At 61.7% G+C, this 56,552-nt stretch carries 53 protein-coding genes (2 of these 53 cut by a window edge); 30 read left to right on the forward strand and 23 right to left on the reverse strand.

Annotated features, from left to right (window positions below):
* Positions 1–955 carry the 3' portion of a 2-hydroxyacid dehydrogenase gene (locus AD659_RS21995; RefSeq protein ID WP_053125051.1) on the forward strand. Its footprint begins 17 nt before the window's first position, so 955 of the gene's 972 nt are visible here — the last part of the coding sequence; its start codon lies beyond the left edge, outside the window; the stop codon is at positions 953–955.
* Positions 956–1,155: 200 nt separating this feature from the next.
* Here the strand turns inward: AD659_RS21995 and AD659_RS22000 are convergent, their stop codons facing one another.
* Positions 1,156–2,058: a DMT family transporter gene (locus tag AD659_RS22000; RefSeq protein WP_053125053.1), complete on the reverse strand. Its 903-nt coding sequence runs from the start codon at positions 2,056–2,058 to the stop codon at positions 1,156–1,158.
* 136 nt (positions 2,059–2,194) lie between these two features.
* On the opposite strand from AD659_RS22000, the gene AD659_RS22005 reads away from it, so the two are divergent.
* From AD659_RS22005 to fecA, 4 genes are all read left to right on the forward strand, one after another.
* A complete protein-coding gene (locus AD659_RS22005; RefSeq protein WP_053125055.1) occupies positions 2,195–3,070 on the forward strand; it encodes a helix-turn-helix domain-containing protein in 876 nt (291 codons plus the stop codon).
* Positions 3,071–3,199: 129 nt separating this feature from the next.
* Entirely contained in the window at positions 3,200–3,688 is a 489-nt protein-coding gene (locus AD659_RS22010) for a sigma-70 family RNA polymerase sigma factor (RefSeq protein WP_053125057.1), read from the forward strand.
* 8 nt (positions 3,689–3,696) lie between these two features.
* Positions 3,697–4,644 (forward strand): FecR domain-containing protein, encoded by a 948-nt coding sequence (locus AD659_RS22015; protein ID WP_173667200.1) that lies wholly within the window; start codon positions 3,697–3,699, stop codon positions 4,642–4,644.
* A 111-nt stretch (positions 4,645–4,755) separates the two neighbouring features.
* Positions 4,756–7,095, forward strand: coding sequence for a TonB-dependent Fe(3+) dicitrate receptor FecA (gene fecA, locus AD659_RS22020; RefSeq protein ID WP_053125061.1), 2,340 nt, complete (start codon positions 4,756–4,758; stop codon positions 7,093–7,095).
* A gap of 82 nt (positions 7,096–7,177) precedes the next feature.
* Here the strand turns inward: fecA and AD659_RS22025 are convergent, their stop codons facing one another.
* A complete protein-coding gene (locus tag AD659_RS22025) occupies positions 7,178–7,588 on the reverse strand; it encodes an HPF/RaiA family ribosome-associated protein (protein ID WP_053125063.1) in 411 nt (136 codons plus the stop codon).
* A 498-nt stretch (positions 7,589–8,086) separates the two neighbouring features.
* Here AD659_RS22025 and AD659_RS22030 point away from each other — a divergent pair, with 498 nt between their 5' ends.
* Entirely contained in the window at positions 8,087–8,404 is a 318-nt protein-coding gene (locus AD659_RS22030) for a DUF3509 domain-containing protein (protein ID WP_053125065.1), read from the forward strand.
* Here AD659_RS22030 and AD659_RS22035 read toward each other — a convergent pair.
* Entirely contained in the window at positions 8,401–8,901 is a 501-nt protein-coding gene (locus AD659_RS22035; RefSeq protein ID WP_053125067.1) for a phosphate-starvation-inducible protein PsiE, read from the reverse strand. The genes AD659_RS22030 and AD659_RS22035 overlap by 4 nt on opposite strands.
* A 335-nt stretch (positions 8,902–9,236) precedes the next feature.
* Between AD659_RS22035 and AD659_RS22040 the strand changes: the two genes are divergently transcribed.
* Complete coding sequence (locus AD659_RS22040) at positions 9,237–9,497, forward strand: YebG family protein (protein ID WP_003205410.1); 261 nt, start codon at positions 9,237–9,239, stop codon at positions 9,495–9,497.
* Between the two features lie 74 nt (positions 9,498–9,571).
* Here AD659_RS22040 and AD659_RS22045 read toward each other — a convergent pair whose 3' ends face one another.
* Complete coding sequence (locus AD659_RS22045) at positions 9,572–10,963, reverse strand: aminotransferase-like domain-containing protein (RefSeq protein WP_053125069.1); 1,392 nt, start codon at positions 10,961–10,963, stop codon at positions 9,572–9,574.
* A 342-nt stretch (positions 10,964–11,305) separates the two neighbouring features.
* Between AD659_RS22045 and AD659_RS22050 the strand changes: the two genes are divergently transcribed.
* The 5 genes from AD659_RS22050 to glyA all read left to right on the forward strand — a co-directional run bounded on the left by AD659_RS22050 (position 11,306) and on the right by glyA (position 16,737).
* Positions 11,306–12,511 (forward strand): benzoate/H(+) symporter BenE family transporter, encoded by a 1,206-nt coding sequence (locus AD659_RS22050; RefSeq protein WP_053125071.1) that lies wholly within the window; start codon positions 11,306–11,308, stop codon positions 12,509–12,511.
* Complete coding sequence (locus tag AD659_RS22055) at positions 12,508–13,680, forward strand: NAD(P)/FAD-dependent oxidoreductase (RefSeq protein WP_053125073.1); 1,173 nt, start codon at positions 12,508–12,510, stop codon at positions 13,678–13,680. Before AD659_RS22050 ends, AD659_RS22055 begins: the two co-directional genes overlap by 4 nt.
* Positions 13,681–13,707: 27 nt before the next feature.
* Positions 13,708–14,139 (forward strand): Rid family detoxifying hydrolase, encoded by a 432-nt coding sequence (locus AD659_RS22060; RefSeq protein WP_003205417.1) that lies wholly within the window; start codon positions 13,708–13,710, stop codon positions 14,137–14,139.
* A gap of 94 nt (positions 14,140–14,233) precedes the next feature.
* Positions 14,234–15,487 (forward strand): threonine synthase, encoded by a 1,254-nt coding sequence (gene thrC, locus AD659_RS22065; RefSeq protein ID WP_053125075.1) that lies wholly within the window; start codon positions 14,234–14,236, stop codon positions 15,485–15,487.
* 11 nt (positions 15,488–15,498) lie between these two features.
* Positions 15,499–16,737, forward strand: a complete 1,239-nt coding sequence (glyA, locus tag AD659_RS22070; RefSeq protein ID WP_053125076.1) for a serine hydroxymethyltransferase — start codon at positions 15,499–15,501, stop codon at positions 16,735–16,737.
* 372 nt (positions 16,738–17,109) lie between these two features.
* Here glyA and AD659_RS22075 read toward each other — a convergent pair whose 3' ends face one another.
* On the reverse strand, positions 17,110–18,129 hold the full coding sequence (locus AD659_RS22075) for a Glu/Leu/Phe/Val dehydrogenase family protein (protein ID WP_053125078.1): 1,020 nt from the start codon (positions 18,127–18,129) through the stop codon (positions 17,110–17,112).
* Positions 18,130–18,316: 187 nt separating this feature from the next.
* Between AD659_RS22075 and AD659_RS22080 the strand changes: the two genes are divergently transcribed.
* Positions 18,317–19,120: a SirB1 family protein gene (locus AD659_RS22080; protein WP_053125080.1), complete on the forward strand. Its 804-nt coding sequence runs from the start codon at positions 18,317–18,319 to the stop codon at positions 19,118–19,120.
* Positions 19,121–19,194: 74 nt separating this feature from the next.
* Here AD659_RS22080 and maiA read toward each other — a convergent pair whose 3' ends face one another.
* Genes maiA through hmgA form a run of 3 tightly spaced genes read right to left on the reverse strand, consistent with a single transcriptional unit; the run spans position 19,195 to position 22,446 of the window.
* Complete coding sequence (maiA, locus tag AD659_RS22085; RefSeq protein WP_053125082.1) at positions 19,195–19,830, reverse strand: maleylacetoacetate isomerase; 636 nt, start codon at positions 19,828–19,830, stop codon at positions 19,195–19,197.
* A 9-nt stretch (positions 19,831–19,839) separates the two neighbouring features.
* Positions 19,840–21,138 (reverse strand): fumarylacetoacetase, encoded by a 1,299-nt coding sequence (gene fahA, locus AD659_RS22090; RefSeq protein ID WP_053125084.1) that lies wholly within the window; start codon positions 21,136–21,138, stop codon positions 19,840–19,842.
* A gap of 3 nt (positions 21,139–21,141) precedes the next feature.
* Positions 21,142–22,446, reverse strand: a complete 1,305-nt coding sequence (hmgA, locus tag AD659_RS22095) for a homogentisate 1,2-dioxygenase (protein WP_053125086.1) — start codon at positions 22,444–22,446, stop codon at positions 21,142–21,144.
* Between the two features lie 152 nt (positions 22,447–22,598).
* Between hmgA and AD659_RS22100 the strand changes: the two genes are divergently transcribed.
* Positions 22,599–23,420 carry an IclR family transcriptional regulator gene (locus tag AD659_RS22100; RefSeq protein ID WP_053125088.1) on the forward strand — a complete coding sequence of 274 codons (822 nt, stop codon included), beginning with the start codon at positions 22,599–22,601 and terminating at the stop codon, positions 23,418–23,420.
* Positions 23,421–23,479: 59 nt separating this feature from the next.
* Here the strand turns inward: AD659_RS22100 and AD659_RS22105 are convergent, their stop codons facing one another.
* The 7 genes from AD659_RS22105 to AD659_RS22135 all read right to left on the reverse strand — a co-directional run bounded on the left by AD659_RS22105 (position 23,480) and on the right by AD659_RS22135 (position 33,655).
* The gene (locus tag AD659_RS22105) at positions 23,480–26,029 is read right to left on the reverse strand and encodes a helix-turn-helix transcriptional regulator (protein ID WP_053125090.1); all 2,550 of its coding nucleotides are present in this window, start codon (positions 26,027–26,029) and stop codon (positions 23,480–23,482) included.
* Between the two features lie 328 nt (positions 26,030–26,357).
* Complete coding sequence (locus AD659_RS22110; protein WP_053125092.1) at positions 26,358–27,725, reverse strand: DUF1329 domain-containing protein; 1,368 nt, start codon at positions 27,723–27,725, stop codon at positions 26,358–26,360.
* Positions 27,726–27,747: 22 nt separating this feature from the next.
* Complete coding sequence (locus AD659_RS22115; RefSeq protein ID WP_053125094.1) at positions 27,748–29,541, reverse strand: DUF1302 domain-containing protein; 1,794 nt, start codon at positions 29,539–29,541, stop codon at positions 27,748–27,750.
* A 671-nt stretch (positions 29,542–30,212) separates the two neighbouring features.
* A complete protein-coding gene (locus AD659_RS22120; RefSeq protein WP_053125096.1) occupies positions 30,213–31,124 on the reverse strand; it encodes an SDR family oxidoreductase in 912 nt (303 codons plus the stop codon).
* Between the two features lie 249 nt (positions 31,125–31,373).
* Positions 31,374–32,276 (reverse strand): alpha/beta fold hydrolase, encoded by a 903-nt coding sequence (locus tag AD659_RS22125; RefSeq protein WP_053125098.1) that lies wholly within the window; start codon positions 32,274–32,276, stop codon positions 31,374–31,376.
* Positions 32,276–33,058, reverse strand: coding sequence for a class II aldolase/adducin family protein (locus AD659_RS22130; RefSeq protein WP_053125100.1), 783 nt, complete (start codon positions 33,056–33,058; stop codon positions 32,276–32,278). The genes AD659_RS22125 and AD659_RS22130 overlap by 1 nt, the downstream gene beginning before the upstream one ends.
* A gap of 141 nt (positions 33,059–33,199) precedes the next feature.
* Positions 33,200–33,655, reverse strand: a complete 456-nt coding sequence (locus tag AD659_RS22135) for a flavodoxin (RefSeq protein WP_053125102.1) — start codon at positions 33,653–33,655, stop codon at positions 33,200–33,202.
* Between the two features lie 154 nt (positions 33,656–33,809).
* On the opposite strand from AD659_RS22135, the gene AD659_RS22140 reads away from it, so the two are divergent.
* Both AD659_RS22140 and AD659_RS22145 read left to right on the forward strand, forming a co-directional pair.
* Positions 33,810–34,283, forward strand: a complete 474-nt coding sequence (locus AD659_RS22140) for a PAS domain-containing protein (protein WP_053125104.1) — start codon at positions 33,810–33,812, stop codon at positions 34,281–34,283.
* A 54-nt stretch (positions 34,284–34,337) separates the two neighbouring features.
* Positions 34,338–34,943 (forward strand): hypothetical protein, encoded by a 606-nt coding sequence (locus AD659_RS22145; protein WP_053125107.1) that lies wholly within the window; start codon positions 34,338–34,340, stop codon positions 34,941–34,943.
* Here AD659_RS22145 and AD659_RS22150 read toward each other — a convergent pair.
* Positions 34,940–35,899 carry a MerR family transcriptional regulator gene (locus tag AD659_RS22150; protein ID WP_053125108.1) on the reverse strand — a complete coding sequence of 320 codons (960 nt, stop codon included), beginning with the start codon at positions 35,897–35,899 and terminating at the stop codon, positions 34,940–34,942. The two genes, AD659_RS22145 and AD659_RS22150, sit on opposite strands and share 4 nt — an antisense overlap.
* A 219-nt stretch (positions 35,900–36,118) precedes the next feature.
* On the opposite strand from AD659_RS22150, the gene AD659_RS22155 reads away from it, so the two are divergent.
* From AD659_RS22155 to AD659_RS22185, 7 genes are all read left to right on the forward strand, one after another.
* The gene (locus AD659_RS22155; protein WP_053125110.1) at positions 36,119–36,679 is read left to right on the forward strand and encodes an antibiotic biosynthesis monooxygenase; all 561 of its coding nucleotides are present in this window, start codon (positions 36,119–36,121) and stop codon (positions 36,677–36,679) included.
* Positions 36,680–36,888: 209 nt separating this feature from the next.
* The gene (gene folM, locus AD659_RS22160; protein ID WP_053125112.1) at positions 36,889–37,599 is read left to right on the forward strand and encodes a dihydromonapterin reductase; all 711 of its coding nucleotides are present in this window, start codon (positions 36,889–36,891) and stop codon (positions 37,597–37,599) included.
* Positions 37,600–37,619: 20 nt separating this feature from the next.
* Positions 37,620–38,180, forward strand: coding sequence for a GTP cyclohydrolase I FolE (gene folE / locus AD659_RS22165; protein WP_014340148.1), 561 nt, complete (start codon positions 37,620–37,622; stop codon positions 38,178–38,180).
* Complete coding sequence (gene folX, locus AD659_RS22170) at positions 38,181–38,561, forward strand: dihydroneopterin triphosphate 2'-epimerase (RefSeq protein ID WP_014340149.1); 381 nt, start codon at positions 38,181–38,183, stop codon at positions 38,559–38,561.
* Positions 38,562–38,658: 97 nt separating this feature from the next.
* A complete protein-coding gene (locus tag AD659_RS22175; protein WP_053125114.1) occupies positions 38,659–38,955 on the forward strand; it encodes a DUF1244 domain-containing protein in 297 nt (98 codons plus the stop codon).
* On the forward strand, positions 38,948–39,286 hold the full coding sequence (locus AD659_RS22180) for a HopJ type III effector protein (protein WP_053125116.1): 339 nt from the start codon (positions 38,948–38,950) through the stop codon (positions 39,284–39,286). Before AD659_RS22175 ends, AD659_RS22180 begins: the two co-directional genes overlap by 8 nt.
* Positions 39,287–39,503: 217 nt before the next feature.
* Positions 39,504–40,754 (forward strand): 2-aminoadipate transaminase, encoded by a 1,251-nt coding sequence (locus AD659_RS22185; RefSeq protein ID WP_053125118.1) that lies wholly within the window; start codon positions 39,504–39,506, stop codon positions 40,752–40,754.
* A 192-nt stretch (positions 40,755–40,946) separates the two neighbouring features.
* On the opposite strand, the gene trxB is transcribed toward AD659_RS22185, so the two are convergent.
* Entirely contained in the window at positions 40,947–41,909 is a 963-nt protein-coding gene (gene trxB / locus AD659_RS22190) for a thioredoxin-disulfide reductase (RefSeq protein ID WP_053125120.1), read from the reverse strand.
* A 311-nt stretch (positions 41,910–42,220) separates the two neighbouring features.
* Between trxB and cysZ the strand changes: the two genes are divergently transcribed.
* Positions 42,221–42,976, forward strand: coding sequence for a sulfate transporter CysZ (gene cysZ / locus AD659_RS22195; RefSeq protein ID WP_053125122.1), 756 nt, complete (start codon positions 42,221–42,223; stop codon positions 42,974–42,976).
* Between the two features lie 39 nt (positions 42,977–43,015).
* On the forward strand, positions 43,016–44,215 hold the full coding sequence (locus AD659_RS22200; RefSeq protein WP_053125124.1) for a glycosyltransferase family 4 protein: 1,200 nt from the start codon (positions 43,016–43,018) through the stop codon (positions 44,213–44,215).
* A gap of 137 nt (positions 44,216–44,352) precedes the next feature.
* Here the strand turns inward: AD659_RS22200 and AD659_RS22205 are convergent, their stop codons facing one another.
* The 3 genes from AD659_RS22205 to AD659_RS22215 all read right to left on the reverse strand — a co-directional run bounded on the left by AD659_RS22205 (position 44,353) and on the right by AD659_RS22215 (position 46,805).
* The gene (locus AD659_RS22205) at positions 44,353–45,456 is read right to left on the reverse strand and encodes an NADH:flavin oxidoreductase (protein WP_053125126.1); all 1,104 of its coding nucleotides are present in this window, start codon (positions 45,454–45,456) and stop codon (positions 44,353–44,355) included.
* A 259-nt stretch (positions 45,457–45,715) separates the two neighbouring features.
* A complete protein-coding gene (locus AD659_RS22210; protein ID WP_053125128.1) occupies positions 45,716–46,198 on the reverse strand; it encodes a glutathione peroxidase in 483 nt (160 codons plus the stop codon).
* Positions 46,199–46,319: 121 nt separating this feature from the next.
* Positions 46,320–46,805: an FKBP-type peptidyl-prolyl cis-trans isomerase gene (locus AD659_RS22215; RefSeq protein ID WP_053125130.1), complete on the reverse strand. Its 486-nt coding sequence runs from the start codon at positions 46,803–46,805 to the stop codon at positions 46,320–46,322.
* Here AD659_RS22215 and AD659_RS22220 point away from each other — a divergent pair.
* Genes AD659_RS22220 through AD659_RS22230 form a run of 3 tightly spaced genes read left to right on the forward strand, consistent with a single transcriptional unit; the run spans position 46,774 to position 50,181 of the window.
* The gene (locus tag AD659_RS22220; protein WP_082342020.1) at positions 46,774–47,112 is read left to right on the forward strand and encodes a DUF3565 domain-containing protein; all 339 of its coding nucleotides are present in this window, start codon (positions 46,774–46,776) and stop codon (positions 47,110–47,112) included. The genes AD659_RS22215 and AD659_RS22220 overlap by 32 nt on opposite strands.
* Positions 47,113–47,172: 60 nt before the next feature.
* A complete protein-coding gene (gene pta, locus AD659_RS22225; RefSeq protein ID WP_053125134.1) occupies positions 47,173–49,272 on the forward strand; it encodes a phosphate acetyltransferase in 2,100 nt (699 codons plus the stop codon).
* The gene (locus tag AD659_RS22230) at positions 49,273–50,181 is read left to right on the forward strand and encodes a 1-acylglycerol-3-phosphate O-acyltransferase, YihG family (RefSeq protein WP_053125135.1); all 909 of its coding nucleotides are present in this window, start codon (positions 49,273–49,275) and stop codon (positions 50,179–50,181) included.
* A gap of 164 nt (positions 50,182–50,345) precedes the next feature.
* Here AD659_RS22230 and cysN read toward each other — a convergent pair whose 3' ends face one another.
* The 3 genes from cysN to AD659_RS22245 all read right to left on the reverse strand — a co-directional run bounded on the left by cysN (position 50,346) and on the right by AD659_RS22245 (position 54,201).
* Positions 50,346–52,244 carry a sulfate adenylyltransferase subunit CysN gene (gene cysN / locus AD659_RS22235; protein WP_053125138.1) on the reverse strand — a complete coding sequence of 633 codons (1,899 nt, stop codon included), beginning with the start codon at positions 52,242–52,244 and terminating at the stop codon, positions 50,346–50,348.
* 9 nt (positions 52,245–52,253) lie between these two features.
* A complete protein-coding gene (gene cysD, locus AD659_RS22240; protein ID WP_053125140.1) occupies positions 52,254–53,171 on the reverse strand; it encodes a sulfate adenylyltransferase subunit CysD in 918 nt (305 codons plus the stop codon).
* Between the two features lie 271 nt (positions 53,172–53,442).
* Positions 53,443–54,201 (reverse strand): Nif3-like dinuclear metal center hexameric protein, encoded by a 759-nt coding sequence (locus AD659_RS22245; RefSeq protein WP_053125142.1) that lies wholly within the window; start codon positions 54,199–54,201, stop codon positions 53,443–53,445.
* A 104-nt stretch (positions 54,202–54,305) separates the two neighbouring features.
* On the opposite strand from AD659_RS22245, the gene algW reads away from it, so the two are divergent.
* Both algW and AD659_RS22260 read left to right on the forward strand, forming a co-directional pair.
* Positions 54,306–55,466, forward strand: coding sequence for a Do family serine endopeptidase AlgW (gene algW / locus AD659_RS22250; RefSeq protein WP_053125144.1), 1,161 nt, complete (start codon positions 54,306–54,308; stop codon positions 55,464–55,466).
* A 322-nt stretch (positions 55,467–55,788) separates the two neighbouring features.
* On the forward strand, positions 55,789–56,552 hold the start of the coding sequence (locus tag AD659_RS22260) for a TonB-dependent siderophore receptor (RefSeq protein WP_053125148.1). It continues 1,342 nt past the right edge of the window; 764 of the gene's 2,106 nt are visible here — the first part of the coding sequence; it begins with the start codon at positions 55,789–55,791; the stop codon falls past the right edge of the window.

Consider the following 56,552-nt stretch of genomic DNA (forward strand, 5'->3'; position numbering starts at 1 on the left):
TGCCTTCAGCCGTATCACGCCTCCCATGATCGAACGCCTGCGCCAGGACTTCGAGGTGATCGTCCCCAACCCGTCGAACGGCGACATCAACGCGCAGTTCAACGAAGCCTTGCCTCACGTCCACGGGCTGATCGGTGTCGGTCGCAAGCTCGGCCGCGAGCCACTGCAGAACGCCACGAACCTGCAAGTGGTTTCCAGCGTGTCGGTGGGCTACGACAACTACGACCTGGCGTACTTCAATGAGCGCGGGATCATGCTGACCAACACCCCGGACGTGCTCACCGAAAGCACCGCCGATCTGGCCTTCACCCTGCTCATGAGCAGCGCCCGGCGCGTGGCCGAACTGGACGCCTGGACCAAGGCCGGGCAATGGCAGGCGACCGTCGGCCCGCAACTGTTCGGCAGTGATGTGCACGGCAAGACCCTGGGCATCGTCGGCATGGGCAACATCGGCGCGGCCGTTGCCCGGCGTGGGCGGTTGGGGTTCAACATGCCGATCCTGTACAGCGGCAACAGCCGCAAGACCGAGCTGGAAAACCAGTTGGGCGCCCAATTCCGCGAACTGGACCAGTTGCTGGCCGAAGCCGACTTCGTCTGCCTTGTGGTGCCGTTGAGCGAGAAGACCCGCCATCTGATCGGCCAGCGTGAACTGGAGCTGATGAAGCCGAGCGCCATCCTGGTCAACATTTCCCGTGGCCCGGTGGTGGATGAGCCTGCGCTGATCGAGGCCTTGCAGAACGGCCGCATCCGCGGCGCCGGGCTGGATGTCTACGAGAAGGAGCCGTTGGCCGAGTCGCCGTTGTTCCAACTGAAAAATGCCGTGACCTTGCCACATATCGGCTCCGCCACCCATGAGACCCGTGAGGCCATGGCCAATCTTGCTGTGGATAACTTGCGCAGTGCCTTGTTGGGCGAGCGACCGAAGAACCTGGTCAACCCCCAAGTCTGGAAATAGAACACATTGTGGCGAGGGAGCTTGCTCCCGCTGGGCTGCGTGTAGGAGCTGCCGAAGGCTGCGATCTTTTGATCTTGATCTTTCGCTCTCGATTCAATGGGCAGTGGAAAGATCGCAGCCTCGTTGCACTCGACAGCTCCTACGGGCGCAACCCAGCGGGAGCAAGCTCCCTCGCCACAGGAATCGCCAGAGGATGTGTCTCAGCGAGCACCCAGCGCGACGTTCGCGGCCACTGGCCGGGGCTTGCGGAACACCAGCACGTTGCCCAGCATCACCAGCACCAACCCCACCAATGCCGGCGCCGTCCACTGGTAACCCTCGACAAACGCCGAGACGTTCAACGCCACCACCGGGAACAGCACGGTGCAATATGCCGCCCGCTCCGGCCCCATGCGCCCCACCAGCGTCAGGTAGGCGGTAAAGCCGATCACCGAACCCGGAATCACCAGGTACAACAACGAGCCGATGTAACGCGTGTTCCATTCCATGTCGAACGGGATGCCTTGGAACGCACACCACACCGCCAACATCGCCGCGCCATAGGCCATGCCCCAGGCATTAGTGGTCAGCGGCTTGAGGCCGGCCTTCTGTTGCAGGCTCGACAGCATGTTGCCCGCCGAGAAACACAACGTCCCCAGCAGCGCCAATGCCAACCCGAGCAAGGTTTGAGGGCTTGCGCGGTGACCGGCCAACTCCGGCCAGAACAACAACGCCAGCCCGAATAGCCCCAAGGCGCCGCCCAACAACACGTTACGGGCAATCCGCTGGCCGAAGAACACCCGGGCATTCAAGGCATTCCAGAGGGTGGCGGTCGAGAACACCACGGCGACCAATCCGCTGGGGATCCACTGGCTGGCGGTCAGGAAACACATGAAGTTGATGCAAAACAGGCACAGGCCCTGGGCGACGCAGATCAAGTGACCGCGCCGGTTCATCACCTGCAAGCGGCGACTGAGCAGGAGCATCGCGAACAGGATCAACGCCGCCAGGCCGAAGCGATAAACGATCGAAACAGGGATGGCGACCACACCCAATTGCAATTTCAGGGCAATCCATGTGGTGCCCCAGATGAGCACGGTAAGCAGGTACAACGAGAGGTTCATGACGATGACTCCTGGCAATGGCCTCCAGTGTCACGCCGATGCTTGCTCGTCGCTTGCGTAAACTTGCGGTTTTTACGAGCGATGGGCTGGCAGGGGACGGCCTACGGAGTAGGATGCAAGCGTTGGAGAACCGATCATGTCCACACTGCAAACCCTGCAAGTCTTTCAAGCCCTCAACAGCTCGCCGAATGCTCGTCTCGAGCACAGCGCCGAGCTCGGTGACGGCTTGGCGGCCGCTTTGTGGAGCAATCATCACGACGCCCAGGACTACGAGGGGCCGACTCACCATACGTTGTCCTGCTACATCGCCGGTGGCACCGGCACGTTTCGCCGCGAGCGGCCCGGCACCACGGGGGGCCCAGGCAAACTCTGCGTACTGCCCGCCGGCCATGAATCAGCCTGGGTCATCAACGGCGACATTCGTCTTGCCCACCTGTATTTCAGCGCTGAACAATTCGCCCTTGGCTGCATCACCCTGCTGGACCGCGAGCCCCGGCAAGTGCAACTGCACGAGGAAACGTTCCTCGACGACCCGCAACAGGCCCAGCGCTTCCACCAGTTGATCGCGCTGAACTGGGACGAACCCGGTGAACGCCTGCTGACCACCAGTCTGGCCCATGACCTGCTCAACCACTTGCTGCTCAGCCAGGTCGGCCAGCGCCAGGGCCTTCGCCTCAAGGGCGGCTTGGCTGCCCATCAGCGGCGATTGCTGGTGGACTACATCGACAGCCATCTGGCCGAAGCCATCAGCCTTGGGCAATTGGCGGCGCTGTGTGCGTTGTCCGAGTATCACTTCGCTCGGATGTTTCGCGAAAGTTTCGGACTGCCACCCCATCAATATGTACTGGCTCGGCGCTTGACCTGCGCACGGCACTTGTTGCGCAGCACTTCACGACCGTTGGGCGACGTAGCGCTGGCCTGCGGATTTGCCAGCGCCAGTCATTTCACCAACCGCTTTCGCCAAGCCTTGGGGGCGAGCCCCAGGGAATATCGACAGGCGTTCTTGGGCTAGCCGCCACCGTACCTTGACCAAATGAAACAACCAGGCACTCATCCCGATTGCCGTAGCCATCACTGCGCCCCTACAATGCGAACAATTCTTGTTCTCTAGCACAGCTCACCGCTGTCGGGATGTTCCTCGTTGCCGCCTGCACACACCGTCGAAGTGCTCTACAACGCCCATCACCGTTGGCTCAACGGCTGGTTGCGAAGAAAACTCGGTTGCCCCGACAGTGCCGCCGACCTGGCCCAGGACACGTTCATGCGTGTATTGACCGCGCGTGATCCGCAGCCGGTCCTGGAACCCCGTGCGTTTCTCACGACCATTGCCAAGCGCGTCTTGTCCAATCATTACCGCCGCCAAGACCTTGAGCGCGCCTACCTCGACGCCCTCGCCCAACTGCCGGAGCAAGTAGCGCCATCGGAGGAAGAGCGGGCAATCATCCTGCAGACCCTGATGGAACTGGACCAACTGCTCGATGGGTTGCCGCGCGCGGTCAAGCAAGCGTTTCTGCTGGCCCAGGTCGACGGCCTGACCTACAACGAAATCGCCCATGAACTGGGGATCTCGCTGGCAACGGTCAAGCGTCATCTGAACAGGGCAGCGATGCGCTGCTACTTCGCCTTATGACCCCACCGATGAACGGCGCGCCTGGCGTCAGCGCGCAAGTGGCCGAGCAGGCCGTGCATTGGCTTTTGGAAATGCAGCAAGGCCCACTCGATACCCGCCAGCAGCAAGCCTGGAAACAGTGGCTCGATGCTCACAGCGAACATCGCCGGGCCTGGGAACATATCCAGCGGGTCAATCAAAGGCTGCGCAGCGTGTCCCCGCCGTTGGCCCATGCGGCCCTCAATGCACCGAAGTCTGCGGCGCGGCGTCGGGCGCTGAAGATATTGCTGGTGCTTGGCGCCGGCTCAGCGTTGACCTGGGGCCTGCGTGAACGCCAATTGCTGCCGCCATTGATGGCCGACTTTCGCAGCCCGGTGGGCGAGCAGCGACGCCTGACGCTGGATGACGGCAGTCAGTTGCAGCTCAACACCGGCAGCGCGGTAGACGTTCGCTTCGATGCTCAACGCCGCTTGATCCGCCTGCTGGAGGGAGAGCTGTTGTTGACCACCGCCCAGGACCCGAGGCCCCTGCAAGTGCTGACTGCCCATGGCCTGCTGGACAGCCGCAACGCCCGGTTCAACGTCCGCGAGTATCCGGACCATACCCAGGTGGCGGTGTTTGAAGGCCAAGTGGACATTAATAGTCGACACAGCCCGGCTCTGTTGCTGACGGCATCGCGGCAAGTGGCCCTTGGCATCAACGGCACCGGGGCCGTCACGGCGCTGGACACCAACAGTGGTGCCTGGACGGAGGGCATGCTGGTGGCCGCGCATATGCGCCTGGCAGATTTTCTCGACGAGCTCGGCCGCTACCGACGCGGCCAATTGCACTGCGACGAGGCGGTCGCCAATCTTCTGATCTCCGGAACCTATCCGCTGGACAACAGCGAACGAATCCTCGATCTGCTGGAGGTCACCCTGCCGGTAAAAGTACGTCGCTTCACCCGCTATTGGGTCTCGGTCGAGGCGCGCGCTTGAACCATGACCGTCCGGCCTGAAAAAAAATGATCCGACAGTGAGCCGTTTTCCCCGCCTCGGGTGACAGAGAAGGAAAGCCACTTCGATACAACCTTCTCGGGATTCTCATCCATGCCGCAGCAACCCACCCGTCTCACCCCGCTCGCCCGTACCTTGCGCCAATTGCTCCTGGGGGCCAGCTTGAGTTTCGCCGCACTGCCTCCCGTGCACGCGGCAGAGGCCAAGGCCTATCACATCGCGCCGTCATCATTGGAAAATGCCCTCAATCAGTTCGGACGCGAGGCCGGGGTGTTGATTTCCTTCGGCTCGCAGACAACCGCAGGCCTGCAGAGTCGTGGCCTGGAAGGCAGCTACAGCCCGGAACAAGGGCTGAACGCGTTGCTCGAAGGCACCGGCCTGCAAGCCCAGCCCGAGGGAAACAACGCCTTCAGCCTGCAACCGACCACCAGCACCGCGCTGGACATCGGCACCACCACCGTGGTCGGTGACTGGCTCGGCGATGCAGCCCAAGCCAACGTCTTCGAACACCCCGGTGCCCGAGATGTCATCCGTCGTGAGGAATTCGAACGCCAGGGCGCGACCCAGGCCCGGGACGTGCTCAATCGCATCCCCGGCGTCAACGCACCGGAAAACAACGGCACCGGCAGCCATGACATGGCGCTGAACTTCGGTATCCGCGGGCTCAACCCACGCCTGGCCTCACGCTCCACGGTGCTGATGGACGGCATCCCGGTGCCTTTCGCACCTTACGGCCAACCGCAGCTCTCGTTCGCGCCGGTCAGCATGGGCAACATGGACGCGGTGGATGTCGTGCGTGGCGGCGGCGCGGTGCGCTATGGCCCGCAGAACGTCGGCGGCGTGGTCAACTTCGTGACGCGGGCGATTCCCGATGCCCCCACGGTAAAGGGCGGCTTCCAGACCGAGACGAGCCCGTCCTCCAGCCATGACGGCTTCAAGACCTCCTCCAATCTGCTGGCTGGCGGCACCGCCGACAACGGCCTGGGCGGCGCCCTGCTGTATTCCGGCACCCGCGGCGGCGACTGGCGCGAACACAGCGACACACAAATCGACGACCTGATCCTCAAGGGCAACTATCAGCTGGACGACGCCAACAGTTTCAATGCCATGGCCCAGTATTACGAAGGCGAAGCCGACATGCCCGGCGGCCTGAATGTGGCCGACTACGACGCCGACCCTTACCAGTCCACCCGGCCGAACGACCGGTTCTGGGGGCGTCGCACCCTGGTCAATGTCGGCTACCGCTACCAGCAGGACCGCCGAGAATTCACCGCCAGTACGTTTTTCACCAAGACCTTGCGCAGCGGCTACCTGGACCAGGGCTCCTTCCTGTCCCTGTCGCCTCGCGAATATTGGGTACGCGGCCTGGAAACCCGTTTCGCCCAAGGCTTCGACCTTGGCCCGACCAGCCATGAGGTCGGCGTCGGTTACCGCTACATCAACGAGGCCGGCCATGAACTGCGTTATCGCACGCCCATCGCCAGCAACGAATTGCCGACCACGTCCAGCCGCAACGACCGGGATACCCGTGGCGGCACTGAGGCCAACGCGTTTTTCATCGATGATCGGATCGATATCGGCAAATGGACCATCACGCCGGGCGTTCGCTACGAAATGATCGAATCGCAGCAGACCAACAACCTGACGGATGTGAAATACAAGGGTGACTACAACACCGCCTTGCCGGCATTGAACGTGCTCTATCACCTGACCGACGAGTGGAATCTGTATGCCAATACCGAAGGTTCGTTCGGCAGCGTGCAATACAGCCAGATGCCCAACCGTGTCAGCAGCGGCGAAGTGAAACCGGAAAAAGCCCGCACCTGGGAACTGGGCACCCGCTATGACAATGGCAACCTGCGGGCGGAAATCGGCGCGTTCCTGATCAACTTTGACAACCAGTACGAAAGTAACCAGACCAACGATTCGGTGATCGCCCGAGGCGAGACCCGCCACCAGGGCATCGAAACCAGCCTCAACTACGCCCTCGATGGCCTGAGCCCGGCGCTGGCCGGCTTCGACGTCTATGCCACGTATGCCTTCGTCGACGCCACCATTCGCGAAGACGGACCGAACAAAGGCAACCGTGTGCCATTCTCCTCGAAGCACAAAGGCACGCTGGGCGTCGGCTACACGGACGGGCCTTGGAAGTTGAACCTGGACAGCACCTACCAGAGCGCGCAGTTTGCCGACAACGCCAACACCCGGGCTGAAAGCGCCGACGGCAGTACTGGCAATATCCCCGGCTACATGCTGTTCAGCAGCCGCGCCGCCTATGATTTCGGCCCGCAACTGTCGGACCTGAACGTGGCGGTGGGCGTGAAGAACATCTTCAATACCCAGTACTTCACCCGTTCGTTCGATGACAACAACCGGGGCAAGTATGTCGGTGAGCCACGCACGTTGTATGTGCAAACGTCGTTGGCGTTCTGATTCGAGGTCCCGGTGGATCACTGAAACAAGACGGGCCTGCGATTGCAGGCCCGTTTTCGGTGAGTCGTTTAAGTGATCGAGTTTAGCCGTTGAGTGCGGCCCGTTCGTTCTCCAGGAACTCTTCTTCCAGCATGGCATCAGCCAGGGCAATCGAGTCGGTCGGGCCTTTGGTGGCGGCGCGCTTGCCGCGTAGTTTGCCGAACAAATGCTCCAGGGCACTTTCAAGTTTGGTGGCGGCGCCTTCGATCGCCAGTTCCAGCGAGTCGGCCTTGTGGGTCACGGAAATTGGCTGGTGGCCCTTTGGCCGTGCTTCAAGCTGGCAACGCAGGTCATGGGGACCGGGCTTGTCGCCGTTCTCGTCCCGCAAATGAACCTCGACCCGTGTCAGGTCCTCTTCATAACGTTCGAGCGTGCTTTCGATGGTAGTACGTACCCACTCCTCCAGTCGGATGCTGCTTTGAATATGGTTATCGCTGTTGACTTGGATTTGCATAGTTCATCCCTTATTTCAGCTAGCTCGCCGGGGGCCGTCGACGTTAGCGCAGCGGCCCCTTGAATACAGAGTCGGGCTGGCGGAAGAACAATTCAAGCCCTAAAAAAAGATAAATATTCATACGCAAATAAAGCCAGACAACGGGCAAAAGCGCTGTTAATGTCGGGAGTTGCCCCGCCCTGCTCCCCCTGCGCAAATCGCCTCCCTTCCTGCACCGTCGACGAACATCCGCACGTTATTGCCCCGAAACGGGCAGCCGCATTCCAGAGCGTTCAGCGCTTGGGCGCCGGGATCATTGTCCGACGTTTTTTCCGGCATGCCCCTTGCTAACTTCCCGTAGGAGCTGCCGCAGGCTGCAATCTTTTGATTGGTGAGGCCTGCCTGGTCCAGGAATCTTGAGCTGAACACGATCATGGAATGGCCGATGGTCCGGTGTTGCGAACTAATCCCGATCACGGCCGGTCAACAACTGCACGTTCAATCAGGCGGTGACGCATCATGGACAACCCTTTTCAGATCATTACCGACGCCTTTGCGCCGCATTATCAGATCAACCTGAGTATTCAGGGCCTGGATGGCAGCATCATGCTGACCCTGTCCAAGAGCGGACGCATCGTCGCCAAACGCATGATCAGCGCCCAGCAGCGCAACGACCCGGAGCGGCTCAAGCGCCTGGTGCAGAGCATTCAGTTCGGGATCGCCATCGAACAGGGCCACAGCGCCGTGGCCATCCTCGAAGCCATGACCGGCGGTGACAACATCAAGCTGCCACCACCACACGCACAGGGGACAGCGCCCTCGGCCGCCGGGATCTAGATCTCGCCTTTCTCCACTTCGGCATGCTCGCTGGAACCCGCGCCGACCTTGCGGTGCGGGTGCTCGATCTTCACCGAGGGGAATTGCGACGAAGCGTAGCGCACGACCAGGATCGAAAACGCCAGCAACAGGATGCCACCGCACAGGTAGATGATCCCCAGGTCGGGCGGGCTGTGGTGGGAAACGTTGGAAATCAGCAGCCGCGTCAGCGCGGTGATCGCCACATAGATCAGGAATCGCACCGGCATGTGGTTGGTCTTGAAGTAGATCCCGACCATCGCCCCCAATTCCAGGTAGATGAACAGCAGCAGGATGTCATCGATCTTGATGTGCCCCGCCTCGAGCATCTGCAGGAACTCCATCACCGCGGCCCACGCGGTCACCGCACCGATGGCGAACAGCGCCAGGTAGTGGAAGGTCTCGACGAACAGGTTTCCCAGGGACTCGGCCAGTTGATGGACGTTCTGGCGCAGGTTCTCGGCCCAGTTGATTTTCACGATGTAGTTTCCTTAGGTCGGTTCGACCGGATGATGCGGGTTGGACGTGACGGTTGTTCTGCATGCAGAAAAAAGGCCAGCGACCGAGGTGAGATGGCGATAGGCTGGTATTCGACACGTTGGGGAGCTTCATGCGGCCTGATCGCGAGCAAGCTTTGCTCCCACACAAGCTCTGCCCCGCAAGCTTTGCACCTACAAGCTTCGCGCTCACATGCCGAAATCGGTCTACATTAAAAAGCCACTATCCAAAGCAAGAGGATTCGCTTATCCTTTTGCCTGTATATAAATACAGTAGTCGCAAAGACAAACCAATGTGAAGGCATGTGAGGTGGTGAATGGCCGTCGAAGTGGTATACCGCAGCAGCCGAGATCTGGAGCGCTTGTTCATGGATAAAGCCGAAGCTGACCGTCATGACAAAATGCTGGAGCTCGCCGAATTGCTGGCCGAAGTGTTGCAAAAAGCCGTTCCATCGCTGAGCGAGCAACAGGTCGAGGAAGCCGGGATCTACATGGCGAAAAATCGCGATGTGTTCGCCAAGGCATTCAAGAGCCAGCCGGACGCCTTGTCCGAACTGCTCAACCCGTCGGACGAATAACCAAAAAGATCGCAGCCTTCGGCAGTTCCCACATGGAATACACCGTGTAGGAGCTGCCGAAGGCTGCGATCTTTTTAGTAATAACGACGCGGATCCGAATCGATCAAGCTCGCCAGCTTGGTCAGGGCGAAGCGCAGTTCGTCCTGACTGGTGGGCGACATCAACACCAGCCGCACGCACCGGGTAGTGCCTGAACGCTCAGCCTGGAACTGGGTGCCGCTGAGCACCAATACACCGTTGGCCCGGGCGAGCATGGTGAATTCGTCGCTGGTCCAGGGCTCGGGCAGCGTCAACCAGACGTGGTAGGAATACGGCTGGGTCTTGAGCTCGAAATTGGCAAAGATTTCCCGGGCGATCGCTTGTCGCCCCGCCGCCTCGTTGCGCTGGATACGGATCAGTTTCTTGTCCAGGCCTTCGGTAATTACATTGCTGGCCAATTGCGCGGTCAACGGCGACGGCATCCAGACGCTGCTGCGCACCATCGACGTCAGGCGCGATAGCAGTTTCGGCGGACTGTAGATATAACCGACACGAAGCGCTGGCATGACCGATTTCGACAGACTGGTCAGATACACCGAACGATCCGGCGCAAAAGCCGACAACGGCTTGATCGACGGATCGGTGGCCAGGAAGCCATAGATATCATCGTCCAGGATGATGAAGTCGAACTCCTCGGCCAGCGCGGCGATCTGGGCCCGACGTTTCTGCGACATGATCGCCGCCGTCGGGTTCTGGCAGGTCGCCACGCAGACCAGCATCGCTGGCTTCTCTTGCAGGCACAGTTCGCGAAGGGCTTCGGGGATGATGCCTTCGTCATCCATCGGCACGCCACGCAGGCGACGCTCAAGGCCATGGGCCAGGGAAATGATGCCCGGATAGCACAGCGCTTCGCAGAGCACCAGGTCGCCGGCGTTGGTCAGGGCGCTCATCGCGACCATCAAGCCATGCTGGGCCCCGGCGGTAATCACCACTTGCTGCCATTGCGCGTCGGGCAGTGAATGACGCAACCACTGCGCCCCCGCCTCACGATGGGCCGGGTGACCGCCATCCGGCGCGTAATCCAGGGCGCGGGCGAAATCCGTGCTTTTGGCCATGCCCACCAGCGCGCCGCGCAACCAGTACTCCAGGGTCTCGCTGTAGGGCTTGATGATCGAAAGGTCGAGCAGTTCGGACTGCCCCAGGTTCAGCGGCGCGGACGCGCTGTTACTGGCCGGCAGCTCCAGTTGCTTCTGGTTGAGCACATAAGTGCCGCGCCCCACTTCCCCCTGCACCAGCCGACGCCGATGGGCTTCGCTATAGGCCCGGCTGATGGTGCCCGGCGTGACATTCAACGTGGTCGCCAGCTCCCGCAAGGTCGGCAGGCGATCGCCCTCGTTCAGTACGCCGTTATTGATATCGCGCGCCAACGCATCGGCAATCGACAGATACATCGGCTGGCTGAACTCGCTTAGCTGGGGAACCCACATGAATGATCACTGCCCATCGTAGAAATGATGAATATCCGAGCATATCACATGGAGGTTAGGCAACTAATAATTCGACACAATCAACGCATTGAGTCGATTGATACGATTATTGAATCGTTTCGCGCGGTGATATGAAGAAATTTTTACAACGAAATATCTCTATAAAAATCAAATAGTTAATTTTTAAAACCAATGAAAACAATGCGTAGTAGCAGAAAAATATCTCGTAACAATCCTGCCGCCTATTGAATCAACTCAATTCATTCAAATACACTGATCTCGAATCGAAGCAATCGACTCAATCATCCACTGCGCGCTCCTGCCGCGCCAAGTCGAGACATCATGGACACATTCAGAAAGGATCTATCCCTGTCAGCGATCATCGCAGGCTTCATCGCCGTGATCATTTCCTACGCCGGCCCGCTCATCATCGTGTTCCAGGCAGCCAAGGAAGCGCACCTGCCCAACGACGTGGTGTCTTCGTGGATCTGGGCCATTTCCATCGGCAGCGGGATTACCGGTCTGCTCCTGAGCTGGCGCCTGCGTGTCCCCGTCATCACCGCGTGGTCGACACCGGGGGCGGCGCTGCTGGTATCGATGCTGCCCACCGTGACCCTGCCCCAGGCCATCGGTGCCTATGTGGTGGCATCGGTGATCATCGCCGTGGTCGGTTTGTCCGGCGCATTCGACAAGCTGATGAGCCGTCTACCCAAGGCCATTGCCGCCGCCATGCTCGCCGGCATCCTGTTCCGCTTCGGCGCCGAACTGTTCACCTCGATCAAGCTGCAACCGGCGATGGTGTTGGCGATGATCGCCGCGTACCTGGTCTTCAAGCGGTTTTCGCCACGCTACGCCATTCTGTCGGTGCTGATCATCGGCTGCGCGGTGGCCGCCTCGTTCGGTGAACTCAACAGCAGCTCGATCACCATCGCCGTGGCCCATCCGGTCTTCATCGCACCGCAATGGAGCTGGCACGCAATCATCAACATCGGCCTGCCTCTGGCGCTGGTGACCTTGACCGGCCAGTACGTGCCCGGCATGGCGGTGTTGCGCACCTCGGGCTACAACACGCCGGCGCGCTCGATCATTTCGGTCACCGCGATTGGCTCGGTCCTGATGGCTCCGTTCGGTTCCCACGGTTTTAACCTGGCGGCCATTACCGCAGCGATCTGCACCGGCCGCGAAGCCCACGAGGACCGCGACAAGCGCTACATGGCCGGGATTGCCTGCGGGGTGTTCTACATCCTGATGGGCACCTTCGGCGCGACCCTGGCCTCGGTGTTTTCCGCGCTGCCGAAAGAATTGATCGCCTCCCTCGCCGGCCTCGCCTTGTTTGGCGCGATCAGTGCCGGGCTGACCGGTGCCATGGCGGATGAGAAGCAACGGGAAGCCGCGCTGATCACCTTCCTGGTGACGGCCTCGGGCATGAGTTTCCTCGGTCTGGCCGCCGCGTTCTGGGGGCTGATCTTCGGTCTCGTCGCGCACTTCGTGCTGACCTACACCCGGGAAAGCAAGGCTGCCGTTATCGCCGAGGGCAGCCGACCATGACCGCTCGTTATGACTTCATCGTGGTCGGTGGCGGCATCGCCGGCGTCTCAGTCGCTTATGAACTGGCGGCCCATGGCAGCGTCTGCCTGCTCGAACAGGAACAGCTACTGGCCTACCACACCACCGGGCGTTCGGCCGCGATCTCGATGGAAAGCTACGGCAACCAGCAGATCCGCTCACTGACCTGCGCGTCCCGGCGCTTTTTCGAGAACCCGCCCGAGGGCCTGGCCGAGCACCCACTGTGGGCGCCAAGGGGCGCGCTGATCGTGGCCCAGGCGGCACGGGTGGACAAGCTCAAAGCGCGTTTCAGCGCGGTCCTGGAGCAAGTGCCTACCGCCGAGTTGCTCGACGACAAGCAAGTGCAGGAACTGGTCCCCTACCTCGCCGAAGGCGCCTGGAGCGCCGGGATCTACGAGCCCAGCGCCTTCGACCTCGATGTGCATGGCATTCATGGCGCCTACCTCAGTGGCCTGCGTACCCGCGGTGGCGTGGTCAAGCGTGAGACCGAAGTGCTGCGTGGCGAATATCGCGACGGGCACTGGCGCTTGCACACCCGGGACGGCCAGCAACTGCAAAGCGCCATCGTGGTCAACGCCGCCGGTGCCTGGGCCGATGAGCTCGCCGAGCGCTGCGGCGTGCCCAAGGTCGGTGTCCGGCCGCTGCGGCGCACCGTGCTGGCGGTCGATCCACAGTGCGACGTGCACCACACGCCCTACCTGGGCACGGTGGACGAGGACATTTTCATCAAGCCTGAAGCCGGGCGACTGATTGTCTCGCCCTGCGATGAAAGCCCGTCGTTGCCCTGCGACGCGTTGCCGGAAGAGCTCGACCTGGCCATCACCATGGATCGCCTGCAAAACACCACGCGCCTGCGTCCCCGCTCGATCATCAATAAATGGGCGGGCTTGCGCACCTTCGTCGCCGACCGCTCGCCGGTGCTCGGCCAGGACCCGCAGCAAGAGAGTTTTATCTGGCTCGCCGCCCTCGGCGGCTACGGCATCCAGGCCGCACCCGCGATTGCCCGCCTGTGCAGCCACGCGGCGCTGGGCATCGCCCTGCCGGCCGACCTGGCGGCGCTGCAACTCAACTACCAGCACTTTTCCCCGGCCCGTTGCCGCGACGAAGCGTTTTCCAGCCTGGCCGTCAAGCAGGTTGCCGATTTGCACTAACCCATCCACTTAACAAGGAACGTCACCATGCAAACCACCGCTCAAATCCAGCCCGCCGCCAAACCTTTCCTGGGCGAAGAGAACGTCATTTTCACCGACAAGGCGCCGCTGCCCCTGGGCACCTATTCCCAGGGCATCAAGGTCAGCCATGGGCAGACCATCTACCTGTCGGCGCAGACCCCGGTCTCGGCGCTGAACAACGAAGTGCTGGCCAAGGATTTCGAAGGCCAACTGCGCCAGACCCTCGACAACCTGGTGCAAATGGCCGAAGCGGCAGGCGGCACCCTGGCGAACGTGGTCAAGGTCACGGCGTTCATCACTGACTTGAGTGAGTTCCCGACCCTCAACCGCGTCATGGAAGAGTATTTCACCAAACCCTATCCGGCCCGCACCACCGCCGGCGCCAGCGCGCTGGCCCGCAACACCCTGGTTGCCATCGACGCCATCATGGTGATCTGAAACACCTTCTGTCAGCGGAGTGCCCGTCGGTCCGGTGAGCCGGACCGACGTTGGCAAGGAAAGCACCAGCACAGCGTACTTTCAGAGGGTGACCATGAAAAATTCGTACAGAGAGTATGTATTGCAGTGCCTGGTTTGCGATCGAAGCTACCAGCCCCATGAGGTCAGCTACTACTGCCCTCATTGCAAGATCGATGGTGCCCTGGACGCGCTTTACGATTACCCGACACTCAAGCGCGAATGGTCCCGGGACAGCCTGGCCCATGACCACGCCCGTGGCATGTGGCGCTATGACCGCTTGATGCCGTTGAGCTCGACGCAGTTCATTCCACCGTTACTGGTGGGCAATACGCCGCTGTACTCGCGCCCGGAATTGCTCGGCAAAGGTGCCCGGATCAAGGTCTTCGTCAAAGACGAATCACGGCAACCGACCGGGTCATTGAAGGATCGCGCCAGCGCCCTGGCGGTGGCCCATGCCATGCAATCCGGTGCGCGCACCGTGGCGGTGGCCAGCACCGGCAATGCGGCTTCGGCGTTGGCCGGGATGAGCGCCAGCCTGGGCCTGCACAACGTCATTTACCTGCCCAAGAGCGCGCCCCGCGAAAAGCTCGCGCAGATGCAGGGCTACGGCGCCGAGATCGTCCTGGTCGACGGGCAATACGACGAAGCCTTCGAACAATGCCTCAACGCCTGCGAAAAACACGGCTGGTACAACCGCACGACCGGGATCAACTCGTACATGAGCGAAGGCAAGAAGACGGTCGCCTTCGAGATGTGCGAACAACTCAACTGGCAGGTGCCGGACCTGGTGTTCGTGCCCGTCGGCAACGGCTGCATCCTGGGCTCGGTCTACAAAGGCTTTTTCGACTTGCTGCAATTGGGCTGGATCGAACGCATTCCGCGCCTGATCGGCGTGCAGGCCGAGCACAGCAATTTCATGTACCGCGCCTGGCGCTACGACCGCTCGATGCAGCAAACCGAACGCCTGCCGCCCACCAGCCTGGCCAGCAGCATCAACGTGGCGCTGCCGCGTGATCGCCTCAAGGCCATGCGCGCAGTGACCGCCAGCGGCGGCGAGTTCATCTGTGTCAGCGACCCGAGCATTGTCGCCGCTGCCTCCCGATTGGCCGCCAGCACCGGCGTATTTCCGGAAGCCGGCGCCGCCAGTGCCTTCGCCGGCCTGCTCAAGTATGCGGAAACACACTCCGACACTCCGCAAACCGCCGTGATCCTGATCACCGGCAGCGGTTTGAAGGACACCTCCATTTTTCTGTCCGATTCGTCCAAAAGCCAGCCAAGGGTGTTGCCGCACCACGTGACTGCGCCGCCGGCCGAAGCGCTTATCTAAGGAATCACACCATGAGCCTGCAAAATTTCGACCCCACCATCGCCCGCCTGATCGACCGCGAGCGCAACCGCCAGGAAACCCACCTGGAACTGATCGCTTCGGAAAACTACGTCAGTGAAGAAGTGCTCCAGGCCCAGGGCTCCGTGCTCACCAACAAGTACGCCGAAGGCTATCCGGGCAAGCGTTACTACGGCGGTTGCAAGGTCGTCGACGAAATCGAGAACCTGGCCATCGAGCGGGCGCGCAAGCTGTTCAACTGCGAATATGTCAACGTGCAGCCGCATTCCGGCTCCCAGGCCAACCAGGCGGTTTTCCTGGCGGTGCTTGAACCCGGCGACACGATCCTGGGCATGTCCCTGGCCCACGGCGGCCACCTGACCCACGGCGCCTCGGTGAATTTTTCCGGCAAAATCTACCGGGCCTTTTCCTATGGCCTGGACACCGAAACCGAAACCCTCGACTACGAAGAAATGGAAGCCCTGGCCCGGGAACACCGGCCGAAGATGATCATTGCCGGGGCCTCGGCCTATTCGCGGACCATCGACTTCCAGCGCTTTCGCAAGATCTGCGATGAAATCGGCGCGTACCTGATGGTGGACATGGCGCACTATGCCGGGCTGATCGCCGCCGGCGTGTACCCCTCGCCGGTGGGCATCGCCGATTTCATCACCTCCACCACCCACAAGACCCTGCGCGGCCCACGCGGCGGCCTGATCCTGGCCAAGGCGCAATACGCCGCCCTGCTCGACAAGACGATTTTCCCGGTGTACCAGGGCGGTCCGCTGATGCATGTCATCGCCGCCAAGGCCGTGGCCTTCAACGAAGCGTTGGGCGACGGGTTCAAGCATTACCAGCAGCGGGTGATCGACAACGCCCGGGTCATGGCCGACGTCCTGACCCGACGCGGCTTGCGGGTGGTGTCCGGCGGTACCGACTGCCACATGTTCCTGCTCGACCTGCGCTCGATGAACATCACCGGCAAGGACGCCGAGGCACTGCTGGAAAGCGCCCACATCACCCTGAACAAAAACGCGATCCCCAATGACCCGCAAAAACCGGCAATCACCAGCGGCATTCGCATCGGCACCCCGGCGCTGACCACACGCGGCTTCGGTGAAGCGGAATGTGCCGAAGTGGCGAACCTGATCGCCGACCTGCTGGAACAGCCGGACAACGCCGCACGCCTGGATAACACCCGGCGCCGGGTGATGCATTTGTGCGAATGCTTTCCGGTGTACCTGCTGAGGTAATGGCAGGATAAGGGCCGCAAGAAGCGCCTGGAGGGGCGAGCACAAACCGTGGCGAGGGAGCTTGCTCCCGCTGGGCTGCGAAGCGGCCCCATTGGATCATTCAGGCAGACCGCGTCAGCCGGTTTTACGACGGCTGCGCCGCCGAGCGGGAGCAAGCTCCCTCGCCACAGGGTGGTGTCTGCCTGGAATGGTCAGTCTGTAACACCAGAAAAACCGGTGGGAGCGAGCTTGCTCGCGATGGCGGCCCTACATTCAACACCTTCATCGACTGTCACACCGCTATCGCGAGCAAGCTCGCTTCCACAATTGGATATGCGGTGAGACGCGGGCCATTGTGGGGAGGGGGCTTGCTCCCTTGCCAGGGTTTGATTTTCAGCGGTACAGCAGACGCTCCGCCAACTCATCGGCCACCCGGGCCGGTGAGCGCTTTTCCGCCTGGGCGTGGGCGAAGACTTCCGTGAGCCGGGCACCGATCTTCGACAAGTGCGCGGTGATCGTCGGCAGTTCTTCGCCGCGATGTTTCAGAGCGACATAGATCAGGCCGCCGGAGTTGATCACATAGTCCGGTGCATAAAGAATCCCACGTCTTTCCAACTGATCGGCCACTTGCAGGTTGCTCAACTGATTGTGGGCCGAGCCGGCAACCGCCGAGCAGCGCAGTTGAGCCACGCTTTGGCTGTTGAGCACCCCGCCCAGGCCGCAGGGGGCAAGGATGTCGCAGGGGGTGCTGAGCAGCGCGTCGTTGGCAATCGGATGGGCGCCCAGTTGCTCCATGGCCAGTTGCACCTTGCCAGGGTCGATGTCGCTGACCAGCAATTCGGCCCCCGCCGCGTGCAACTGTTCGGCCAGGGCATAACCGACATTGCCCAGGCCCTGGATCGCCACCCGCAGGCTCTCGAGGTTATCGCTGCCCAGGCGAGCCATGGCGGTGGCACGGATGCCGGCAAAGACGCCCATGGCCGCGTGGGGCGCAGGGTCTCCCGAGGCCGTGGTGCTGGTGACATGGCGGGTCTGCTGGGCGATGCAATCCATGTCGGCCACCGAGGTGCCGCTGTCGATGGCCGTGATGTAGCGCCCGTCCAATTGCTCGATACAACGACCAAAGGCTTCGAACAGTGCCGCCCGACTCTCGACATGGGCCGGGCGCATGATCACCGCTACCCCGCCGCCCACGGGCAAGCCGGCCAGCGCCGCCTTGTAGCTCATGCCTTGGGCCAGGCGCACGGCGTCAGCCACCGCACTTTCGTCGTCGGGGTAGGCAAGATAACGACAGCCCCCCAGGGCGGGCCCGGGACGGCTGCAATGAATGGCAATCACCGCCTTCAACCCGGTCGTCGGGTCTACGCTTAGGTGCAGCGATTCAAGGCGGGAGCTTTGCATGAGAGCAAACATCGTAAGGCTCCCGAATCACTTTTGTTTGTTTCGCCAGTATAGGCGTGCAGTCGAAAATTGCTGGAGCACGCCGGAATAAGTAGGCCGCGTGGTCAGTCTTTTTCGGCATAACTTCTGCCAGTGTCTGTTCGAGACTGGACGAAAATCCATGGCAGGGCTAAAACGGGAGCATAGCCCGGAGAGTTCGATGAAACCGCGCCAAGCCTTTTTTGACTGTCTGCACCGCTCACCACCGGCGCTGTTCGAAGCAGCGTTGTGGATCGCTGCCGAACATGATCGCGACGTCGACGTTCCGGCCTTGCTGAAGGATTTCAAGGCGCTGCAACAGCGGGTCAGCCATGACCTGCCGATGCTGCCTGTCAGCGAACTGGGCCAGCCCCTGTTGCGACGGCTCAACGACTTGGGTTTCGCCCAGGACGATTTCACGCCCCTGCGACCGCGAGCGGCGTTGCTGGACAAAGTCCTGGCACGCAAACGCGGGCAACCCCTGGCCCTCGGGCTGATTGCCCTGGAACTGGCCCGTGGCCTGGAAATTCCGATGGTCGGTGTCAATTTCCCCGGACATTTTCTGTTGAAGGTGCCCGGGGCCGACCACCTGCTCGACCCCTGCGGTGGCCGCCGCTTGTACCCTAATGACTGCCGGGAACTGCTGCAGCGCCAATACGGCGCGAACATGTCGCTCAAGGCGGAGCACCTGGTCAACGCCGAGCCGATGCAGATGCTGCAGCGCCTGTCGCGCAACCTGCGTCAATTGCATCTGGCGAACGACGATTACATCGCGGCCCTGATCGACGCCGAACGGGTGCTGGAACTGGGCAATGCCAGCGCCGCCGACTACCTGGCCCGCGCCAGCCTGTATCAGCGACTCGATTGCCCCAACGCTGAACGCTTCGACCTGGAGCATGCGTTGATGCTCAGTGACGATCCGATCCAGCGAATCCGACTGACGGAGAGGCTGGGGCATTTGCCGCCGAATTCGGTGGTGCATTGAGCTGTCGTGAGGCTGCACATTTTTGATGTGCAGTGGAATCGCTATCGCGAGCAGGCTCGCTCCCACAGGAGGGATCAAGGGGTATCCGGCTGATTCGCCGGGTGCGCCTGTTGGAACGCCGGATGTCCAGCCGCCAGTGCCGCCACGCGCCGGATCCGCGGATATTCCTGCAAGGAAACATTGAACCGCTCGGCGGCGTACAGCTGCGGGATGAGGTACACATCCGCCAACCCCGGCAGCGCGCCGAAGCAATAGCCGTCGTCGCCAATCAACTGCTCCACCGCCGCCACCCCCTGGCTGATCCAATGCCCGATCCACTCCGTCACCTGCGCTTCATCGTGCCCCCACTGTCGCAACTTGTTGAGCACGCTGACGTTGTGCAGGGGATGAATGTCGCAACCGATCAGCGCGGCGACACCACGCTCGTGGGCGCGCACCGCCAGGTCGGCGCTGAGCAGCGGCACCTGGGGATAACGCTCTTCCAAGTATTCGATGATGGCTGGCGACTGCACCAGCAACGCGCCCTCATCGGTACGCAGCACCGGCACTCGACCCTGGGGATTGATCGCCAGGTAGGTCGGCTGGCGATGCTCGCCCCCCGGCGCGGCGATCAGGTTGACGGGCAAGGCCTGGTAGTCCAGGCCCTTGAGCGCCAGTGCAATGCGTACCCGATAGGACGAAGTGGAACGGTAGTAGGTATAGAGTTCCATGGCTGAGCCTCAACGCGCCGGCAGGATCTTGCCCCGGCACTCGCCGAAGCCGATGGAAGCGAAACCTTCGCGGCGGCAACGGGCCCGCAAGATGATCTCGTCACCGTCCTCAAGGAATCGGCGCACTTCGCCAGACGCCAGTTCGATCGGTTTTTTCCCGCCTTCGGTGATTTCCAGCAGGCTGCCGAACTGATGGTTCTCAGGCCCCGACAAGGTGCCCGAGCCAAACAGGTCGCCGGCCTGCAACTGGCAGCCGTTGACGCTGTGGTGCGCAACCATTTGCGCCACGGTCCAGTACATGTATTGGGTGTTGCTCAACGTCAGGCGCTGGGCCGGCAGGTTCTGTTCGACCATGGCCTCGGTCAGCAACAGCACCTCCAGTTCGATGTCGAAAGCGCCACCGGCCTGGTCGCGGGTGTCCAGCAGATACGGCAGCGGTTGTGGATCGCCTTCCGGACGCGTCGGTTGCGGGCGCCGGAACGGCTCCAAAGCTTCAGCGGTCACTACCCACGGCGAAATGCTGGTCAGGAAACTCTTCGACAGGAACGGCCCCAGGGGCTGGTATTCCCACGCCTGGATGTCCCGGGCCGACCAGTCGTTGAGCAGGCAGAACCCGCCAATATGCTCGGCGGCATCGCCGATGGGGATCGGTTCGCCCAGCGCATTGCCCTTGCCGATCCAGATGCCCAGCTCCAGCTCATAGTCCAGCCGCGCACAGGGGCCGAAGGTCGGCTCGGTCTGGCCGGCCGGCAGGGTCTGGCCCTTGGGACGGCGGACCTCTGTGCCGGACGGGCGAATGGTCGAGGCGCGACCGTGGTAACCGATGGGGACGTATTTGTAGTTGGGCAGCAACGGATTGTCGGGGCGAAACAGCTTGCCGACATTCTGGGCGTGTTCGATACCGACGTAGAAGTCGGTGTAGTCGTTGATCCTGGCCGGCAGGTGCATCTGGCAATCGGCGGCGAGGAGCAACAGCTTCGCCTCTTCGACTTTGCCACGCAACGGACTGTCTTCGCGCAACAGCTCCAGCAGTCGTTCACGCAGGGCGACCCGGGCATCGCGACCCCGGTCGAAAAACCCATTCAACTGACCGCCAGCCATGGCTTCGACGGCTTGTCGGGCCGTGCCATCGAACAAGCCCGCGTGCAATGCCGCCTGCAGATCGAAAATCCGTTCGCCAATCGCCACGCCGCTGCGCAGGGCACCGCCATCGACGCTGAAGACACCCAATGGCAGGTTCTGCAACGGGAAGTCGGCGTGGCCGTTGGCGCTGGCGACCCAGCTACGGGCAGGGGAACTTTGAGTCATGGGTTATCTCCGGGTCGGGTCGAACGTGACAGGCAGCGAGGCCCAACAAGCATCGTAGTCGGTTTGCAGTTGCGGGCAGTCCAGGGCGAAACGGCTTGGGCGCAATACCTGGCTGGTCTCGAACATGAACGCCATGGTGTTGTCGATTTTCGCCGGCTGAAGATCAGCGTTGATCGCCTTGGTACAGGTCTCGCCGTCCGGGCCATGGGCGCTCATGCAACTATGCAGGGACGCACCACCGGGCAGGAACCCTTCGGCCTTGGCATCGTAGGCGCCCTGGATCAGGCCCATGTATTCGTTCATCAGGTTGCGGTGGAACCACGGCGGACGGAAGGTGTTTTCCGCCACCATCCAGCGTGGCGGGAAGATCACGAAATCGAGGTTGGCCAGGCCGTGGACACTGGTAGGCGAGGTCAGCACGGTAAAAATCGATGGATCCGGGTGATCGAAGCTGACCGTGCCAATCGTGTTGAAGCGGCGCAGGTCATATTTATATGGCACGTTGTTGCCGTGCCAGGCCACCACGTCGAGGGGCGAATGATCCAGCTCGCAACCCCACAACTCACCGAGGAACTTCTGCACCAGCGTGGTCGGTTGCGCGAGGTTCTCGTAATGGGCGACCGGCGTCAGGAAGTCCCGTGGGTTCGCCAGGCCATTGCTGCCGATGGGCCCGAGGTCGGGCAGGCGCAGCGGCGCGCCATGGTTTTCGGCGAGGTATCCACGAGCCTGGGGATCGAGCAGTTCAATGCGAAACTTCAGGCCCCGGGGCAACACGGCGATTTCCAGCGGAGCCAGCTCCAGCACACCCAGTTCGGTGGCGATCCGCAGCCGTCCCAGTTGCGGCACGATCAGCCACTCTCCGTCGGCATTGAAAAATACCCGCTCCATGGAACGGTTGGCCCGGTAGTGATAAAGGCTGACGCCGGCCGGCTTGTCCGCGCCGGCATTGGCCGCCATGCGCACCAGCCCGTCGATGAAATCGGTGGGCTCGGCGGGAATGTCCAACGGGTTCCAGCGCAGGCGATTGGGCGTGACCTCACCCAGCGGACCACCCGCCAATTGCCGTTCCAGCCGGGTGAAGGCCGGGTGATTGGCCGACGGCCGGATGCGATACATCCAGGTACGCCGCGCTTCGCTGCGGGCCATGGTGAACGCCGTGCCAGAAAACAACTCGGCGTAGAGACCGTACGGAGCTTTTTGCGGGGAATTCTGGCCGACAGGCAATGCGCCGGGCAGTGCTTCGCTGGAAAATTCATTACCCAGGCCTGATTGGTAAACCAGGTCCGACGCGGTGGAATCGAGGTTCATGGAGCCTCCTGGGGATGCGGCCCGTCACTCGGCAGAGTGGTTGAGGCGCATCGGGTTATTTTTATCGTAATTCAATTACGCATAACGTAATTTGCTCGACAGCGACCGTCAAGCTATAAAGACGCCCATTCGCCTCTGGACCCTGCGCCTCCATGGAAACCCCGCTCAGCAACGGTAAACAGAAAGTCCGCTCGGCCGAAGTCGGCACCGACATTCTCAAGGCCCTGGCCGAACTCTCCCCCTCCACGTCGCTGTCGCGCCTGGCCGAGCACGTGCAAATGCCGGCGAGCAAGGTCCATCGCTACTTGCAAGCCTTGATCGCCAGTGGGTTTGCCGAGCAGAACGCCGCCACCAACCACTACGGCCTGGGCCGCGAAGCCCTGCGCGTGGGCCTGGCCGCGCTGAACGGCATGGACGTGCTGCAAGTGGCCGCCCTGCCCCTGGCCGAGTTGCGCGACGACTTGAACGAAACCTGCTTCCTCGCCGTGTGGGGCAACCATGGCGCGACCGTGGTGCGCATCGAACCCGCCGTGCGGTCCGTGACCGTGGTGACGCAACTGGGCTCGGTCTTGCCGCTGCTCAGTTCGTCCACCGGGCTGGTGTTCAGCGCTTACCTGCCGGAGCGCGAGACCATCGGCCTGCGCGAGCAGGAAGTGCAAGGCACCGAGCACCACGCCCTGGCCGACGACCGCGCCTATGCCGCCCTGTGCGAGCAAATTCGCAGCCGGGGCTTGCACCATGTGCATGGTTTGCTGATGCCGGGCGTGGATGCCTTGTCCGCCCCGGTCTTCAATGCGGTCGGCGAGGTAAAGGCGGTGATGACCATCGTTGGTCCGACCTCGCTGTTCCATGCCGACGAAAACGGCCCGGCGGCGCAGCGATTGTTGGCGGCGACCCGGGCCGTGAGCTGGCGGATGGGGTATGAGGCGGGTCCAGGATCAGCCCAGGAAACCCGGGAAAATCCTGATCACTAGATCATTGAGATGCGGTTTTTCAGTTGCGGATGATGCATGGAGTTTAAATGTCCGTTGCATTACCCCATCATCCCCATGACCTTGGCCTTTGCCACCGCCTGAGTACGCCGCTGCACGCCCAACTTGCTGTGGATTCGCCGCGCGTGGGTTTTCACCGTGTGCAGCGATATGAACAACTGTTCGGCAATCTGCTGGTTTGAATGACCTTGGGCAATCAGTTCCAAGACCTCCAGCTCACGATGACTGAGCAAGGTGTCCTCCGCAGTGGCTGGCGACTCGACCAGCTCTGCCGCTGGGTCCCAGCGTAACAACTCGGGTTGGCGCAAGCGCAGCTCGCACAAGGCTTGCTGGGCCCGCCAGCAGGTGACCCGCTTGAGGTCTTCTTGCAGAAGTGACCGGGCCTGTGCACGATCGCCGGACAACCAGACGACCTCCGTCAACACCAGGTGCAGTTCGGTTTCCAGGCTGTGCATTTCACCTTGCTGTGCCTGAGCGATCATGGCCTGCAGACGCGCCTGCGGTTCCTGCGCCCGTTGCAAGTAGACCTCGGCCAGCACCAGCAAGTATTCAAGTCGCGCAATCAATTCCAAGGTCGCGGGAGGCGCGTGCTTGGCTTGCGGTCCATGAAAATGCCGCAGGACACGGGTCAAGGCTTCATGGGCCAGTTCCGCCCGCCCCTGTTGCAACCAGAACTGGCAACTGGTTTGCAACAACACACCACGGTAAACGGTGTCGGGAATGTGTCGCTGCTGCATGATCCGCTCGGCCTCTCGCAGATGCATGAACGCCTCGCCATAGTCGCCCTGGTTGGCCGCCAGGCACGCCTTGCCGAGAAAGCCATACAGCACCTGTTTGTCCTGGCTGTGCAGGCCCGTTTCCAAGCCCGTTTGAAAATGCTCGGCGGCCCGCTCCTCAAATCCCATCCGCAGCGCCAGGCGTCCGCGCCGCAAGGCAATACGCCCCAACAACGGAGAAAAATCCTGGCCCGGTTTATCCAGCAGCGCCTGGACGGCGGCCAGCAAATGATCGGCCCGATGCGGCGCGCCGCGTTGTTCCAGGACCTGGGCGTGGTCCAGTTCCAGCAATCCCTCGAAGACCAGCGAGCCTTGCGCACGCGCCAGGCATAACGCCTGGCGGTTGATCCATTGCGCCGAAGCCAGTTCGCCAGCCAGCAGCGCCTGCTGCGTCAGCCCACCCAGGCACAGCACCCGTTGGGCCCAGGCCTCGGGGTCCAGGCTGGCCTGGGCCTGGAGGAAGTGCTCGCGCGCCGGTTCGCCATCACCCGAGAGGTGCAACAACCAGCCCTGCAAGACCAGCCATCTGCCCAGCACTTGTCGCTGCCGACAAGCAGAAGGCTGCGGCAGGAACCTGGCCAGTTGCTCGATACAGGTCGACGCCTGGTCGAAGCGTCCGGCGAACAACAGCGCAGCGGTGACCAGCCCCACCGATTGCGGCGTGGCGAGGGTCAGCGCGTCGCCTTGTTGATCGTGCAAGCTCAACAGCAGCACCACATTGCGGCGCTGCAAGACGTGCTCGAAGCTCAAATGCTGCAAGAAACTGACGGCGGTCTCGAATTCCTCGGCCAACATGGCTTGCTCGAACGCCATCTGCCAGTCCTGCTCGGCCGCGAACCACTGGCAGGCCCGTCGATGCCAGGAGCGGCCTTGCGACCAGGGCTCTTCACGCACGAGTCGGGCCAGGGCCGGGAATATCTGCAACCAATCCGAGGTCTGCTCCCACGGTTCGATAAAACACCCCAGCTCCAGCAACAACGGCAGGCATTGCGCACCCACCGTGTCGCCGAACAGGTGCTCGCACAGCCGGGCATTGAAGCGCGGCAGATGCGCCAGCACACGCCAGGCCTGTGCCAGTTCCGGGGTCAGCGTGCTGAACAGTTCATACTCCAGGTAGTCGAGCAAGGTCCTCGGCCGCCCCGGCGTGGCATGGCTGCGCGCCCACTCGCAGCGCTCAAGCAGGCTGATGCGCACCCCGGCACACCAGCCACCATTACGCTGAATCACCTCGCGGGCCGTGCGGGCAGCCTGGGGACCGGGCAGATGACGAAGCAATGGCTGGACATCGTCAGGGCTGAAGAACAACGCCTGCGGATCAAACTCGTGCAACTCGTCATCGAGCAACAGCCGCGGCCAGTTGCAGTGGGGGCGACGGCGGCTGTTCAGCCACAGGTGCAATGCCGGGCTGCTGGTGTTCAGCAGACGATCGAGCAACTGGTCCAGCTCGGGATTCGGCGCCCGGCAATAATCGTCGAGGAACAACCAGGTAGGCGTTTGCAAACGTGCCAGGTGGGCCAACAGCCCTGCTTCATCCAGCACCGGCAGGCCGAGGGTCTGTGCCAGCCGCTCGCACATCTGCACCGCGCTCAACGCTACGCCCCCCAGGGGCAACCAATGCAACCGACAGTCGCTGGGGGCCTGCAGGAAGCACTCGGCGAACAACGCACTCTTGCCACTGCCCGCTGGCGCGCAGAGCAGCTTTACCCGTGCTTCGGAAGTCAGCAGCGGCTCGCTCAGGGACCGCCGCGGCACATGCGTCGAGGACAGGCGAGGCAGCAATCCTGGACGGTCCGGACACGGGCTCATGGCGGTCATGGGGAAGATCCTGTTTATTGTTATCTCACCACCCTAGTCCTGTGTCGCCGACCTTTGGAGAAGTATTCAGCGCGCTGATTGGTGCCCATAAAAAAACGACCGGCAAGGGCGCTGCCGGTCGTCATGCCTGGTTCAAATCAGACTCGGTCCCGTGGCGAGGGAGCTTGCTCCCGCTGGCCGTAGGAGCTGCCGAAGGCTGCGATCTTTGATCTTTCGCTTGAGACTCAAGTGTCTGGGAAAAGATCGCAGCCTCGTTGCACTCGACAGCTCCTACCCCCCAGCGGGAGCAAGCTCCCTCGCCACGAGCCCTCATCACTCAGGAAAAGACTTACCGAACCCCGGTCGAGCGCAGCGCCGCCGGCGTGTAGTCGGCCGCCCGGGCTTCGAAGCCGTATTCGTAGCTGTGCTTCTCTTCGTTCTTCATCCCCAGCGCGATGTAGCGGCCGGCGATGATGTCGTAGAGCGCTTCCAAGGTGTAGCCCGGGTTCTGATGGTCGTAGTAGAACTGGGCATGACCCTCGGCCACCCGCCACAGTTGGCCGCGACCGTCGTAGTGATCCACCAGCGCCGCCTGCCAGCTGTCCTCGTCGATGTACATGTGGCGCTTGGCATAAATGTGCCGCTCGCTGGGCTTGACCGTGCCCACCACTTCCCAGACCCGGTGCAGCTCATAGCGCGTCAGGTCCTGGTTGATATGGCCGGCCTTGACCACATCGTCGTACTTGAGGCTTGGCGAATCGAGCTTATAGCTGTTGTACGGGATGTACATTTCCTTCTTGCCGATCAGTTTCCAGTCATAGCGGTCCGGCGCCCCGGAAAACAGGTCGAAGTTGTCGGAGGTGCGCAAGCCGTCGGCGGCGGTGCCCGGGCCATCGTAGGCCACTTGCGGGGCGCGACGCACACGGCGCTGGCCGGCGTTGTAGATCCAGGCCAGGCGTGGTTCCTTCACCTGGTCGAGGGTCTCATGCACCAACAGCACGTTGCCGGCCAGGCGCGCCGGGGCGGTGACCGATTGCTTGAAATAGGTCAGCACGTTGCTGGCCTTTTCCGGGTCGGCATCCTTGATCAGGAACGGCACGGCGATTTCTTCTTCGAAGCGGATCGGCGTAAAGCTGCCATTGGTCTGCGGCGTGACCTGGGTGATGACCCGGCGCAGGTTGCCACCGTGATAGCGGGTGACGTGGTTCCACAGCACTTCCACGCCGTTCTTGGGAATCGGGAAGGCGTAGTAGCGATTGCCGGTGAAATTCGACAGGCCGTTACCGTCGTTGATGGACGTCACGTTGAGGGCGCTGCGCTTGGCCGACTCGTAGATTTCCGGTGGCAACCCGACGCTTCGGTGGGTCGGGTAGACCGGAATCTTGTAGGTCTCCGGATAACGCTTGAACATCGCGACCTGCCCTTCGGAGAGTTTGTCCTTGTACTTGTCAACAGTCGCGGCGGTGATGGTGAACAGCGGTTTTTCATTGGCGAACGGGTCGGCCAAGAAGCCCTTGCTGTCCACGGCCCCGGCGTTTTTTGGAATACCGCCGGTCCAGGCCGGGATCGAGCCATCGGCATTGCCAGCTTTTTCCGCGCCCAACGGCGTGAGGCTGGTGCCCAGTTTGTTCGCTTCCTCCGGCGAAACCGCCGCCATCACGTTCGCGGCCAGCAGGCTCAAGGCCAGGGCACCGCATTGCAGGATCATCTTGCGCATTGGGTTTTCCTTGTCAGCCAGATCAGAAGTTCACGCCGAAGCTCAGCGCGAGGAAATCGCGGTCTTCGAGAACGTTGTAATCGCCGCCAAAAAAGTCGGTGTAGCTCAAGCTGGCGGTGTAGGTGTTGCGGTAATCGGCATCGACACCAACGCTGACGGCCTTGGCGCCTTCGTTGAACAGACCGTTGGGGCCATAGCCGGCCACGTCATGGGACCAGGACACGTTGGGCTTGAAGTTCACCCCGCCGATCACGTTGGAATAATCGAGGATCGCCCGGGCGCGATAGCCCCAGGACGTCGAGGTGACAAAACCATCGGTATCACCCCGGAAGCCGTATTGGCCATAGACCGAATCACGGCCATAACGCAGCTTGTCCTTGGACTCCAGACCACCGACATGCACCACCGCAGCCTCGCCGACCAGGGTCAAGCGATCAGCCCCCAGCACCTGATCGAAAAAGTGCGTCAGGGTGCTCTGTACCTGGGTCACTTCCTTGCGCCGGTAACCGGTGTTGTCGGCCCCCGGCGTGGTCGCGATGGGCGACGCCGCGCCACCGGCAATCGGGTTGACCAGGGCCAGGGTCAGGTCGTTGGTGCTGAGCTGTACCGGCGCGTTGGGACGGTAGCTGACCTCCCCGGTCCAGGCAGTGCCGGTGGGCAACGTCGTGGAAAAACTGGCGCCGTACAGGCGGATGTCTTCCGGGTATTCAAGGTAGTACCCACCACGGCCCAGCATCACGCTTTGCGCCAGACCCGCGCCGCTGCCAGGGGCCAGGCCGTTGGCGATCGCGACCATGCCCGGCAACGCCGCCAGCGTCGAAAGCCCCGCCGTGGTGGTCCCGACGGTCGGCGTACGGCTGTGGTAATTCATGAAGTACAGGCCGTACTCGGTGTCATCGCCGAGCCAGCGCAACGCCGTGCCCCACTGGCCGGAATCGCGGGCGTCACGGTCGCCGCCACGGGGAATGATCACCCCTTCGCTGGACACCTGGATGCCCTGGCCGAATGCGTTGGTCAATGGCACGAACGGCGCAATCGCCGGGCTGCCCACGGTGTAGCCGCTGGTGCAACCATCAGCCACCACGTCGTTGCCGAAGAACGTGCCGCAGTTATCCACCACGGTCTGGTCCCACTCCAACTGGTAGAACCCTTCGATGGTGAGCTTGTCGGTCAGGCCCTGGGAGGCGAACAGCATGTTCACCGGGATCAGGCCTTCCTTGATCTCCGCACCGGGGCGACGAAACGCGGATACGTCCACCGGGTTGATGCTGTTGATCGAGTTGCCGATAAAGGTACTTTCTCCCCAACTGACCACCTGCTTGCCGGCGCGCACGGTGCCCGGCAAATCGGCGATGGAATAGTTGTGATAGACGAAGGCATCGAGAATCTGCGCTCCCGAAGACTTGGCGCCTTCCTTGCGATTGCTGTCGCTGATGTCCTTGAACTCACGGCCTTCATCCTTGAGCTCGAAGTCATACCAGTACTTGCCGCGCACGAACACGCCGGTGTCGCCGTACTTGAGCTCGAGGTCGTGCAGGCCCTTGAATATCTTGGAAAAGGTCTCGCCTTTCTTGAAATTCAGCCGTCCATCATCACCGGTGGAGGACTGGCCCCGCCCGCCGTTGACCGTGCCGACCAGGTCGTTGTCGGCATCGCGCATGCCCCAGCTTGCGCCCACGGACAGCGACGAATCGAACTGACCCTCGATCTCGCCAATGTTGAATGAAACGGCCTGCGCCTGGGCACAGCAACCCAAGGCCACCGCGACGGCCAGCGCCTGCGGCTTGAAGATGGCGCGCATTGTTATTGTTGTCATGCGTCTTCCCCGGTGAGTGACAGAGGCTTCACCCTACTGCCGCACGCCATGGGCGATAAGCGCACCAAGGAGGTATTCGCGCTGTACCTCAAAAGGATTACAGCCCCTGCCCTGCGGCCCTTTGCGCCGTGCATGGACGGACTGGATGATGGGTCATCAGCGCCGCGCATACTCACGCCCCGTTTTCGACTGTTACCTGCCCTGCAACAGTGCATGTCCGGATCCGGGCTGTTTCCCGCAGGGCCCGATCCCTATGCTGGCCGGGCTTGCAGGGTAACGGGCCTGCAAGCGCAAGTCGCCATGGCATCCCTCATGCCCTGGCGCACCGTCATTCGGATGGATTGGCGCATCGGTCCATCATCCCGTGCTTATCGACGTTGGTTTGTAGCTCCTTTGCAACGTCACGCTTAGGCCGCTGCTTTTTGCAGCGGCCTTTTTTATGTGGGTTTGTTTACTTGGGATGACAGCCGAATTCGCATGGCCATGACAGATGGGCCGCTACGATGAATGCAGGCTTTTAGCGTCTGGCATGCACTTTACGGCTGCACGCCATCCGGCGAGATGTGAAAGTGTGATGATCGCGAGACCGCCGCGAACCTGACGGCGTTGAGGTACAAGTCCCCATGAACACGGTTGCCGCGACTGGCAACAACCGGCCCAGGCAATGAGGCTCAGATGGCGTGGCGCTGCAGGTTCGCCATCATTTCTTTCAAGGCTTCCAGGTTGTCGTTCGGATGCACCGCATGCTCGAAGTCGCAGATCTGTTGCCAATGGGCGGCGACGTCTTCGGGCGAAAAGCCTTTGCGCGGATCGAAGCCCGCCCCCAGGCTGCGCTCCCAGCGCACCTTGCCCATCCAGCCGCCGCCCACTTCAAACAAGCCGGAGGTTTCCTGGCAGGTCTCGCTGGCCAGGTACACCACCAGGGGGCTGACGAGTTCGGGCTTGAGTTGTTCGAACACCTGCGGCGGGATCAGGCCTTCGGTCATGCGGGTGCCGCCGGTGGGGGCGATGGCGTTGACGAGGATGTTGTTTTTGCGACCTTCGATGGCCAGGGTCCGGGTCAAGCCATAGAGGCCGAGCTTGGCCATGCCGTAGTTGGATTGGCCGAAGTTGCCGTAGATGCCGGAAGTGGAAGCGGTGAAGATCACCCGTCCGTAGTTTTGCTCACGCAGGTGCGGCCAGGCGGCGCGGGTTACCTTGTAGGCGCCCTCGACGTGGACACGGTAGACCAGGTCCCAATCGGCGTCGTCCATTTTGTGGAATGTCTTGTCCCGCAGGATCCCGGCATTGTTGACCACCACGTCGACGCGACCGAACGCGTCGAGCGCATTTTGGACCAGCTTGTCGCCATCGGTCACCGAGTCGTGGTTGGCCTCGGCGATGCCACCCGCTTCGCGGATTTCGGCGACCACCCGGTCTGCTGCCGAGGCATTGGCCCCCTCCCCTTGCGCCGAGCCGCCCAGGTCGTTGACCAGCACTTTCGCGCCTTGTCTGGCGAACAGCAGCGCGTGGGCACGTCCCAGGCCACCGCCGGCTCCCGTGACGATCACGACTTTATCTTCGAAGCGCACAGACTCACTCATGGCAGAACTCCAGCAGGCGGACAGGACAATGGGCACGAGTGTCCGGCACCTGTGGGCCGGTCACAATCAACACGGTTGCCAGTGAATGGTGGCCGATAAGGCGGGGGGATGATGCGGGCCCACGCCACGCTGGCGCATTTCGATAGCGGTGTTTCAGTCAGGATAGATGTTGGATGTGCTGACGCCATCGCGAGCAGGCTCGCTCCCACAATCTCGCTCCCACAGGTCTGTTCCTGCAGTGCTAAGTCATCATGAACAGGCCATTTGCCTATGCGGCACGGCGATGGCTTCGCGAAACGCCAGGTAATGCTTGAGCACCTGCACCGGGGCCTCGGTGTGCGGGTAATGACCGATGTCGGGCAGCAAGATTGTGTCCGGGTTGGGGATCAGGGCCTCGTAGCGCGCCACCATGTGTTCACCGGAAATCGGATCGACCGCGCCGTCGATCACCCGCAACGGCACTTCGCCGCGCTGCATCGCCTGCACCCAGCGATCACGCTGCACACGCCGCTCAGGAATATAGGCGATGAGTTTGTGCATGATCCGCGGACCGCGGTGGGCTTTCACCAGGCTCCAGAAGTCATCCAGCTCGCTTTCGGTAGGGCCAGTCCCGGTGCCGAAAATCTGCCGAAAGCTGCTGGCCAGGCTTTCCCGGCAGAACATTCGCCCCAACAACCAGCCCAGGGGGCCTAGCAGAACTTTCTGGGCCCATACCGGACGGTGGGTTTCGGGGAACAGGCCGCCATTGAGAAAGACACAACTGTCGAGGTGGATGCGCGCTTCGTAATGCCGTGCGAGCAGCTCCTGGGCCACGCTGTCGCCGTAATCATGGGCCAGCACATGCACCGCGCCCTTCACATTCAGGTGCGCCAGCAAGGCCTGTTGCAGATCGGCCTGCTCCAACAGGCTATAGACGTGATCCGTCGGCTTGGCCGAGTCGCCGAAACCGAGCATGTCACATGCGATCACCCGGTAGCGTTGCGCCAAGGGTTGCCACAGGTAATGCCAATCCCAACTGGCGGTGGGGAACCCGTGGATCAGCAACAGCGGCTCGCCCTGGCCCGCCACCCAGTAACGAATGGCATGGCCACGGAACAGGAAGGTCTGGCTGCGCTGGCGCCAGATACGCAGGGGAATCTGGGCCAGGGGCATCAGCTTCCATACCCGGTGTCGTGTTGATCGAGCTTTCGCAGCAACGCCGGCCAAGCCAACGCGCCGCCCATGCCTTGGGCGCTTTTGGTCACGCCGGCGATCATCGCTCGGGCGCCGGCCAGAATCTGCGGCTCGATGGCAATCAGTTCGGCCCCGCCGTTCTGGGCCAGGACCTGGATGTCACAGGCCCGTTGAAAGGTGAACATCATCAGGAAGGTATCAGCGATGGTACCGCCGCAGGTCAGCAAGCCATGGTTGTGCAGCATCAAAAAATTGCTTTCGCCCAGGTCGGCCTGCAGACGCGCCTTTTCTTCGTGATGCAAGGCCACTCCTTCGTAAGCGTGATAGGCCAGGCTCGACAGCACGAACAGTGCTTGCTGGCTGATCGGCAACACGCCTTGCTTTTGTGCCGATACCGCGACGCCGGCAGCGGTGTGGGTGTGCAACACACACGCCACATCGTGGCGCACCTCGTGTACCGCGCTGTGGATGGTGTAGCCGGCCGGGTTGATCTCGTAGGGGCTGTCCATCAATTTGTTGCCGGCCAGATCGACCTTGACCAGGCTCGAGGCGGTGATTTCATGGAACATCAACCCGAACGGGTTGATCAGGAAATCCTCGGTGCCGGGTACCTTCGCGGAAATATGGGTGAAGACCAGGTCATCCCAGCCATGCAGCGCGACCAGCCGATAACAGGCGGCCAGGTCCACCCGGGTCTGCCACTCGGCGGCACTGACCTGCTCCTTGATACTGAGTGTCGTTTGGATGGGCGCTACGCTCACGACTCTGACCTCCGGCTCTCTTGTTATAGGAATCTCGTCATTAAAACGTCGTACACAAGAAAATCAGTCTAGTCAGGTCTTCCAGAGGCGGTAGTTGCATTGGCAGCCAGCTTACTGGCCAAACGAGTCAGCGCATCCGCTTCAAGGACGCAACGTCTCGATCAATTCAGCCAACCACGGCTCGGCATCGGTTTCCGGGGTGACGCTTTCGCTGGCATCCAGACGCAGCATCGGCAGCACCTCGCGCACGCCCAGTTCGGCGAACAACTCGCACATCTGCTCGCCGCCAGCGCAGAAGGTGTCACCGTAGCTGGCATCGCCCAGGCCGATCACCGCGCCGGGCAAGCCGCGAAAGAACCCTGGCAATTGGTCGCGGATGGTCGAATACAACGGCATCAAACTGTCTGGCAACTCGCCCATGCCGGTCGTCGACGTCACTGCCAGCAAGGCTTGCGGGGCAAATGCCTGCACATCCGCCAGGGTCGCACGAGGGTCGTGCCAGGCGTCGAAACCCGCGTCGCGAAGCAGTTTGGCGGCATGCCGGGCGACTTCTTCGGCGGTGCCATACACTGAGCCGGAAAGAATGGCGACTTTCATCGATCTGATCCTGAACCTGAAAAAAGAGCCGGGATAGTAACAGTTGCACCCGCCAGGCTGCGAATGGCTCTCAACGGCCATAATGGCCAGTGGACAGCCTTTTCATTTCTTCTAAAATGTTGCTTCAACAAGGATGTCCAGAGGGTGCTTTCCAATGATCAACGCGCAACTCATGCAACTGGTCATCAATGCTTCGAACGACGGGATTGTCATCGCTGAAAAAGAAGGCGAAGACAATATCCTGATCTACGTGAACCCGGCCTTCGAACGCTTGACCGGCTATCACCGCGACGAAATCCTCTACCAGGATTGCCGCTTCCTGCAGTCGGGTGATCGGGACCAACCGTCCCTGGAGCAAATTCGCAAAACCTTGCACGAGGGCGGTGCCTGTCGTGAAGTGCTGCGCAACTACCGCAAGGACGGCACGCCGTTCTGGAATGAGCTGTCATTGTCCACGGTAAAAAACCAGGCTGACGGGCACACCTATTTCGTCGGCGTGCAAAAAGACGTCACGACCCAGGTCAAGGCTCAACAACGCGTCGTCCAGCTGGAAAAGGAGTTGGCCGAAGCCCGGGAAACGATTGCACGTCTCGAGGCGACGAACGGTGCAAACAAAACCCCGAATTAATGGTCAGTCACTACAATCACCAGTGAATATGTAAATTATCATTTCGAGCCGACCATGCAGCGCGATGCCCTCCTGACGCAGGATGAACTGGATTTCATCCGGACCATGCAACATAACCCGCAGTTGAACGAGCGGGATGTCACGTCGAGCTTGCTGGTCAACGGTGGGTCGCAGATCCGTGACTTGTTGACGCGTCTGGCGGCGAATGAGCAGGTCACGCTGCAAGCCAACTTCGAAAACCAGCAGATGACCTTTCCGCTGCATCTGGTGGAAGACGAATTCCATGCGATGCACCTGCGCTTGGGTGTGCCGAGCATCTACGAAGATGGGCCGAAGATACGCCCGTGGCGTCTGGCGCTCGACGAGCCGGTAGCGCTGGAAAATATCAAGGGCCAGCCGGGGCCGCTTTGGGTCCACGAGGTTTCCTGCAAAGGCGTATTGCTGGAAAACCGCAGCCGTAGCAAGCCACCCAGGCAATTTGCCCTGTGGTTCAGCCCATCAGGCTACGAGAGAATTTCGTTGCGCGGTATTTTCGAACGGGAAACCGATCGAGGTTTGTTCGCCTATCACCTGAGCCAGAATGACCAGGATGAGACCGAGCGCCTGCGCCAGTACATCCTGCAGCAACATCGACTGACCCATCCCACCATGCATCTCTAGGTGTCGAGGTTGCCTGCCAGAAATTGACGCAGGCGCTGGCGCATCGCCGTCCCTTCATTGCCCAGGCAACCGATTGACGAGCCAACCAGGCTTTCCTGCACCAGGTCGGACGCCTCACCGGCCAGCATCAACGGACAATCCAGGCTCATCGCCAGTTTGCCCAGGCGCTTGGGCAAGTCCGGAGCCGGCGCATGATTGGAAACCAGCACCAGCGCCAACGGCTGGATTTTCTGGCACACCAGGGTCAGCTCGTTGAATGGCAGCCCGATCGACAGCGCCCTGACGCCTACATCCGCCTTGGACAAGAACAGCGCCGTGACCAGCAATTCCAGCTCGCGGCACTGGCCGGCAACCGCACAGACCAGAATGCGCGGCGCCTGACCTTCGCGCTTGAGCAAAAGCCGTTGGATGATCCGCGAACGCAGGAAACCATCGAAAAACACCCACTCACTGATTTGCCCGAATTCTGGCTGGCGATACAGCATTTGTCGCCAGAGCGGCATCAGAATGTCCTGGAATACGACCGGCACGGTGTAGGTGGAAAAGACCTGCCCGTAGACGCGATCCAGTTCGATATCGTCAAAGTTGCCAACCGCGTCCGCCACCTGTTGCTGCCACCGGGCGTGATCGGCTTTGACCAGATCGGATGAAATCAGCGTGGAGACCGGTTGCACCGACTCGGTCTTGGCCAGGATCTTGCCCACTTTGCTCACCGCTACGCCGCGCTCAAGCCAGGCCAGGATGCTGCGAACCTTTTCGATATCGCTCAATGAGTACAGGCGATGCCCGCTTTCGGTGCGGGTAGGCTGGATCAAACCGTAGCGCCGCTCCCATGCGCGCAGAGTCACGGGATTCACGCCGGTCAGGCGCGCGACTTCGCGAATGGGGAACAGATCTTCCCGCTTCAAGGAACCTGATGCCTGGAAAACAAAGCTATCCTCTGTGATTACGCTCATTTTGGCAGACAATTCCGGCTGGCAAATTGGATCCTAGTTTCCTCCTCCGAGACACGTCATGACAAGGAAAACGTATTCAGATGTGCGGTTTTGTTGTTTTACGCGCAATCGGGAATAATCCTTGCATGTTTTTTGGCGACCAGACGCTACCCACCACCCCGGGGCGTCCCCCGCAAATCTCCTATCCGGAGTGCTGCGCCTGTCTTACGGAGATACATGATGTCTACCTCACCCGTCACGCTGATGGTGGCCCGCCGCGTCGCCAATGGGCGTTATGAAGATCTGATTGCCTGGTTGCGCGAAGGCGAACAATTGGCCACCGACTTTCCCGGCTACCTGGGTTCCGGCGTGCTCGCGCCACCGCCCCAGGACGACGAATTCCAGATCATCTTTCGTTTTTCCGACGAGCAGACCCTGCACGCCTGGGAACACTCCGCCTCACGCACGGCCTGGCTGGGACGGGGCAGCGATCTGTTTGCCCATCCTTCCGAACACCGGGTGCGTGGCATCGATGGCTGGTTCGGCGCGGTCGGCCAGCGTCCGCCCCGCTGGAAACAGGCCGTGGCCATCTGGCTCGCGTTCTTTCCCGTGTCGTTGTTGTTCAATTTCCTGTTGGGCCCGTTGCTGGGCGAACTGGGCCTGTTGAACCGCGTGCTCATCAGTACACTCATCCTGACGCCGCTGATGGTCTACCTGTTTATCCCGATGTCGACCCATCTGCTGGCGAACTGGCTCAACGGCCCGCCGCAGCGGGCGGTGCCGGCTACGCAGAATCCTTGATGCCACAGCCTCAACAATTCCCCCTGTGGAAGCTAGCTTGCTCGCGATGACGGCCTGACCTTCAATATCTTCATTGACTGTCACTCCGCTATCGCGAGCAAGCTCGCTCCCACAGTGGCAGGTGAGTCGCCCCTGGATTAGCCGTTGTACATAGGACGCGCCCCCCGTCGCTGTTATAGTTTTGCTCTTGCCGTGAACCGAGCCGTCCTATGTCCAGCGCCACCGCTCCGATCCTGATCACTGGTGCAGCCCAGCGCGTCGGCCTGCATTGCGCCCGACGCTTGCTGGAGGACGGGCACCCGGTGATCGCGACCTATCGCACCGAACGCCCGGGCGTGCAGGTGTTGCGGGACCTGGGGGCGGTCGTGCTGTTCGCCGACTTCTCCAGCGAAACGGGGATCCTGGCCTTTATCGAACAGCTCAAGCAGCACACCGACCAGTTGCGGGCCATCGTGCATAACGCTTCGGCCTGGATGACCGAGGCGCCCGGTAACGAATCAGCGGCCTTCAACGCCATGTTCGGCGTGCACATGCTGGCGCCTTACCTGATCAACCTGCATGGCGCCGAACTGCTGCTGCGCTCAACGCCGGCGGATATCGTGCACATCAGCGACGACGTGACCCGCAAGGGCAGCGCCCGGCATATCGCTTATTGCGCCACCAAGGCCGGCCTGGAAAGCCTGACCCTGTCGTTCGCGGCCAAATTCGCGCCGGCGATCAAGGTCAACGGCATCGCCCCGGCCCTGCTACTGTTCAATCCCGAAGACGACGCGGCTTACCGCGCCAAGGCCCTGGCCAAGTCCGCGCTGGGTATCGAACCCGGCAGCGAAGTGATCTACCAGAGCCTGCGTTACCTGCTGGACAACCCTTATGTCACCGGCACGACCCTGACCGTCAACGGCGGGCGGCACGTCAAATAGCCTTGTTTCGAGGATGCACCATGACGCTATCCCTGCCCCAGAACTACCGCGAAATCCTCATCGGCCTGGGGGAAAACCCCGAGCGCGAGGGTTTGCTCGACACCCCGGTGCGGGCCGCCAAGGCCATGCAGTACCTTTGCCATGGTTATGAACAAAGCGTCGAGCAGATCGTCAACGGCGCACTGTTCGCCTCTGACAGCGATGAAATGGTGATCGTCGCCGATATCGAACTCTATTCACTCTGCGAACATCACCTGTTGCCCTTCATCGGCAAGGCTCATGTGGCTTATATTCCTACGGGCAAGGTCCTGGGGCTGTCAAAGATCGCCCGGTTGGTGGACATGTTCGCCCGCCGCCTGCAAATCCAGGAGAACCTGACCCGGCAAATCGCCGACGCTGTGCAGCAGGTCACCCAGGCCGCCGGCGTGGCGGTGGTGATCGAAGCCCAGCACATGTGCATGATGATGCGCGGTGTCGAAAAACAGAACTCGACCATGAACACCTCGGTGATGCTTGGCGCCTTTCGCGATTCCAGCACCACGCGCCAGGAGTTCCTGCAATTGATTCGACGGAGCAAGTAAATGCCACAACTTCAGCCCGCCATGGCACGCATCAAGGTCAAGGACCTGCGCCTGCGCACTTTCATCGGCATCAACGAGGATGAAATCCTCAACAAGCAGGATGTGTTGATCAACCTGACCATCCTCTATGCCGCCCAAGAGGCGGTGCGCGACAACGACATCGACCACGCGCTGAACTACCGCACCATCACCAAGGCGATCATCGCCCACGTGGAAGGCAACCGCTTCGCCCTGCTCGAACGCCTCACCCAAGAGTTGCTCGATCTGGTCATGGCCAACGAGTCGGTGCTGTACGCCGAAGTCGAAGTCGACAAGCCCCACGCCTTGCGATTTGCCGAGTCGGTGTCGATTACCCTCGCGGCAAGCCGGGCCGCTTCGTAGCCGCTAAAAGCTTCAAGCTGTAAGCTTCAAGCCTGAAGACCGCAAACCCACTTGCAGCTTGAAGCTTGCCACTTGAAGCTGTCTCGCAGAGACCACCATGAACGACCAACAACGCCTCGAACTCGAAGCCGCCGCTTTCCGTCGGCTGGTTGCCCACTTGGACAGCCGCAAGGATGTGCAGAACATCGACTTGATGAACCTCGCCGGCTTCTGCCGCAACTGCCTGTCCAAGTGGTACAAGGCCGCCGCCGATGAGCGCCAGGTCGAGGTCAGCCTCGACGACGCCCGCGAAGTGATCTACGGCATGCCGTACGCCGAGTGGAAAGCCCAATACCAGAAAGAAGCCAGCGCCGAACAACAGGCGGCGTTCGCCAAAGGAAAACCCGATGCTTGATCTTGCTACCCTGCGTACCCGCCTCAAGAGCGGTGAACATGCCTTCGCCGACACCCTGGCCTTTATCGCCGCTGGCTACGACTACCAGCCCCAGGCCTTCAACAACGGCGGCGTACAGAACGCCGCCGGGCAGAACGAAGGTTCGTGCAAGACCCTGGGCCTGGCGCTGCTCGAAGGCTTGAGCGATGAAGAAGCGCTCCTGGCGTTTGGCGAACATTACCGTTCGGTGCTGGCCACGCCCGAAGGCAGTGACCACGGCAATATCCGCGCGCTGATGGCCCACGGGTTGGCGGGCGTGCAATTCGAGGCACCACCGCTGCAGCGGCGCTGATCCACAATCGACCTCTATGTCGAAACCCGCTTTTGTGGCGAGGGAGCTTGCTCCCTCGCCACAAAAGCTTCGTTGTCACACCAAACAGTGCCCGCAAGTCCGCATCTGACCCACATCCCGACTTTTAAGATTGACCCGGCAACTTTATTTCGTTTGCCGGCCCCCTCCGCTCGCGGCTTAGATAACGGCAATTTCTCCTTCGTCCGGGCCGTCCTCCATGAGCAGCGAAACCATCAGCCAATCGATCTCCATCGTGCATCCCGTCAGCCTCAGTCACGGCAAGAATGCCGAGGTCTGGGACACCGACGGCAAACGCTACATCGATTTCGTCGGGGGCATCGGTGTGCTGAACCTCGGCCATTGCCACCCGCGCATCGTCGAGGCAATCCGCGAACAGGCCACCCGGCTGACTCACTACGCCTTCAACGCAGCGCCTCATGCGCCCTACATTGAATTGATGGAGCGCCTGGCAGCGTTTATCCCGCTGGACTACCCGGTCAGCGGCATGCTCACCAACAGCGGCGCCGAAGCGGCAGAGAACGCCTTGAAGATCGTGCGGGGCGCCACGGGCCGTACCGCCGTGATCGCGTTTGACGGTGCCTTCCATGGCCGCACCCTGGCGACCCTCAACCTCAACGGCAAGGTCGCGCCCTACAAACAGAAAGTCGGCGTCCTGCCCGGGCCGGTGTATCACCTGCCGTACCCCAGCCAGGACAACGGCGTCACCTGCGAAGAGGCCTTGAAGGCCATGGAGCGGCTGTTCAGTGTCGAGATCGACGTGAATGACGTGGCCTGTTTCATTGTCGAGCCGGTGCAGGGCGAAGCCGGCTTCCTGGCGATGGACGTACCTTTCGCCCAGGCCCTGCGGCAGTTCTGTGACGACAAGGGCATTGTGCTGATCATCGATGAGATCCAGTCCGGCTTCGGCCGCACCGGCCAGCGCTTTGCCTTCTCCCGGTTGGGCATCGAGCCAGACTTGGTCCTGCTGGGCAAAAGCATTGCCGGCGGCGTGCCCCTGGGGGCAGTGGTGGGACGCAAGGCGCTGCTGGACAACCTGCCCAAGGGTGGCTTGGGCGGCACCTACTCGGGCAACCCCATCGCCTGCGCCGCCGCTCTGGCAACCCTGGACGAAATGACCGACGCCAGCCTGCACGCCTGGGGCGCACAACAGGAAGAGGCAATCGTCAGCCGCTACCAATCCTGGAAAAACCGCGGACTGAGCCCCTATCTGGGTCGCCTGACCGGCGTCGGCGCGATGCGCGGCATCGAGCTGGCCCATGCCGACGGCACCCCGGCCCCGGCACAATTGACGCAACTGCTGGCCCTGGCACGGGAATCGGGCCTGCTGCTGATGCCCAGCGGCAAATCGCGGCACATCATTCGGCTGCTGGCGCCGTTGACCACCGAACCGGCCGTGCTGGAAGAGGGATTGGATATTCTGGAAGCGTGCCTGGCGAAGCTGGCCTGACCACGGTCCTCCTCACCACACAGCCTCCTGTGGGAGCGAGCTTGCACGCGATGACGGTGCATCAGTCAACATCGATGCAGGCTGACCTGACGCCATCGCGAGCAATCTCCCACAAAGGTTATCCACAGAAGTTGAGCCAAATACCAGGCATGAAAAAACCGGCCGAAGCCGGTTTTTTTTGTACCCGAGGAATCAGAACGAAACGTTCTGCAGGCCATCCAGGTAACGCTCGGTGTCCAGGGCTGCCATGCAACCGGCACCGGCCGAGGTGATCGCCTGGCGGTAGACGTGGTCGGCCACGTCGCCAGCGGCGAAGATACCTTCGACGCTGGTGGCGGTGGCATTGCCGTCGCGGCCGCCCTTGACCACCAGGTAGCCATCCTTGAGTTCCAGTTGGCCTTCGAACAGCGAGGTGTTCGGGGTGTGGCCGATGGCGATGAAGACGCCGTCAACCTTGATCTCGTCAAAGCTGCCGTCGTTGTTCTTCAGGCGGGCACCGGTCACGCCCATGTTGTCGCCCAGCACTTCGTCCAGGGTCGCGTTGAGCTTGAGGATGATCTTGCCTTCAGCGACGCGGGCGTTGAGCTTGTCGATCAGGATCTTCTCGGCGCGGAAGGTTTCGCGACGGTGGATCAGGGTGACCGTGCTGGCGATGTTGGCCAGGTAGAGCGCTTCCTCGACCGCGGTGTTGCCGCCACCGACCACCGCGACTGGCTTGTTGCGGTAGAAGAAACCGTCGCAGGTGGCGCAGGCCGAAACGCCTTTGCCCATGAAGGTTTCTTCCGACGGCAGGCCCAGGTAACGAGCGCTGGCGCCGGTGGCGATGATCAGGGCATCACAGGTGTAGGTGGCGCTGTCGCCGGTCAGGGTGTATGGCTTGGCGGCGAAGTCCACGGCATTGATGTGGTCGAAGACGATCTCGGTCTCGAAACGCTCGGCGTGTTCCTTCATGCGCTCCATCAGGGCCGGACCGGTCAGGCCGTGGACGTCGCCCGGCCAGTTGTCGACTTCGGTGGTGGTGGTCAATTGACCGCCGGCCTGCATGCCGGTGATCAGCAGCGGCTTGAGGTTGGCACGGGCCGCATAAACCGCAGCGCTGTAACCGGCAGGGCCGGAACCGAGAATAATGACTCGCGAATGACGCACTTCAGACATGACCTGCTCCTGTTGACCGGACCTTGCGGGCCGGAACGCCGGGTGAGCGGCGCGAATAAAAAAGGACCGTTGACGCACTTGGGGAAGGCTTGGGTTCGACAGTCCTGAAAAAGAATGGGTGCAGCGTATCGAGGGAGCGAAGATTAAGGAAATACGGTTTAACAATCCAGCTCATAGGTGAGCTCTATCTGCGGCGAACCTTTCAATAGGTGCCTTCGCCTCAAGAAACGTTGTTACACGCCATGTCGCCGCTTTCCCAGGCGGGGCAAAGCCGGTAAGGTCGGCGCGTTCACCTTCGCTCGGAGCCACCTATGCCCGCCCCCGTCCTGTCCGGCCCGCAATATTTGCGAGAAGGCCTCAAGCTGGTCCTGAGCCCGGGCCTGCGTCTGTTCGTACTTTTGCCCCTGGCGATCAACCTGGTGCTGTTCGTCGGATTGATTTACCTGGCCGGCCACCAGTTCAGCCTCTGGGTCGATACGCTGATGCCTTCGCTGCCAGAGTGGCTGAGTTTCCTCAGCTATGTGCTCTGGCCGCTGTTCGTGGTGCTCGTCGTACTAATGGTGTTCTTCACCTTCACCATGCTCGCCAACATCATCGCCGCGCCATTCAACGGTTTTCTCGCGGAAAAAGTCGAAGTGGTGATCCGTGGCACCGACGACTTCCCGGCCTTCAGCTGGGCCGAGCTGATCGCCATGATCCCGCGTACCCTCGGCCGCGAAGCGCGCAAGCTCGGCTATTTCCTGCCCCGCGCACTGGGGCTGTTCGTGCTGTCGTTCATCCCCGTGGTCAATCTGGTGGCGGCACCGCTGTGGCTGTTGTTCGGCGTGTGGATGATGGCGATCCAGTACATCGACTACCCGGCGGACAACCACAAGCTGGGCTGGAACGAAATGCTCGCCTGGCTGCGGGAAAAGCGCTGGCAGAGCCTGGGCTTTGGCGGCAGCGTGTACCTGGTGCTGCTGATCCCGGTGGTGAACATCCTGATGATGCCGGCGGCGGTGGCCGGGGCGACGTTGTTCTGGGTGCGCGAACAAGGCGCCGAGACCGCGTTGGCCCGTCAGGGCTGAGCGGTCACAAATCCATCATCCTGGCGTCACAATGACGAAATGGCCCCGGTCGACACTGGGGTCATGACCACACCCCTGCACATTACCCTGATCACCGAAACCTTCCCGCCGGAAATCAATGGCGTGGCCAATACCTTGGGTCGCCTGTACGACGGCTTGCGCGCCCGTGGGCATCAGGTCGAGTTGATACGACCTCGCCAGGCTGACGACCAGCGCCAGGCCAGTGACGAGCAGTTGCTGCTATGCCGGGGCTGGCCGCTGCCGGGCTATCCGGGTTTGCAGTGGGGCCAGGCGTCGATGCACAAACTGCTCCGGCGCTGGAAACGCCATCGTCCGGACGTGCTCTACATCGCCACGGAAGGGCCGCTGGGCTTGTCAGCGCTGCGGGCGGCACGGCGCCTGGGCATCTCGGTGGTCAGTGGTTTCCACACCAATTTCCAGCAATACACCCAACAGTACGGCCTCGGTCTGTTGAGTCGCGGGCTCACCCATTACCTGCGCTGGTTTCACAACCGCTCCAGCCTGACCCTGGTACCCAGTCTCAGCCAGCGCCTGGAGCTGGAGAGACGCCATTTCGAGCGCGTGGCGTTGTTGTCCCGGGGCGTGGACAGTCAACTGTTTCATCCGGTCAAGCGCTCGGCGAGCCTGCGTGACGCCTGGGGCGTGGGCGACGAAGACATCGCCGTGCTCCATGTCGGACGCCTGGCACCGGAGAAAAACCTCGGGCTGCTCAAGCGCAGTTTCGACACGCTGTGCAGCGCTTTCCCGGGGCGCCGGATGAAACTGGTGGTGGTCGGCGACGGCCCGCAGCGCTCCGCGCTGGAGCAGGACTTGCCCGAGGCGATCTTTTGCGGCTCGCAACGCGGCGAGGCGCTGGCCAGCCACTATGCGTCCGGGGATGTGTTTGTCTTTCCGAGCCTGACCGAAACCTTCGGCAACGTGGTGTTGGAAGCGCTGGCGTCCGGGCTGGGCGTGGTGGCCTACGACCAGGCTGCGGCGGCGCAGCATATTCGCCACGGTTATAACGGCGTGCTGGCGATGCCGGGGGATGAAGAGGCGTTCTGCGATGCCGCCCGTTGGCTGCTGGAAGAGCGTGAGACCTTGCGTTGCGTGCGGCTCAATGCCCGCCAACATGCCAGTCGCCAGGGTTGGGCGTCGGTGATCGAGCAGTTCGAGGCGCAGTTGCGCGGGGTTTGCGTGGGTGAGCAGGTGATGCCTGTGGCGCCGACTGTGCGCTGAATATGTGTTGATGCTGAAGCCGTCATCGCGAGCAAGCTCGCTCCCACATTGGATCTTCAGCGCGCACAAATTTTGTGTTTGGCCGAGAACCCCTGTGGGAGCGAGCTTGCTCGCGATAGCGTCAGCTCGGACGCTACTTAAACCAGGGTCATCAACGCCTCGCGACTGAACGGCAAGATCTCCTGCTCGCGCCCTTCACGGACTTTTTGCGCCCAGTCCGGATCCACCAGCAGCGCACGCCCCACCGCCACCAGGTCGAACTCATCGTTGTTCAAGCGCTCCAGCAGTTTCTCCAGGCTGGCCGGTTGAGCGACTTTGTCGGTGTTGACCATGAACTGCAGGAACTCGCCATCCAGGCCGACGCTGCCGACGGTGATGGTAGGCTTGCCGGTGAGCTTGCGGGTCCAGCCGGCCAGGTTCAGCTCGGAGCCTTCGAATTCCGGCTCCCAGAAGCGCCGTGTCGAGCAGTGGAAAATATCCACGCCCGCTTCCGACAACGGCTTGAGAAACTCGCCCAAGGCTTCAGGCGTCTGCACCAGGCGCGCCGTGTAGTCCTGCTGTTTCCATTGGGAGAAGCGGAAAATGATCGGGAAGCCCTCGCCCACCGCCGCACGCACGGCACGGATCAATTCGATCGCGAAGCGCGAGCGGTTGGCCAGGCTGCCGCCATAACCGTCAGTGCGCTGGTTGCTGCCTTCCCAGAAGAACTGGTCCACCAGGTAGCCGTGGGCGCCGTGGATTTCCACTCCGTCCATGCCGATGCTCTGGGCGTCTTTTGCCGCTTGGGCGAAGGCGGCGATAACATCATCGATGTCCGCCTGGGTCATGCCGTGGACCACCACCTGGCCGTCCTTGAGCTTTTCGGTAGGACCATAGCCCGGCACGCTGGCGTCCGGCTCGGTGCCGATGCGCCGCACACTGCCCACATGCCACAGCTGTGGAACGATCTTGCCGCCCTCGGCATGCACCGCGTCGACCACCTGCTTCCAACCGGCCAGGGCTGCGTCGCCATAGAAATGCGGCACGTTCGGGTAGCCGTTGGAGGCCTTGTGCCCGACCGTCGTGCCTTCGGTAATGATCAGCCCTACCCCGGCCGCCGCACGACGACGGTAGTACTCGATCACTTTGGCGTTCGGCACGCCGCCCGGCGAAAAGGAACGGGTCATCGGCGCCATCACCACCCGGGTCGGCAACTCGAACGCGCCGAGGTGGAAGGGTTTGAACAGGGCTTTTACAGGCATGGGGCACTCCACGGGACGCAGTCACGGATCGGATATGACGACGATAATATGGAGCGTTGAGGGCGCTGGGTAGCACTATTGATTGGAATGATTAAGGATCAGAAGGGAGCGCTGAGTATCACAGTCTCAAGCACATTCCCTGTGGCGAGGGAGCTTGCTCCCGCTCGGTTGCGCAGCAACCGCAAAAAGCCAGGGCCGCTTCGCAGCCCAGCGGGAGCAAGCTCCCTCGCCACAAAGGGACCGTCATAAATTATTGGGATCAAGCCAGCGCTTTTTCAATCGCCTGGATCACGGAAGGATCATCCGGCGCTGTACGCGGCGAGAAACGCGCCAGCACCCGGCCGTCCTTGCCGAGCAGGAATTTTTCGAAGTTCCAGGTAATGTCCCCGGGAAACTCGGCCCCCTCGCCCGCCAGCAGGCGGTACAACTGGTGGCGATCAGGACCGTTCACGTCCAGCTTGCTGGACAGCGGGAACGTCACGCCATAGTTGAGGCGGCAGAATTCCTGGATCTCCTGCTCGGTTCCCGGCTCTTGCCCGGCGAACTGATTGCAAGGCAGGCCCAGCACACTGAACCCCTTGTCCTTGTATTGCTGATAGAGATTTTCCAACGCCGCGTACTGAGGCGTCAGGCCACATTTGGAGGCGACGTTGACCACCAGCACGACTTGCCCCTTGAACGGCGCCAGAGCAAGCTCCTGACCATCCAGGGCTTTGAGTTTAAGGTCGTGGAAAGCACTCATGACGAACTCCAGTTTTGCGGATCTTTTCGAAACAGCCATGGGTGATGCTAACAGCAACGGACTAAAAAGGCGCCGTATGGCGCCTTCCCAGTTCACTGGTCATTTGAGCGTAGCGCACAAATCAGTGGTGATGGCCGCCTTCGCCATGGACGTGACCATGGGCGACTTCTTCCTCGCTGGCGTCACGGATATCGACGATCTTGACCTTGAAGTTCAGGCGCTGGCCGGCCAACGGGTGGTTGCCGTCAACGGTGACGTCGTCGCCTTCCAAGTCGCGGATGGTGACGATCTGCATCTGGCCATCGGGCGCCGAGGCGTGGAACTGCATGCCCACTTCCAGTTCGTCCACGCCTTCGAACATGCTGCGGCTCAGGGTGCTGACCAGTTCGGCGGAGTATTCACCGTAAGCGTCTTCCGGCTCGACGGTCACGTTCAGGTCGTCACCGACCGCTTTGCCTTCCAGGGCTTTTTCCAAGCCCGGGATGATGTTGCCTGCGCCATGCAGGTAGACCAGCGGAGCGCCGCCGGCAGAGCTGTCGATGACCTCACCAGCGTCGTTGGTCAGGGTATAGTCGATGGAGACAGCCTTTTTGGTGGCGATCAGCATGGGGCGAGACCTTTTGCATAAGAATGAAGAACGGACAAGTCTAAACAAGGATTTGCCCGAAAGCGAACGGAACCCGGACAAACGGGCTAGCTCGAACAGACCGACGGTCACCGGTTTCCATCAGGACGAGGACGGGCACTGGGTGGCCGAGCTGTCCTGTGGCCATACCCAGCACCTGCGTCACCAGCCACCGTGGCAGTCCCGGGCCTGGGTGCTGGACCCGGCGCAACGTATTGAAAAAATAGGCCAGCCCTTTGATTGCGGCTGGTGCGCTCAAGGCCCGGTTAGCGATAACCTTGGCGACTGAATTGTGGGTAGATGGCCAGTCATAGGCCGCGCCCGGGTCATGCACCTCTAGAGAATCGGCATGCAAACTTTTTTTATCGCGCCCACCGATTTTGGTGTGGGACTGACCTCCATCAGCCTCGGGCTGGTGCGTACCCTTGAACGGGCCGGCCTGAAAGTCGGCTTTTTCAAACCCATTGCCCAACCGCATCCCGGCGACACCGGGCCGGAGCGCTCCACCGAACTGGTGGCCCGCACCCATGGCCTCAAGCCCCCGCAGCCGCTGGGCCTGGCTCACGTCGAGCGCATGCTCGGCGACGGCCAGCTCGATGAGCTGCTGGAAGAAATCATCACCCTGTACCAGCAGGCGGCCATCGGCAAGGATGTACTGGTGGTCGAAGGCATGGTCCCGACCCGCAACGCCAGCTACGCTGCCCGGGTCAACCTGCACCTGGCCAAGAGCCTCGACGCCGAAGTCATCCTGGTGTCGGCACCGGAGAACGAAGTACTGACCGAGCTTTCCGGTCGAGTGGAGTTGCAGGCTCAATTGTTTGGCGGGCCGAAAGATCCCAAAGTCCTCGGTGTGATCCTGAACAAGGTCCGCACCGACGAAAGCATGGAGGCGTTTTCCGCCCGGCTCAAGGAACACTCGCCCCTGTTGCGCAGCGGCGATTTCCGCCTGCTCGGTTGCCTGCCGTTTCGCCCCGAACTCAATGCCCCGCGCACCCGCGACGTGGCCGACCTGATGGGCGCTCAGGTACTGAATGCCGGCGACTACGAAACCCGGCGCATGAGCAACATCATCATTTGCGCCCGCACCATGCGCAACACCGTGGAGCTGCTCAAGCCCGGCGTGCTGGTGGTGACCCCTGGCGATCGCGACGACATCATCCTCGCCGTGAGCCTGGCGGCGATCAACGGCGTGCCGCTGGCCGGCCTGCTGCTGACCAGCGACACCCTGCCCGACCCACGCATCATGGACCTGTGCCGTGGCGCCTTGCAGGCAGGGCTGCCGGTGCTGTCAGTGAGCACCGGCTCCTATGACACCGCCAACCTGCTCAACGGCCTGAACAAGGAAATCCCCATTGATGACCGCGAACGTGCGGAGATCATCACCGATTTCGTCGCCAGCCACCTGGATGCCAAATGGTTGCACCAGCGCTGCGGCACACCGCGAGAAATGCGCCTGTCGCCGGCAGTGTTCCGCTATCAGTTGATCCAGCGCGCCCAGGCCGCCAACAAACGCATCGTGCTGCCCGAAGGCAGCGAACCGCTGACCGTCCAGGCCGCCGCCATTTGCCAGGCCCGGGGCATCGCCCGTTGCGTGCTGCTGGCAAAACCGGCCGACGTCGAAGCGGTGGCCCGCGCCCAAGGCATCGAGCTGCCACCGGGGCTGGAGATTCTCGACCCGGATTCAATCCGCGAACGTTACGTCGAGCCGATGGTGCGATTGCGCAAGAGCAAAAGCTTGAATGCACCGATGGCCGAGCAGCAACTGGAAGACACCGTGGTCATCGGCACCATGATGCTGGCCCTGGATGAAGTGGACGGGCTGGTCTCGGGGGTCATCCATTCCACCGCCAACACCATCCGTCCGGCGTTGCAACTGATCAAGACCGCGCCGGGTTGCTCGCTGGTGTCCTCAGTGTTTTTCATGTTGTTTCCCGAAGAAGTGCTGGTCTACGGCGACTGCGTGATGAACCCGCACCCCAGCGCAGCGGAACTGGCGGAAATTGCCCTGCAAAGCGCCGATTCGGCCGCCGCGTTCGGCATCACGCCACGGGTGGCGATGCTCAGCTATTCCAGCGGCGAGTCGGCCAGCGGCGAAGAAGTGGAAAAAGTCCGCGAAGCCACCCTGCTGGCCCACGAAGCCCAGCACGGCCTGCTCATCGACGGCCCGCTGCAATACGACGCCGCCGCCAACGAAACCGTAGCCCGGCAATTGGCCCCCAACAGCCAGGTGGCCGGTCGGGCGACGGTGTTCATCTTCCCGGACCTCAACACCGGCAACACCACCCACAAGGCCGTGCAGCGCAGTGCTGACTGCGTCAGCCTCGGGCCGATGCTGCAGGGCTTGCGCAAACCGGTGAATGACCTGCCCCGCGGCGCCCAGGTCGACGACATCGTGTACACCATCGCCCTGACCGCGATCCAAGCCGCCAACCGACCTTTGGATATTTAAATGCTGGACTTCCTGCCTGCCCCCTTGCGCGGCGTCATTGCCTCGCTGCTGTTGGCGCTGAACACCATCGCCTGCTGCACACCGCTGTTCATCGTGGCGATTTTCAAGCTGTTGCTGCCCTTCCCCGCCGCCCAACGCTTCACTGACTGGCTGATGAGCCACATCCACGAGGCCTGGATCAGCAACAACAAGGCCTGGATGAGCCTGCTGCGCCGTACCCGCTGGCACCTCAGCGGCCTGGAAGGCCTGGACTACCAGCATTCGTACCTGATCACCAGCAACCACCAGAGCTGGGTCGACATCATGGTGTTGCAGTATGTGCTGAACCGGCGCATCCGCCCGCTGAAGTTCTTCCTCAAGCAGGAGCTGATCTGGGTGCCGGTGATCGGCCTGGCCTGGTGGGCCCTGGGCTTCCCATTCATGAAGCGCTACTCCAAGGCTTACCTGGAAAAGCATCCGGAAAAAAAGGGCAAGGACCTGGAAACCACCCGCAAGACCTGCGCGAAATTTCGTGACAATCCGGTGGGCATTTTCAACTTCGTCGAAGGCACGCGTTTCACCGAAGGCAAGCATGCCCAGCAGCAGTCACCGTTTCGCTACCTGCTCAAGCCCAAGGCCGGCGGCATCGCGTTCGTGCTCGATGCCATGGGTGAACAGCTGGAGTCGATCATCAACGTTACCATTCATTACCCAGGCGGTCGTCCGGGGTATTGGGATTTGCTCTGCGGCAACGTTGGCGAGGTGGTGGTGCATTTCCAGGAATTGAAGATCCCACCGCAGTTCATCGGCAAGAACTACGACCAGGACGGTGCCTATCGCCTGGAGTTCCAGGGCTGGATCAACCAGTTGTGGCAGGACAAGGATGCGTTGCTTGAGCAGATGCATCGGGAGTATCCCTACAAGTCTTGAGGCGCCTGTACTGGCCTCATCGCGAGCAGGCTCGCTCCCACAGTAGATCGTGGTGTTCACACATACCCTGTGGGAGCGAGCTTGCTCGCGATAGCGTCCTTCCAGACAAAAAAAGCCCGCGGATGATCACTCATCCGCGGGCTTTTCAGTTACAGCGGCGGTCCTTAGATCGCCCCACGCTTGCGCAGCAGATCCAGCACCTGCTTGACGCTCTCTTCCAGTGTCAGCGCCTGGGTGTCGATCACCAGGTCGGCGTCCAGCGGCACGTCATACGGGAAGGACTCGCCCGGGATGTTGTCGCCAGCGGCGGCGTACAGCCCTTGCGGATCACGCTGGGCACACACCGTTGGCGAGGCCTGGACGTAGACCGTCAGCAGACGCTCACGACCGATCAGGTCCTTGGCCTGTTCGCGCCCTTCGGCACTCGGCGCAACGAACGCGGCGAGGGTCAGCAGACCGGCCTCGTTGAACTGACGGGCGACATGCGCCGCCCGGCGCCAGTTCTCGGTCCGCCCGGCACGGTCCTGCGGCAAGCCCTTGTTCAGGTCATGACGCAAGTTCTGGCCATCGAGGACAAAGACCGCACGGCCCGAGTCGAACAACTTGCGCTCGACCGCATAGGCCAGCGTGCTCTTGCCCGCGCCCGACAGGCCACTGAACAAGACCGTGGCCGGCTGCTGGCCGAAGCGCTGGGTGCGTTCTTCCACCGACACATGGGCCAGTTTGCCGTGGTGGGAGCTGCTGCCGTGGGTCAGCGGCTGGGCGACGATCATGCCGGCGCCGACCGTGCCGTTGGTCAGGCGATCGATGACGATGAACGCGCCAGTGGTGCGGTTGCTCTCGTAACCGTCCAGGGCGATCGGCGCATCCAGGGCGATCTTCACCTTGCCGATTTCGTTGAGCTGCAACGCGCTGGCCGGACCTTCTTCCAAGGTGTTCACATCGACCTTGTTGACGATGCTGGCAATCGAGCCCGGCACGTAGCTGGTGGCACGCTTGATGTCGTATTTCTTGCCCGGCAGCATCGGCTCTTCGGCCATCCACACCAGCATCGCTTCGAAGCTGTCGGTGACCGGCGGGACGTTGTCGGCATGCACCAGCAGGTCGCCACGGGAGATGTCGATCTCGTCTTCCATGGTCAGCGTCACCGCCTGGCCTGGACCGGCGTGTTCCAGCTCGCCTTCGAAGGTGACGATGGACTTCACGCGGCTGCTCTTGCCCGATGGCAGTACCACCACTTCGTCGCCCTTGTGCACGATGCCGCTGGCGAGTGTGCCGGCGAAACCGCGGAAGTTCAGGTTCGGACGGTTGACGTACTGCACCGGGAAACGCAGGTCGGTGAAGTTGCGGTCGCCTGCCACTTCCACGGTCTCGAGGATTTCCATCAGCGACTGGCCGGTGTACCACGGCGAACGCTCGGACTTGTTCACCACGTTGTCGCCCTTGAGGGCGGACATCGGCACGAAGTGCATGCTGGTGGGCTTCATCTTCAAGCCTTCGGCGAACTTCAGGTAGTCGGCCTTGATCGACTCGAACACGCCCTGGTCGAAGTCCTTGAGGTCCATCTTGTTGATGGCCACGACGATGTGCTTGATGCCCAGCAGCGAGGCGATGAAGCTGTGGCGACGGGTCTGGGTCTGCACGCCGTAGCGGGCGTCCACCAGGATGATCGCCAGGTCACAGGTGGAAGCACCGGTGGCCATGTTGCGGGTGTACTGCTCATGGCCGGGGGTGTCGGCGATGATGAATTTACGCTTGGCGGTGGAGAAGTAGCGGTAGGCGACATCGATGGTGATGCCTTGCTCGCGCTCGGCCTGCAGGCCGTCGACCAGCAACGCCAGGTCGATATCGTCGCCGGTGGTGCCGACTTTCTTCGAATCGCGGGTGATGGCTTCCAGGTGATCTTCGTAGATCATCTTGGAGTCGTGCAGCAGGCGCCCGATCAGGGTGCTCTTGCCGTCGTCGACGTTACCGCAGGTCAGGAAGCGCAGCAGCTCTTTACGCTCGTGCTGGCCCAGGTAGGCGAGGATGTCCTCGCTGATCAAATCAGATTGATGCGACATGACAGCCCCTTAGAAATAACCTTGACGTTTTTTATCTTCCATCGAGCCTGCGCCATCGTGGTCGATGACCCGGCCCTGGCGCTCGGAAGTTCGCGTCAGGAGCATTTCCTGGATGATGTCCGTCAGGCTTTCGGCCTCGGACTCCACCGCGCCCGTCAACGGGTAGCAGCCAAGGGTACGGAAACGCACTTTCTTCTTGACGATACGGGCCTTGTCTTCGTTGGACAGGTGCTCGAGGATGCGCTCGTCGTCGATCATGATCAGCGTGCCGTTCTTCTCGATCACTTCACGCTCGGCGGCGAAGTACAGCGGCACGATCGGGATGCCTTCGAGGTAGATGTACTGCCAGATGTCCAGCTCGGTCCAGTTCGACAGCGGGAAGACGCGGATCGACTCGCCTTTGTTGACCTTGCCGTTGTAGACGTTCCACAGCTCCGGACGCTGGTTCTTCGGGTCCCAGCGGTGCTTGCTGTCACGGAACGAGTACACGCGCTCCTTGGCGCGGGATTTCTCTTCATCGCGACGGGCACCGCCGAACGCGGCGTCGAAACCATATTTGTCCAAGGCCTGCTTGAGGCCTTCGGTCTTCATGATGTCGGTGTGCTTGGCACTGCCGTGAGTGAACGGGTTGATGCCCTGCGCCACGCCGTCCGGGTTCACATGAGTGATCAGGTCCAGGCCCAGTTCCTCGACCATGCGGTCGCGAAACTTGTACATTTCCTGGAATTTCCAGCGGGTGTCGACGTGCATCACCGGAAAGGGCAGCTTGCCGGGGAAGAACGCCTTGCGTGCCAGGTGCAGCATCACGGCGGAGTCTTTACCGATGGAGTACAGCATCACCGGGTTATCGAACTCGGCGGCCACCTCGCGGATGATGTGGATGCTTTCCGCCTCCAGCTGTTTCAGATGCGTCAGTTTGTCGACCATGGCTACTCACGAAAACTTTCTTATGAACGGCCAGCGGGCCGTGTTCGAGCGGGGAATCCTAGCACAGCGACCTCTTCTAATCAGGGCGCCAACTAGATCGAAACAGCATATGGATATGCCTGCCGGTTCGGGCCCCGCGCACGCTTTTATGTGGGAGCGAGCTTGCTCGCGATGACGGTGTGTCAGCCACATTAATGTCGACTGGTCCGCCGCTATCGCGAGCAAGCTCGCTCCCACAGGGGATATAACTCCCCACAGGGGTTATAAGCAGTCAGATCGGATTCGGGCAATCGATGAAGATGTGTTCCAGGGCAAAGCGGCGCGCCAGGTAGTCACCCAGCGCCTGGACGCCATAGCGTTCGGTGGCATGATGCCCGGCGGCGATGAAGCTGATGCCGTTTTCCCGTGCGCTGTGGAACGTCTGCTCCGACGCCTCGCCGCTGAGGTACAGGTCGACGCCGGCCAGCACCGCCTGATCGATATACCCCTGGCCGCCGCCCGTGCACCAGCCGACCCGGCGGATCATCTGCTCGCCTTCGATCAGCAAGGGCTCGCGGCCCATGGTTTCCTGGACCTTGCGCGCGAAATCCCGCGCCGTCATCGGTTCGGACAGCGAGCCAACGAGGCCGACGATCTTGGGATTGTCCGGGTCCAGCGGCCCCTCGACGGTGATGTCCAACTGGCGGGCCAGTTGCACGTTATTGCCCACCTCGGGGTGCAGGTCCAAGGGCAAGTGATAGGCAAGCAGGCTGATGTCATGCTTGAGCAACGTCTTGAGGCGACGCTGCTTCATGCCGGTGACGCAAGGGTTCTCGCCCTTCCAGAAATAACCGTGATGCACCAGCACCAGGTCGGCCTCGGCCTCGACGGCCGCATCGAGCAAGGCCTGGCTGGCGGTGACACCGCTGACGATGCGCATCACCTGGGGCGCGCCTTCGACCTGCAGGCCATTGGGGCAATAATCGGCAATCCGGCTGCTGGCCAGGTAACGGTCCGCTTCTTCTACCAGGGTGTTCAGGGCTACGGCCATGAAAAGACTCCTAAATATCCCGTTCAGAGGCGCGCGCGGCCTCGTATAATGCGCGACATTATGGGCGGTCTCATACCGCCTGCAACCTTTGTAGGACGTGCTTAATGCTCAAGGCGCTGCGTTTTTCCGGCTGGCCGCTGTTGGCCGGCGTGCTTGTCGCTCTACTGATTATCCAGCGCTACCCGGAATGGGTCGGCCTGCCGAGCCTCGACGTCAACCTGCAGCAGGCGCCGCAAAGCAAGGCGGTGCAACAGGGGCCGGTGTCCTATGCCGACGCCGTGACCACCGCCGCGCCGGCCGTGGTGAACCTGTACACCACCAAGGTCATCAACAAACCCAGCCATCCGCTATTCGAAGACCCGCAGTTCCGGCGCTTCTTCGGCGACAACTCGCCCAAGCAGAAGCGCATGGAGTCGAGCCTGGGGTCGGGCGTGATCATGAGCCCGGAAGGCTACATCCTGACCAACAACCACGTCACCAGCGGTGCCGACCAGATCGTGGTGGCCCTCAAGGATGGCCGTGAAACCCTGGCCCGGGTGATTGGCAGCGACCCGGAAACCGACCTCGCGGTGCTGAAGATCGACCTCAAGAACCTGCCGGCCATCACCATCGGCCGCTCCGACAGCATCCGCATCGGCGACGTGACCCTGGCCATTGGCAACCCGTTCGGCGTTGGCCAGACCGTGACCATGGGCATCATCAGCGCCACCGGGCGCAATCAGTTGGGCCTGAACAACTACGAGGACTTCATCCAGACCGACGCCGCGATCAACCCCGGCAACTCCGGCGGCGCCCTGGTGGACGCCAACGGCAACCTCACCGGGATCAATACGGCGATCTTCTCCAAGTCCGGCGGCAGCCAGGGCATCGGTTTCGCCATTCCAGTGAAGCTGGCGATGGAGGTGATGAAGTCCATCATCGAACACGGCCAGGTGATCCGTGGCTGGCTGGGGATTGAAGTCCAGCCGCTGACCCAGGAACTGGCGGAGTCCTTCGGCTTGTCCGGACGGCCCGGCATCGTAGTGGCAGGGATCTTCCGCGACGGTCCGGCGCAGAAGGCCGGCCTGCAACTGGGCGATGTGATCCTGAGCATCGATGGCGAACCGGCCGGCGATGGCCGCCGCTCGATGAACCAGGTGGCGCGGATCAAGCCCACCGACAAGGTGACGATCCAGGTCATGCGCAACGGCAAGGAGCTCAAGCTCACCGCCGAAATCGGCCTGCGCCCACCGCCGGCGCCGGTGGTGGTCAAGGAAGAGCAGTAACCCGTAGCAACCCATCCCCGTGGCGAGGGAGCTTGCTCCCGCTGGGTTCTGTAGGAGCTGCCGAAGGCTGCGATCTTTTGATCTTGATCTTGATCTTGATCTTGATCTTGATCTTGATCTTGATCTTGATCTTGATCTTTCGCTTGCGACTCAATTGTCTGGGACAAGATCGCAGCCTCGTTGCACTCGACAGCTCCTACACGGTGTTCACAGGGTTGCTCGCTGGCCACAAAAACGATGCTTGGTTATTCAATCAGAAATAGCATAAATTCTCATTGGTAGTGTTATATTGTTTCAATACTAAAAATTGGAACAACATAACATGTCATCCCTGAAACGGATCTCCCTCGCCAGTCTCGCCTTCGGGCTGCTGGGCGATCCGGCCTGCGCCGAAGAAATCCAGCCCCTGGAGCTGGACGCCATCACCGTAACGTCAGACTACGAATCCGCCACCGGACCTGTCACGGGGTATCGCGCCACCCGCTCCGCCAGTGCAACCAAGACCGACACAGCCCTGCGCGACATCCCGCAATCGATCAGCGTGATTCCCGCCAGCGTGCTCAAGGACCTGGGCAGCACGAGCGTCGAACGGGCATTGGAATACGCCGGTGGCGTGTCGAAGCAGAACAACTTTGGCGGCCTGACGCTCTACGAATACAGCGTGCGCGGCTTCACGACTTCGGAGTTCTACAAGGACGGTTTCAGCGCCAACCGTGGCTATCCGAGTACTCCGGACGCGGCGAACATCGAACGCATCGAAGTGCTCAAGGGCCCGGCCGCCAGCCTGTATGGCCGGGGCGACCCTGGCGGCACGGTGAACATTGTCACCAAGAAACCGCAACCGGAAGCCTTCACCACCTTGCAAACCAGCGCCGGCAGTTGGGACCGCTACCGCACCGCGCTGGACGTCAACACGCCGCTGGACGCCGAAGGGCAGCTGTTGTCGCGGGTCAACCTGGCGGTCGAGGACAACAATAGCTTTCGCGATCACGTCGACAGCAAGCGCGTCTTCGTGGCGCCTTCCATCAGTTGGCAATTGAACCCCGACACGCGATTGCTGGTGGAAAGCGAAATCGTGCGCCACAG

The sequence above is a fragment of the Pseudomonas thivervalensis genome, assembly GCF_001269655.1.
Lineage (GTDB): Bacteria > Pseudomonadota > Gammaproteobacteria > Pseudomonadales > Pseudomonadaceae > Aquipseudomonas > Aquipseudomonas thivervalensis.

Bases quoted from the DNA above. Each gene is read 5' to 3' on its own strand.
- AD659_RS22000 (WP_053125053.1), bottom strand. From the start codon at position 2,058: ATGAACCTCTCGTTGTACCTGCTTACCGTGCTCATCTGGGGCACCACA.
- AD659_RS22005 (WP_053125055.1), top strand. From the start codon at position 2,195: ATGTCCACACTGCAAACCCTGCAAGTCTTTCAAGCCCTCAACAGCTCG.
- AD659_RS22015 (WP_173667200.1), top strand. From the start codon at position 3,697: ATGAACGGCGCGCCTGGCGTCAGCGCGCAAGTGGCCGAGCAGGCCGTG.
- fecA (WP_053125061.1), top strand. From the start codon at position 4,756: ATGCCGCAGCAACCCACCCGTCTCACCCCGCTCGCCCGTACCTTGCGC.
- AD659_RS22025 (WP_053125063.1), bottom strand. From the start codon at position 7,588: ATGCAAATCCAAGTCAACAGCGATAACCATATTCAAAGCAGCATCCGA.
- AD659_RS22030 (WP_053125065.1), top strand. From the start codon at position 8,087: ATGGACAACCCTTTTCAGATCATTACCGACGCCTTTGCGCCGCATTAT.
- AD659_RS22040 (WP_003205410.1), top strand. From the start codon at position 9,237: ATGGCCGTCGAAGTGGTATACCGCAGCAGCCGAGATCTGGAGCGCTTG.
- AD659_RS22045 (WP_053125069.1), bottom strand. From the start codon at position 10,963: ATGTGGGTTCCCCAGCTAAGCGAGTTCAGCCAGCCGATGTATCTGTCG.
- AD659_RS22050 (WP_053125071.1), top strand. From the start codon at position 11,306: ATGGACACATTCAGAAAGGATCTATCCCTGTCAGCGATCATCGCAGGC.
- AD659_RS22055 (WP_053125073.1), top strand. From the start codon at position 12,508: ATGACCGCTCGTTATGACTTCATCGTGGTCGGTGGCGGCATCGCCGGC.
- AD659_RS22060 (WP_003205417.1), top strand. From the start codon at position 13,708: ATGCAAACCACCGCTCAAATCCAGCCCGCCGCCAAACCTTTCCTGGGC.
- thrC (WP_053125075.1), top strand. From the start codon at position 14,234: ATGAAAAATTCGTACAGAGAGTATGTATTGCAGTGCCTGGTTTGCGAT.
- glyA (WP_053125076.1), top strand. From the start codon at position 15,499: ATGAGCCTGCAAAATTTCGACCCCACCATCGCCCGCCTGATCGACCGC.
- AD659_RS22075 (WP_053125078.1), bottom strand. From the start codon at position 18,129: ATGTTTGCTCTCATGCAAAGCTCCCGCCTTGAATCGCTGCACCTAAGC.
- AD659_RS22080 (WP_053125080.1), top strand. From the start codon at position 18,317: ATGAAACCGCGCCAAGCCTTTTTTGACTGTCTGCACCGCTCACCACCG.
- maiA (WP_053125082.1), bottom strand. From the start codon at position 19,830: ATGGAACTCTATACCTACTACCGTTCCACTTCGTCCTATCGGGTACGC.
- fahA (WP_053125084.1), bottom strand. From the start codon at position 21,138: ATGACTCAAAGTTCCCCTGCCCGTAGCTGGGTCGCCAGCGCCAACGGC.
- hmgA (WP_053125086.1), bottom strand. From the start codon at position 22,446: ATGAACCTCGATTCCACCGCGTCGGACCTGGTTTACCAATCAGGCCTG.
- AD659_RS22100 (WP_053125088.1), top strand. From the start codon at position 22,599: ATGGAAACCCCGCTCAGCAACGGTAAACAGAAAGTCCGCTCGGCCGAA.
- AD659_RS22105 (WP_053125090.1), bottom strand. From the start codon at position 26,029: ATGACCGCCATGAGCCCGTGTCCGGACCGTCCAGGATTGCTGCCTCGC.
- AD659_RS22110 (WP_053125092.1), bottom strand. From the start codon at position 27,725: ATGCGCAAGATGATCCTGCAATGCGGTGCCCTGGCCTTGAGCCTGCTG.
- AD659_RS22115 (WP_053125094.1), bottom strand. From the start codon at position 29,541: ATGACAACAATAACAATGCGCGCCATCTTCAAGCCGCAGGCGCTGGCC.
- AD659_RS22120 (WP_053125096.1), bottom strand. From the start codon at position 31,124: ATGAGTGAGTCTGTGCGCTTCGAAGATAAAGTCGTGATCGTCACGGGA.
- AD659_RS22125 (WP_053125098.1), bottom strand. From the start codon at position 32,276: ATGCCCCTGGCCCAGATTCCCCTGCGTATCTGGCGCCAGCGCAGCCAG.
- AD659_RS22135 (WP_053125102.1), bottom strand. From the start codon at position 33,655: ATGAAAGTCGCCATTCTTTCCGGCTCAGTGTATGGCACCGCCGAAGAA.
- AD659_RS22140 (WP_053125104.1), top strand. From the start codon at position 33,810: ATGATCAACGCGCAACTCATGCAACTGGTCATCAATGCTTCGAACGAC.
- AD659_RS22145 (WP_053125107.1), top strand. From the start codon at position 34,338: ATGCAGCGCGATGCCCTCCTGACGCAGGATGAACTGGATTTCATCCGG.
- AD659_RS22150 (WP_053125108.1), bottom strand. From the start codon at position 35,899: ATGAGCGTAATCACAGAGGATAGCTTTGTTTTCCAGGCATCAGGTTCC.
- AD659_RS22155 (WP_053125110.1), top strand. From the start codon at position 36,119: ATGTCTACCTCACCCGTCACGCTGATGGTGGCCCGCCGCGTCGCCAAT.
- folM (WP_053125112.1), top strand. From the start codon at position 36,889: ATGTCCAGCGCCACCGCTCCGATCCTGATCACTGGTGCAGCCCAGCGC.
- folE (WP_014340148.1), top strand. From the start codon at position 37,620: ATGACGCTATCCCTGCCCCAGAACTACCGCGAAATCCTCATCGGCCTG.
- folX (WP_014340149.1), top strand. From the start codon at position 38,181: ATGCCACAACTTCAGCCCGCCATGGCACGCATCAAGGTCAAGGACCTG.
- AD659_RS22175 (WP_053125114.1), top strand. From the start codon at position 38,659: ATGAACGACCAACAACGCCTCGAACTCGAAGCCGCCGCTTTCCGTCGG.
- AD659_RS22180 (WP_053125116.1), top strand. From the start codon at position 38,948: ATGCTTGATCTTGCTACCCTGCGTACCCGCCTCAAGAGCGGTGAACAT.
- AD659_RS22185 (WP_053125118.1), top strand. From the start codon at position 39,504: ATGAGCAGCGAAACCATCAGCCAATCGATCTCCATCGTGCATCCCGTC.
- trxB (WP_053125120.1), bottom strand. From the start codon at position 41,909: ATGTCTGAAGTGCGTCATTCGCGAGTCATTATTCTCGGTTCCGGCCCT.
- cysZ (WP_053125122.1), top strand. From the start codon at position 42,221: ATGCCCGCCCCCGTCCTGTCCGGCCCGCAATATTTGCGAGAAGGCCTC.
- AD659_RS22200 (WP_053125124.1), top strand. From the start codon at position 43,016: ATGGCCCCGGTCGACACTGGGGTCATGACCACACCCCTGCACATTACC.
- AD659_RS22205 (WP_053125126.1), bottom strand. From the start codon at position 45,456: ATGCCTGTAAAAGCCCTGTTCAAACCCTTCCACCTCGGCGCGTTCGAG.
- AD659_RS22210 (WP_053125128.1), bottom strand. From the start codon at position 46,198: ATGAGTGCTTTCCACGACCTTAAACTCAAAGCCCTGGATGGTCAGGAG.
- AD659_RS22220 (WP_082342020.1), top strand. From the start codon at position 46,774: ATGGAGACAGCCTTTTTGGTGGCGATCAGCATGGGGCGAGACCTTTTG.
- AD659_RS22215 (WP_053125130.1), bottom strand. From the start codon at position 46,805: ATGCTGATCGCCACCAAAAAGGCTGTCTCCATCGACTATACCCTGACC.
- pta (WP_053125134.1), top strand. From the start codon at position 47,173: ATGCAAACTTTTTTTATCGCGCCCACCGATTTTGGTGTGGGACTGACC.
- AD659_RS22230 (WP_053125135.1), top strand. From the start codon at position 49,273: ATGCTGGACTTCCTGCCTGCCCCCTTGCGCGGCGTCATTGCCTCGCTG.
- cysN (WP_053125138.1), bottom strand. From the start codon at position 52,244: ATGTCGCATCAATCTGATTTGATCAGCGAGGACATCCTCGCCTACCTG.
- cysD (WP_053125140.1), bottom strand. From the start codon at position 53,171: ATGGTCGACAAACTGACGCATCTGAAACAGCTGGAGGCGGAAAGCATC.
- AD659_RS22245 (WP_053125142.1), bottom strand. From the start codon at position 54,201: ATGGCCGTAGCCCTGAACACCCTGGTAGAAGAAGCGGACCGTTACCTG.
- algW (WP_053125144.1), top strand. From the start codon at position 54,306: ATGCTCAAGGCGCTGCGTTTTTCCGGCTGGCCGCTGTTGGCCGGCGTG.